Raw genomic sequence first — 54,620 nt, forward strand, 5'->3', positions numbered from 1 at the left:
AGCGTACCCTCCGCCCCCCCACCCACCACGTAATTAACGCCCGGGGGGCGGGGCCGTGTCAATCGACCCAGCGGCCCGCGGGTCGTACCCGAGTCAGAAGTCCAGGCTCCAGCGGTCGTGGTAGCCGGGGTCGGCGGAATAGATGCCGGGGGCGCTGTCGGCGGGGCCGTCGGAGGCGTCGACGCTGTACGTGGTGTGGATCCGGCCTTCGTGGTGTCCCAGTACCACGGCTTCACCGGGATCTCCGTGCCGTCCTCGGCGACCAGGGTGACCACCTGTCCGTCTCGACCCACGGATGGACGAGGTCGATGCTTCACCTTGAGGTCCTTGGGTGGGTGGCCCCTGCGGCCGGTCACGATCAGCGGCGACTCGTTCGTCTGCCAGTGGGGAATGTCGCAGCGGGCCGGTTTGACGAAGTGGCGTCCGCCGGAGGCGAGCACGGGTCGGTCGAAGCGCACGGTGTGCGTCGCGTGGTGCTGGGCGGTGTTCCTGCGGTGATGGCCGTCCTGAAGGTGCCGGCCTTCCTCGGCGTGCCGGTGACGACGCCGGTGCGGGTGTCGATGGCGTTGGTCAGGCCGATGCCGGCGACCAGCAGGCCGTCGTAGGTGGGGCTGTCGTAGGCGACGCCGTTGACGGTCTTCTTCCCGCTGCGCCTTCGGAAAGGAGGCCCTGGGTGCCGGTGACGTAGGACTGCCAGGCGAGGGTGGGGGCGTGGCGCCGTCCATGAAGACGGCGAGTTGGGGAGCCGTGGTCGTGGCCGGGGCCCTCGGTGCGTTCCTTCCTGGCCGTCGAGAGGGCGGACTCCTTCGCCCGCGCGGCACTGACCGCGGGCTCCGTGGTGGGTACGGTGACCCGCGCGGACGAGGCCTTGGTGACGGTACGTCCGCCGGCCCGCTCGTGGACCACCAGGTCCCCGCCGATGGCGGCAAGACCCGCGTCGGTGCGCTCGTAGTGTGTGTGGACGGTACCGTTTCGTGGTGCTCAGCGGGCCAACCCGTGGTCGGCCGCTGTCCGCCGACGGTCTGGACGAGATCCTCGACGGCTCCGGAAGCGGGCCGGACTGGCACGACTGACGTGCCATCAGCGACGGCATACCTGCCTGACCCGGATGCGGGAGGCGGGCATGGCCCCGCAGGCCGTGCAGGCCCATGCCGGCCACGCTCCGCCGAGGTCCTCCTCATGGAGTTGGCCGAGGCTTCCGCGACAGCTGCAATCCCATGTCTGACCAGCGGAATCCGCACACAAGATTCGGAAAGAGAACGACCTCTTAGGACGCTTGTGGGCCAGCGCGCGCCCAGTGCTATCCGGGGATGGTGCCGAGGTCGACGCCGGTCAGGTCACGGCTGGTGTCCCACAGCCGCGCCGCTACGGAGGTATCGGTGAGGTGGTTCCACACCGGTTCACGCCGGGGCTTGCCGCGCAGGCTGAAGACGCGCGGTCCCCACAGTTGCCCTCCGCGCACGGCCGGGTCGAGCACCGCTCGGACCGCGGGCCATGCGCCGGCGTGCTTGCCCTGGACGAGGAGAGCGGCTGGTGCCCCGCAGAGCCGCGCACCAGCGGTCCGTACATGGACTGGCGGCCGTGACGGGGTCAGGGAGTCCAGCGCGCCGCCGGGATGGACCACTACGCTGGCGACCGTGCTGTCGACGGCGCGCAGGCGGCGGTCGAGTTCGAGGCCGAAGTACATCTGCGCCAGCTTGGAGCGTCCGTAGGTGCGCTTGGGCTGGTAGTCCTTGCGGGACTGCAGGTCGTCGAGGTCGAGCCGCTCGGACTTCGCCGCGAAGCTGCCCATGGTCACGATGCGGGCCGCCGGTGCGGCCGACAGCAGGGGCATCAGCCAGTGGGTCAGCGCGAAGTGTCCGAGGTGGTTCGTGCCGAACATGACCTCGTGACCGTCTCCGGTCTCCTGGCGCGGTGGGTCGTCGAGCGCGATGCCGGCGTTGTGGACCACGGCGTCGAGGTGGTCCACATCCAGTGATTGCACCGCTGTTTTGAGCGACGAGAGGTCGGCGAGGTCCAGTCGTACGGTCCGCACCCGAGCGCCAGGGACACGCGAGCGGATCGAGGCCGTGGCGACTTCGGCCTTGGCGGGATTCCGGCTGCCCAGTACGACAGTGGCTCCGGTTGCGGACAACTGCTCCGCGATGAAGTACCCGATGCCGGCGTTGCCACCGGTGACCAGGAAGACGCTGGCATCGGCACGCGGCAGCCGTTGGACATCCCAGGGCGGGGTGGAGGACGTGGGTGACATGGCAGTGGGCTCCCTTGCTGTTGAACACGGCTGCGGCTGGCCCTGCAGGGCAGCTCAACGCCCACGGTTTCAGCGGCCCCCGACAGATCGCCTACGGATCACCGACAGCCCCGTCGGGCGGCCGACATCCTGCCGACAGGGTGCTGGCCCGTCGCGGCACACCGTTGCCACGGAGCGTCACGCTGGCCAACCGGAGCAGCGATTGGCCACTGCGGGGGTATGACCGCGCGTCCGTCACGACTACGCCCAGGTCAGGAGCCGCGCACCGAGCATCTGCATGACCTGCGGTCCCTCTCTCCGGCCGCCCTCTTCCCAGCCATCCGCCAGTCCGACAAGGTGAGCGCGCTGGAGACGCAGGTATAGAGGAGACGCAGATATTCTGCTCGTCATCGAGACGAGGACGGGTCGCGTCGGTGGGGGCTGTCAACTCTTGTTCAGTGACCGAGTCACACCCGCGACGACTGCCGTCGTCAGCAGCCAACCCGCCGCGATCAGAGCGTAGGACAGCCATTGCGCGATGCTTCCTTCCGTCCAGTACCAGGCGGTGCGCTGGCCGAGGCCGCCGATGGGGATCAGCAGGTCGAGGGTATAGACGAGGGCGTTGAACGGCGGGCCTTGGCCGGGCTGGGTCTGTTGCGGCGACTGGCTACCGAAGACAACTGTGCCGAGGACGGTCAGAGCCATGATCCACACTCCGGCCAGCCAGGGGCGGTAACCGTAGCCGACCAGGGCATCGAGTATGTGCCCCCACACCTGCCCGGCCGGATGCAGGGTTCCGCGGCGGTGGCGCTGCTTGGCCAGAAGCACCTTGCGAGCGTCGTCCTCGTGGCCGACCTGCCGGTACCAGCTCGCCAACTGTTCGTAGGGCTGTGGGGCGTAGCCGGGCTCGCGTCGGATCCACTCGATGCGGCGTGTTACGTCGTAGCCTCGTAGACCGTCCTTGGACTGGATGGAGGCGTAGCTGAACCCTTGGAGATGCACGACGTCCGGCCAGATGCCCTCGCCGTCGTGAAGGACTGAAACGTGTGCTCCTCGGAGGTCCACCGCGCCGGAAGGTCGTGCGGCGGGCGTGAAGTGCACTTCGCCGGCTTGCATCCGCGAGCAGTCCATGGCCATGTCCTCACCGTTCAGGATGGCGCCATCAAAGGTGAGCTGATCCGATATCTGGGCCCCGCGCAGACATACGGCCCCCTGTGCGGTGAACCCTTCGGAGAAGACAAGAGTCTGGGCCACGGCGTTGTCCGCGACGAGCGCCGGGCCATCGGAGTTGCTCAGTCGGGCTCCTTCCATGAACAGGCCGCCGGGCAGGTGGGCTCCCACCAGTCGTATCCCGCCGTGCGCGGTGAATCCTCTGCGGCAGAAGACCCCGCCTTCCATGACCAGGCCGCCGGCGAACAAGGCCCACCGTCCGAGGCCGTTCAACATCGCCTCGTTCAGTTGCAGCTCGCCTGCGATCCGGGCTTTCAGGAGCGAAAGGCTGCCGTTGAGAACCGATCGTTGCAGATCGAGGGTGCCCCCTATCTGGGCCAGCGTGGCGTCTATGCCGGGCGCCCGACTGCCGATGATGCCAATCGTCCGGGTAGTGGCTCCGTAGAAGCTCGGCGCCTCCTCGAACCAGCAGCCTTCAAACCGCAGCATGTGCCCGATCTCTGCTCCAGCGAGATCGAGACGACCTGTGATCCGCGCACCAGCCACCCGCAAAGCGGTGACCGCCCCCGGCGGTGCTGCGTTTGCTCCCCGCGCCAAAGCTGTCACGACGGCTGCCCGAAGCGTGCGCTCGGGCCCCCAGTCCGCCCCTCTGGCCGGATTGTCTTCGTCCGGCGTACCCACGCGCAGCTCCACCTGGCGACCTTCGGGGAAGGAGTCCCACAACTCCCGCTCGGGCAAGGTCATTTCTTCGTACGGCAGCATCAATACAGGGTAGGGAACGCCGAGCCACCGAGGTGGTCAAGCGGCTGGTGCCCGGTTTCCTCGCCGAAGCGAGATGAGCGACTACGACGAAGGAGGAGGTGACCGATGCTGGTCGTGACGGCTTGGTAGAGCTGCCGGGGACGATGAGCGCCCGGAATCCGGAGCCGACCTGGGAACTGCCGGCGGGGCGGCTGGGGGAGTACGGGATCACCCGGGTCGCCGAGTCGACCGGCCTCGATGTGATCGGGTTGCCGGTGTGGACGGCGATCCGGCCCGCCTCCCGCGCCCTGAGTACGTCCCAGGGCAAGAGCGCCACCGACCTGCTCGCGAAGATCTCGGCGGTGATGGAGGCAATCGAACTGTGGCAGGCGGAACAGCCGCTGCCCGTCGCCGCGCACGGCCCCGCCCGGGACGTCCGCCCGCACTGCCCAAGAGGCAGTCCATCGCTGCGCAGAGAGCCCGCCTGCGTCAGCCGGCACGGACGCGTACGCGGACGCCGTGGAGAAGGAGGAGCGTGCGCTGCGCACTTGGCAGGAGATCGATGCCCGGCCAGCGTCTCGCCTACCTCAAGTACTCCGGCGCAGGCAGCCATCGCAACACGCGGCTCGCCAGGCACAACGTGCTGCTCGAACGCAAGCTTTCAGAAGCCTAGGGCGAACAGATCTGGCACGAATTGGCCTGGGCGGCCCGACCGACGTTCACGCCCTTCAGGAACGGACCGCGCTGCTGGAGCAGGAGATCGTTGACCTGCAACGGAAGCTCGTGGACCAGGACGAAGACCTCGACGCCGCGCGAGCAGCGAACCGAGAACTGTTGGCCGAGCTGAACAAGACCGCACGCCGGTGCTGACGCCCAGGGCATCGTGAGAGCGCCGATCGTCCCTTGCAGAAGATCGCCGTCCGGATGCCCGCGATCTCACCTGGGGCTTCCCGGATTCCTCGGGAGCGCCTACGACGGTTCTCACCGTCTTCAACACTCACGAGGCATCCAACGGTCAGCGGTGGAGCGTCCACTGCTGGGAATTGCCGCCGGTGCACTTGACGAGCGTGACGTGACGGACGGCTCCCGACCCCTCGCCAAGGCAGGTCTTGGTCACGTTGTTGATCAGCTCGAAGCCCGCGGTGGTGAAGTACGCATCCCACAGTGCTGCCGGGTCGCTGGACGAACACGGCTTCATCGTCGCCTGACCGTTGCGGGCGACCAAGCACAGCCTCTCGCCCACGTTTTGCCGCATTTCGGAGAGCCGGCCGATGGTGTCGTTCATCAGCCAGGTCTGGTACAGGCCTCCGTTGCACCCTGTCGCGTAGGGCCCGTAGTCGGCCCGGAAGTCCAGGCAATCGTCCGTGGCCACGTTCTGTACGTGGTAGTAGACCGGCGCCGCGTTCGCCGGCGCGGTACCCACTGCCCAACCCAGCGCAACGGCCGCACCCACGGCGGCAATCTTCTTCATCAACGCGGTCCCCCTCGGCTTGTTCTGGCATGGCAAAGCGCCACCGAGCAGGTAAACAGGGGATACCAGCCGGAAGGAGCGCCAACGGTCGGTATGTTCACACACACCACACTCACCGGCAGCCTCAACGAGGTCCTCGGCCCCTGACAGCTCCGCCACTGCGTGCGGCGGCGGTCCGGCGTGCCATGTCACACCACGGTCAGAGAACCCCCAGAGAACGTATCGCGGCCATGGCCAGGTCCATCCAGAACGCGGTGACGTCGCGGCCGGTTCTCGACTGCAGCCGGACACCGTCCTCGGTCCGCCACAGCACGGTTCGGTGACCATCGTTCTCCAGACTTTGACGTGTCACATGAGTAGCCGTTGTCTTTCCGGACTTGATCGGTGGGTTTCCGCTGGTCAGGCGTGAACTCCGTGGCATCGAGGAAGAGTCGGGCCGTCACGTCTGTCGGTCATGACACGGAGGTTGTCGATGGCTTCGGTCATGGGCTTGTTGGAAGCGCGCGAGACGGCCGCGCAAGTTCGGGTCGAAGAGCTCCGCGAGGAGGCGGAGCGGGTGCTGGCCGAGCTGGCGAAGGCGGAGGCGGTGCTGGAGCGGCGGGCCATCGCCCGCTTGGAGCTGGCCGAGGCCCTGTCCGGGTCGGAGCGGGAAGCCGACCACCCGCCGGAGTCGGTGCCGGCGAAGGTCGAGGGGGTGCGGTCGAAGGTGAAGGGGCTGGTGGAGCGGGGCTGGCTGGCCGAGGAGCGTCCCGGGGTGTTCACGCCGAGGCGGGCTGCCGGGTGACGTTTCGGCTCCGGTGGCGGGCGAGGTGGCGTCCCATGAGCATGGTCATCGACGTCAGGACGGCGGCTTCGCTGCTTTCGGGCCGGGTCTCGTAGTCCCGGGCAAGGCGCCGCGAGCGCATCAGCCAGCTGAGCGTCCTCTCCACCACCCACCTGCGTGGAAGCACCACGAACCCGCTCATGTCATCGGTGCGTTTGACGATCTGAAGGGTGAGCCGCCCTGGACGTCCCCCTGACCCACACTTCCTTTCGTACGACCGTCTCCAATGGTGCAACGCGAGGGGAGAAGGCCGGATTCCGGGGTCAGGTGGACGTCGGGGTCCGTCAGGCGAGGTGGATCGTGAAGCGCCTCACGACCTTGGGGTCCGTGGCGATCGTGTCGGAGTGGACCGAGCCGCGAGCCTTGTCGTACTCCCCGGTGCCGCCGGTGATCGCGTTGTCGAAGGGGCCCTGGTCGACGTAGTTGAAGTACATCCCCTGCACGGTGAGCTGGCCGCCCGGGAGGGTGTAGGTCACGACGCACTGCTCCGCTTCATCGGCGCCGCCCCGGGTGGTGGTGCAGGTGCCGTGGGTCTCGCCGACCTTGTTGTGCGCCTCGTCGAAGAGGTCCGAGCGGACGACGACTTGATCGCCCTGCGAGACGCTGCCGGGGGTGACGGGGAAGCGGGTCAGCTGCTGCACCTCGGCCAGGACTGTGATGATCCGGGCTTTACCCCTGGCCTGGGCGGAACCGGTGTCCGTCGCGGCGGCCGCGACGGGGGTGCAGGCGAGGAGGGTGACCAGCGTGGCCGTGCCGAGGCAGGCCGCTCTGATGGGGCGCATCATGCGACTCCTGAGGTTGATGTTCGGGAATGGCCGGATGGCGAACTTCCATCCGATTCCGTTCGATTCCCTTCATAACCTCGACTCCGCCGCCGCACGGAGCACCCGGGCACGAACCACCGGTACATCCAGCCGGTCGGACCAAAGTCAGGCGGCGGAGCTCGGCACGAAGCCGAACGGCAGCTCCAGGCGATGCCGGGCCATGAGCTCCTCGTCGGCGACGATCTCGCCCGTCGGCCCGCCGGCGGCGATGACGCCCTCGCTGAGGATGACCGAGCGCGGGCAGAGCTCCAGGGCGTACGGCTGGTCGTGGGTGACCATCAGGACGGTGACGTCCAGGGAGCGCAGGATGTCGACGAGCTCGCGGCGCGAGGCCGGGTCCAGGTTGGAGGACGGCTGGTCGAGGACGAGGATCTCCGGCTCCATGGCGAGGACCGTGGCGACGGCGACCCGGCGGCGCTGCCCGAAGGAGAGGTGGTGCGCGGGTCGGTCGGCGAAGTCCGCCATCCTGACCTTCTCCAGAGCGCGCAGGACCACTGCCTCCATCTCGGCGCCCCGGACGCCCGCCGCGGCCGGGCCGAAGGCCACGTCCTCGCGGACGGTCGGCATGAACAGCTGGTCGTCGGGGTCCTGGAAGACGATGCCGACCTTCCGCCGGATCTCGGCCATGTGCTTCTTGCCGACGGGCAGCCCGGAGCTCCGCGAGGAGGCGGAGCGGGTGCTGGCCGAGCTGGCGAAGGCGGAGGCGGTGCTGGAGCGGCGGGCCATCGCCCGCTTGGAGCTGGCCGAGGCCCTGTCCGGGTCGGAGCGGGAAGCCGACCACCCGCCGGAGTCGGTGCCGGCGAAGGTCGAGGGGGTGCGGTCGAAGGTGAAGGGGCTGGTGGAGCGGGGCTGGCTGGCCGAGGAGCGTCCCGGGGTGTTCACGCCGAGGCGGGCTGCCGGGTGACGTTTCGGCTCCGGTGGCGGGCGAGGTGGCGTCCCATGAGCATGGTCATCGACGTCAGGACGGCGGCTTCGCTGCTTTCGGGCCGGGTATCGTAGTCCCGGGCAAGGCGCCGCGAGCGCATCAGCCAGCTGAGCGTCGTCTCCACCACCCACCTGCGTGGAAGCACCACGAACCCGCTCATGTCATCGGTGCGTTTGACGATCTGAAGGGTGAGCCGGAGTGTCTCCTTCGCCCAGTCGACCAGGCGGCCGGTGTAGCCGCCGTCGGCCCACACCAGGCGGATCTTCCGGTAGCGGACGCGGAGCCGTTCCAGCATGCCGCAGGCGGCATCCCGGTCGGTCACGTCGGCTGCCGTAACCAGCACCATCAGCAGCAGGCCTAGACAGTCCACGATGACGTGCCGCTTGCGCCCGTTGATCTTCTTACCACCGTCGAAGCCGCGTGAGGCGACCGGCACCGACGCGGCTGCTTTCACCGACTGCGAGTCGATGACCGCGGCGGTCGGCTCCGGGGTCCGAGGAAGCGGTTGGTTCCCGGGATGTTCGAGTGCCGGACCGTGACACCTCGTGGCTGCCGGGCGGGCAACGCCTCGCTTTGGACAGCGTGCACGGTCCTGGTGCTCATGGTGGTGGCGGTCACGTGGCCGCCGTACGGATGCCCCAAGAGGCCCTGGCGTGTGATGCCTCAAGGCAGAGCGGCGACATGCGGTGCAGCGTGGCCGCCACCCCTGTCGACGGCTGTTGGTGCTCGTCGGCACTGGACGGACACCTGTGCAGGTCTGGGCCTTGATGCCTCCAGCCAGAGCGGCGCCGTCCAGAGTCGTCGAGCGTCAACACCGGCCACTTGATGACTCGTTGGTGTTGGTGGTGCGAGCCCGCCGCACGGTGACCTCTTGATACGCCCGAGCCGTCCGAGCTCCCGCGCAGACCGAGGCCCGTGGGGCGCGCTGGTGCCACGAACGGCTAGTGAGGTGGAGGCACATCCGCAAGACGGTTGATGCCTGGGATTAGGTCGCTCGCGTGGCCCGCATGCGCTCGTGACCAGCGCAAACACCTGAACATCAGGGAGGGACAACCTTGATCTACTGCGGAATCGACTGGGCGGAACGAACCCACGACGTCGCCCTGGTGAACGATGCCGGGGCGCTGGTGGCCAAGCGGCACATCACCGACGACGCGGCCGGCTACAAACTGCTGCTGGAACTGCTCGCCGAGCACGGCGACACCGAGGAGAACCCGATCCCCGTGGCGATCGAGACCTCCCGCGGCCTGCTGGTTGCCGTGCTACGAACCGGCAAACGCAAGGTGTTCGCGATCAACCCGCTGGCCGCCGCCCGCTACCGCGACCGGCACTCCGTCTCCCGCAAGAAGTCCAAGACCGGCGACGCACTCGTGCTCGCGAACATCCTGCGCACCGACATGCACGCCCACCGGCCGCTGCCGGGCGACTCCGACCTCGGCCGCGCCATCGCCGTTCTAGCCCGCGCCCAGCAGGACGCGCTGTGGAACCGGCAACAGATCGCCAACCAGCTCCGCTCCCTGCTGCGCGAGTACTACCCCGCCGCCCTGGAAGCCTTCGCCACCTGGACCAACGGCCTGTGCCGCCCCGAAGCCCGCGAACTCCTCAAGGCCGCACCGACCCCCTCCCGGGCCGCGCGGCTGACCCGCACCCAGCTCCAGGCCGCCCTTAAACGAGCCGACCGCAAGCGCGGCATCGAGGCGGAGGCCGACCGCGTCCGTGACGTCTTCCGCGCCGAGTGGGCCCACCAGCCGCCGCTGGTCGAGAACGCGCTCGGCAAGCAGATGCTCGCCCTCCTTATCCAGCTGGAAGCCGCCTGCACCGCCGCCGACCAGCTCGCCGAGGCGGTGGAAGAGGCATTCCCTCAGCACCCGGACGCTGAGATCCTGCTGAGCTTCCCCGGCCTCGGCATCCAGCTCGCCGCCCGGATCCTGGCTGAGATCGGGGACGACCACAGCCGCTTCGCCGACGCCCGCGGCCTGAAGGCATACGCCGGCTCCTCACCCATCACCAGGGCCTCCGGCAAGAAGTCGTCCATCACACGGCGGTGGGTGAAGAACGACCGGCTCAATCACGCCGGCTACCTCTGGGCCTTCGCCTCACTCCGGGCATCCGCCGGAGCCAACGCCCACTACCGGCGACGACGCGAGCACGGCGACTGGCACGCCGCCGCCCAACGCAACCTCTTCAACCGCATGATCGGCCAGCTCTACCACTGCCTACAACACCGCGAACTCTTCGACGAGCACTCTGCGTTCCCAGCACCGTCGCAGGCAGAGGCGGCGGCAGCCTGAACAGCGAAGACACCTTGCTCACGCTGGCGATGGAAGCTGATCATTCACCTATGAGAACCGAAGTACAGGCGTTCGTCGCCGACGGCCCGCTCCCCGACTGGGACGCGAGCGAAGAGGAGATCGACAGGCGCGTCGAGCAACTCGAAGCGATTCCGAAGCCGGTCACGGGCGAGGAAGCCCGAGCGCTGGTCTCCTGCTTCGGCCCGGACGACTGCTACGGCGTCGCCGGGACCCTGCTGCACCTTATCGAGACCGGCCCAAACCCCGTCCTGACCACCGACCCCGGACCCCACGCCAACGAGTGACACCGGCGGCTCTACGACCGCGCCGTGAACGGAGGGCTCATCCCGAGAACTTGACGGCATAGCAACGTGAGGTGTCTGCCTTCATGCCCGTGCCACCGGAAGACCACCCGACCGGGAACCCTCGTTCGACCACCAAGCGAACCTCTCGGTACGACAACGGCTACTGAGACATCAGCTCGTGTCTGGGCCCCAGAGTGGATCAAGCACCGGAGACGCGACTCATGCGAGGATGCTGGGCATGTCTGGTCGCGCGCTGAGTTTCGGAGTGGTGGCGGAAGCATACGAACGGTTCCGGCCGGGGTATCCCGTGGAGCTGTTCGACATGGTGATGGCATACGCGGGCCATCCGGTTCGGACCGCCCTCGAGATCGGCGCTGGGACAGGCAAGGCAACCCGCCTGTTCGCCCAGCCGGGGGTCATGGTGACCGCTACCGATCCTGACGGGTCCATGCTCGCCGAGCTGCGCAAGCACGTGCCGACGAACGTCAGGACGGTGCAAGCTGCGTTCGAGGAGTTGCGACCAGGCGAACGGTACGGGCTGGTCTATGCGGCAGCAGCGCTGCATTGGACGAACCCGGAGGGTCGGTGGTCGCGCATGGCCGCGCTGCTGGAACCGGGTGGCGTATTCGCCTCATGCGGCGGGCCAATTCGACTGGCTGACCCGGCTGTAGAGGAAGCTGTCCGCGCGGCGCGAGCACCATTCTTGGAGAGTGACGAGATTCCGTCGCCTGACGGGACGCCTCCGGGTCATGAGATGCAGTGGCCAGGTACGGAGTTGCAACGGTCCGAGTGGTTCACCGGCGTTCAGCAGTCCGTGCTCGAACGCCGCGTGACGATGAGCGCTCACGACTACGTTGGTCATCTCTCCACCATCTCGGCTTATCTCGTCTTGCCGACCGCGGAGCGGGAGCAGGTATTCAGCCGGATCATGCCGGTACTGCCGGACAGAGTCGAGATGGCCGCCGACATCACCGTCCATCTGGCGCGTCGGCGCTACGAGGATTGATCACGGCAACTCGCCATGTCAGCCCGCCGGCCCCAGGCTGGTTCCGAGCCACCTTCACTCGCGTATGGCGTGTGCTCGGTCGAGCGGGAGGACGGCGGCTGAGCGCTGGGTGATCTGCTCGCGGAGGGCCGTGTTCTCCGCGAGCAGGGCCCCGATCACCGTGGCGGCGGCGTCGACTTCGTCCTGGAGTCGTTGTAGTTCGTGTCGGTTGTCTCGCAACTGGCGGCGGAGACGGGCGATCTTCGCGGCCTGGGCCTGCTCGGGTTTGCTTGCCGAGCTCTGGCTGACGTGGTTATCCCAATCGACGGGCACTGCGGTGGCCCGGTTCATCGTGGCCCGGCTGACGCCCGCCTCCCGCCAGAGATTCTGCTCGGTGAGCTTGCCGTCGGTGCGGATCGGCCGACCAGTGAAGAGCCCGAGTTGTGGGTCGCCAGCGGCTCACCATGATTCGCGCTCCAGGTGCACGAGACCTTGGATGGTGCCCAGGCGGGTGTGCAGGGTGGGCTCTGGGGTCGGGGTGTGGGTGAGCAAGAAGACCCGGACCGCCCGGTGTTCTGGGGTGTAGAGGTCGTCCTGGCCGTCATCGCCGGGAATGGCGTTCGGCTGGATCTCGAGGCGTCCGTAAGTGCCCTGGGCTAGGTGGTAGACGCCGCGGTAGTCACTTTCGCGCTCGGTGAAGACCACATCGAGGTGGCCGGTGACGAGGCGGACCAGTTCACTCGTGGTGTGTGTGCTGGTGCCGTAGGTGTCGTAGTCGGTCATGGTGGTCTGACCTTATGCCGCGAGGGTCTCAGGGCGTCCGAGGAGCTCGCCGCGTTCGAAGTGGGATCCGGCGCTCACCAGGGAGACGAGGTGGGGTGCGTTGACGGCCCGCCGTCGGGCCTGGGCGGACTCGACGAGCTTGAACACCATGGCCAGGCCTGCTGCGCGGGAGCCGGCACCCTTGGTGACCTTCGTTCGTAGGCGCACGGTCGCGAAGGTCGACTCGATCGGGTTCGTGGTCCGCAGATGGATCCAGTGCTCGGCGGGGAGGTCGTAGAAGGCCAGCAACTCGGCCTCATCATCCGTGATCCTCCTGACGGCCTTGGGGAACTTCGCCTTGTACTGCTTCTCGAACGCCTTGACCGCCCTGGCCGCGTGCTCCTTGTCCTCGGCGTTGTAGATGTCCTGGATGGCCTTCTTCGCTACGAGCTGGGCCGACTTGGGGCAGGCTGTCGAGGACGTTGGCCGATTTGTGAACCCAACACCTTTGGTGACGGGTTTCGGGGAAGACCTCGTGAAGCGCATTCCAGAAGCCGAGGGCGCCGTCGCCGACGGCGAGGACGGGAGCGCGCATGTCCCGCCGGGCGGCATCCCGCAGCAGGCTCGCCCAGGACTCCGCGGATTCCCGGTAGCCGTCGGCACCTCATCCTCGCCCACCAGTCCATGCAGCTGGAAGGCACGCCCGGTCACCGCGTGCTCATGTTCTTCGCCGAACCGGGCACGCCCGACCACGACGCGATCGTCCTCCTCGACCTGCTCGGGCAGGAGCGCGCCTCGAAAGGTGCGGCGCCGGGCGCCGGGCCGTCGGCACCCTTCCTCGACGGGGCTGGGCCACCCCGCCTCTGATCTGCGCCGTAGACGCATGAGGTGCCCTGTCACACCACGGTTCGGCACTCCACGCCACCGTAGGGCCTGCCACTTGGAGACCGGCGGGACGAGGATGGAGCCCCTCGACCCGCAGGCCGCGCCACGCGCGACCGAGAAGACCCGGTACGGGTGGGACCTGAACATGGAACGAGTGACTTTCCAGAGCAAGGGCAACACGGTGGTCGGCAACCTGTTCAAGCCGGAAGGCTTCGAGCAGGGCACGAAATACCCCGCGATCGTGGTCACCCATCCCTTCGGCGCCGTCAAGGAGCAGGTCCCCACCACCTACGCCAAGCTGCTCGCCGTCCAGGGCTTCATCACCCTCGTCTTCGACGCCTCCTACCAGGGCGAGAGCGGCGGCGAGCCGCGCTTCTCGGACTTTCCCTCCGCGCGTACCGAGGACGTCCGCTGCGCGGTGGACTTCCCGAGCATCCACCCCGACGTGGACGCAGAGCGCATCGGCGCCCTCGGCATCTGCGCGGGCGGCGGCTACACCGTCAACGTGTCCCAGACCGAGCTGCGGTTCAAGGCCGTCGCGGGCGTGAGCACCTTCGACGTCGGCGCCGCGCGTCGCGATGGCGTCGGTCCCTTGGGGCGCAGTCGGCGGAGTACCGCGACGGCCTGCTCACGCGGTCGGGCGAGGCCCGTACGCGCGAGGCGGCCGGCGGTGAGGTCGAGATGTTCTCCCTGATCAACGACGACCCGAAGTTCGACATGAACGACCTGTCGACCATCCCCGCGATGTACCTGGAGGGCTACAAGTGCTACACCGAGATCGACCCCAACCCCCGGTTCATGGGGACGTTCGCCCTCTCCAGCCTCAGCCAGCAGATGGCGTTCTTCCCGTTCGACGGGATCGAGCTGATCTCCCTGCGCCCGCTGCTGCTGATCGCCGGCTCCGAGGCCGACACGCTCTACATGAGTCAGGACGCCATCGAGCAGGCGAAGGAGCCCAAGGAGCTCCACGTCATCGACGGTGCCTCGCACGTCGACCTGTACTGGAAGCCGGAGTACGTCCCGAAGGCCGCCGAGAAGCTCACCGAGTTCTTCACCAAGAACGTCTGACCGGCTAATGCTCTGACCGGGAAGGCTCGCCGGGGCGGTGGGTTCGCCTCGATAGTCTGCACGGCGTGATCAACTCATACGCGAGTTCCGACGATGCTGCAGTCGCGATAGCCGGAGCGCGGGCTGGCGCGGATGTGGTCCGCAATATGTACGGCCAGCGGCTCAACCGCATCGACAAGGGGGCCGGGGATTTTGCCACCGCCGCCGATGTGGAGGCCGAGAAGACGATCCTCGGCGTTATCCGTGCCGCACGGCCCGATGACGCGGTGCTCGGCGAGGAAGGCGGCCAGCAGGGCCCCGTCGACGCTGTGCGCCAGTGGTTGGTGGATCCCCTGTGCGGCACGCTGAACTACGCCGTGGGCAACATGCTGGTGGCCGTCAATGTGGCGCTGCACGATGGTGCGGCGGCGGTGGCCGACCCGTTCAGCGGCGAGGTTTTCTTCACCGATGGGGAGAGCGCCTGGGTGCGGCATGCCGGGGCCGACGACGCACTACTGACGCCCTCGCCTGCTACCCGGTTGGTGGACGTCAACCTGGATCCGCCGTTCCCGAGTGCGCCCGGATTCCGGGCCGTGGATCTGCTGGCCCACCCTGAATTCGTCGAACGTTTCCGGCTTCGTGTCGTGTCTACGACGCTGGCGTTGGCCTGGGTCGCCGCCGGCAAGCGCGCCGCGTACGTCACCGATGGCGGCGACCTGTCCAGGAGCGTGCACTTCGCGGCCGGCATCGCTTTGTGCCGGGCTGCTGGCTGTGTTGTCACCGGGATCGACGGTGCCCCGATTGGTGAGGCCGGTCGTGGGCTCGTGGTCGCCGCCGACGACGAGACCCACAGGCTGCTGATGTCGATGACGCGCAGCCGAAGCTAGTGCTGCGACGCATGGGTTTCGCCGGGGTGGGTCAGGCTGCGACTCGGAAGGGCCTGCCGCCCCAGCGGATGCCCTTCTCGCTGCGGATCCGGGCACGTTCACGGCGTTGAGCTGCGAGGACGTGTGGGTGGCGGGCGTTGGCGCCAGGGCTGAGCAGGCAGGGACGGCCTCCCGCCCACTGAGGGCCGAGACAGGCCAGGTCGATCTCGTTGAACCGATGGATCACATCCCGGACGGTGTCCTCATCGGCCTGTACCAACTGCGCGATCACACCCGGTTGCCTCCGGCCGAAGCCAGCAGCATCATCGCGTGCCGGTAACGCACCGAACTCGTGCTGCCCTGGCGCACGATCTGCTGCAGCTTCTGCCCCTCCTGGTCGGTCAACCTGCGCACACGGACCAGCTCAGCCACCACAACCCCCACCAGCCGGAGCGAACGTCACTGTGCGTCCAACCGCCCGGACGACCGCCCCGGCGAACCTTCCCGGTCAGAGCACTGCGCCGTCGAGGTGATCGTGCCGCCGGCGTCGACCACCACCACGTCGGGCAGCTTCGGGTTCCGGGCGGCCAGCGGTACCGGCTTGGCCGTGACATTCGGTATGCCCGCCGAGGTGGGGACGGCGGTGCGGGCGGACTGCGATGCTGTGGCGTCGGCGTTCGACGCCGTGAGCACGGCCAGGGCGACGCCGGGGGCCGTGACCGCGGCGAGGGAGTCACGCGACGCTTCGTGAGACCAGGACGCATCTCGCTCCTTGTGCAAAGGGAGTTACATGGCGTCGCAGAGTGAAGCAATGCGGATAAGTCACCCGGAAACCCGCAACTCACCGAACTGATCGGGGAGTTGTCCCTGCACAGCGAGATCTTCCGCCGACTGTGGGCCGACCATCACGTCCAGGCCCACACCACCGGCATCAAACGCCTCCACCATCCGGTCGTCGGCGACCTCACGCTCGACTTCGTGGTCCTGGCCGTCGAAGGAGACCCTGATCCTCTACACCCCCGAGCCGAACTCCCCATCCGCCGAAGCCCTCGACATCTCGCGGTGAACTTGCTGGTCATGGGGCTGGCGTAAGGCATTGGCCGTGTGCTCGTGCTGGTCGCGGGCGGTTGTCGGAGTTCAAGATCGTCTGCCTCGTCGTTGATCGTGAATCCATGCATTCCACTGGTAGGAGATCCCCTACGTTTGACGCGTAGGAGATCTCCTACCTATTGTGGGCGGCATGAACATCACCCACGCCTCCTTCGTCACCGTCCCCGTCTCCAACCAGGACGAGGCCCTCCGCTTCTACACGGACGTACTCGGCTTCGAGGTCACCGCGGACCTTCAGATGCCCCCCGGCCGCTGGCTCCAGGTCGCCCCGAAGGGCGCCCAGACCGTGCTCACCCTCTCGGGCCCCGGCATGGGCGACTTCACGCCCGGAACCGCGCGGGGGATCATGTTCGTTACGACAGACGTGGACACGGACTGCGTCAGGCTCACCGAAGCCGGAGTCACCGTGGACGGCCCGACCGACCTCCCCTGGGGACGTATGGCCGGCTTCCGGGACCCCGACGGCAACGGCCTGATGCTGCTCACGGAGAAGGAAGGCTTCTGACCGAGTGGTCACCCAGAGCGCCCAGGATCAGGGCGAAGTCCAGGACCAGCTCTTCGCCGCCCTCGCGAACGCGACGCGGCGCGAGGTGCTGCGCTTGCTGCGCGACCAGGGCCCCCAGCCGGTCCAGGCGCTCGCGGACCACTTCGCCATGCGCCGCCCCAGCCTCTCGGAGCATCTGAAGGTGCTCCGAGAGGCCGGCCTCGTCTCCGAGGAACGCCAGGGCAGACAGCGCATCTACCGCTTGGAGGCCGCCCCGCTCGTCGAGGTACAGGACTGGCTCGATCCGTACGAGCGGTTCTGGCGCGAGAAGCTGAAGGGCCTCGGCGATCTACTCGACCGAATGCCGGACGATGAGGCATGACGATGTCCCAGGCGCCCGACGGACCGGATGAGGGCGACCTCACCACGATCAGGGTCGATCACTTCCTGGCCCACCCGCCCGCGAAGGTCTGGCGGGCCCTGACCGAGCCCGAGCTGATCGCCCAGTGGATGATGCCCGGCGATTTCCGCCTGGAGGTCGGCCACCGCTACACGATGACCGCCGTGCCCCGCCCCAACACCAACTTCTCCGGCACCATCCAGGCCGAGGTCCTCGCCTACGACAACGAGCGGATGCTGAGTGTCCGCTGGCAGGACGCCGTCGAGAGTCAGGGGAACGCCGCCGACTGGACCATCACCTGGACCCTGGAGCCAGAAGGCCACGGCACACGTCTCTTCCTTGTGCACACAGGGTTCGACCCGGACGACCCAGCCCAGCGGATGGCGCACCGGATCATGGGCGGAGGCTGGCGTTCCTACGTCATCAGCGCACTGGAGAACGTATTGGAAACGTCCTGACGGAGGCACCCAAGCCGTACGCGGAGCCGTAGGCCAAGATCGCCTGTCTGCGCGAGACTTCGGGTTCGTCAGGACGAGCAGGGCCCGCAGGTGCCTGGTTGCGTGACGTACGTCCATGCGGAGCCTGGTGAGGATGCGCCAGTTCTTGAGGTGGGCGAAGGCGTGCTCGCAGACCGCGCGGACGGACGCAATCAACTGGTTGACCTGCTTCTTCGCCGAGGTGAGGGGCTTGGTGCGGGTGGCCTTGTAGCCGGTGATGACCACGGGGTCGTCCGCATCGTCGTCCAGGCCGACAAAGCCGAGGTCACCGATCGCGTCCAGCTCAAGGTTCCGCAGCTGCTCGACGAGCTTGTTGGGGCGGCCGGTGGTGATCTCCGAGGAGTGTCCTGGGCGGGCCGCGGACAGCCACAGCAATCGGTCCCTGTGGTCGGCGAGCGCGAGGAAGAGCAGGCCGTGCAACGGCCTGGCGCTATGTGGACGAGACGGTCGACGTCCTCGCCGCCTGGGCGCCCGGCCTGTGCGAGGCCCTGACCGGCCGCGGCGAGGACGACTTCGTGATCCTGGACGGCACTCTGATCCCCACCGACCGGGTCGCAGCGGACGAGCCGTACCACTCCCAGAAACACAAGAACCACGGCATGAACGTGCAGGTCGTCGCCACACTCGACGGGGGGGGGGAGACGCGGATGGCGACCCGTACGAAGTCGGTGTCGGCGCCGAGCCCCCGGCACTGGTCGCCGGGATCGGGCACGCCGCTGAACGCGAGCGCGGCCCGGGCTGCGGCGACAAGACTGCCGCACATGCCCGGCAGGCAGGTCCAGATCCAAAGCGCACTGTGGTCGCGGGCGAGCCAATGCCGGGCCCTGCCCGTGGCCCCTTTCCACGCCGGCCCGGGAGAGGCCGGACGGGATGCCCAAGATCGCCGTTACGTCCTTGTCGAAGTTGGCGTAGAACAGACGCGTCAGCTCAAGCTGCGGCTCGTAGCCGACGTGGGCACGCATGGTGGAATACCAATGCGTGCCCGCGTGGTGCTTCTATCCGTGCCGCCAACGGAGAGTACGCCGCGGCATCGAGAATGTCGGCACCCGTAGACCATTTCAGACCCTCTTCGATCTTCCTTGCCGTACGACGGAGACTCACCAAGACTTCGCCAATCACGCGCGACATTGTCCCCCCCCGACCAGCGAGGGCGGGAGCAGAGCTCCCAGTCTCGACCAGTTGCGACGTCCCCACGATCAAGCTGGAGAAGACCGTTGTATAGATCGAGACTGGAAACAGCACTACGACGAGTGAACGATCAGAAAGGAGTACGTCTCACCGCGCTGTCCTTTGGGCCAGACAAAGGCCACCGTAGATGAGAAAACCACACGCGATATGCGAGCCTACAGGTGGTGTAGGTTCCCGTTTCCGATGACTCCTGAAGCAGCAGTGACCAGCTTCGATGCTGGACGTGTCAACGCAGTGCCCTGGTGAGTTCGTCTCATCGCCGTGTCCTTGCTCATGGTGTTCGGCGGCAGTTGTGATGAATGGGAGTGACGGACCGGTCGAGACTAATTGGGTGACGATGGTCGCGATGTCGGCCGGGCGGCGTCAGGCGTGCATCGCACGTCGGATTCGGATCGGAATTCGAACAGGTACAGCCTTGTGTTTGTGAGGATGTTGTGGGTGACAGGAAATAGGGCTTCCGGCTCCCGGAGCCCCTCCCTACCCTCCGGTGCCCATGACAACAGAACACGCGCAGCAGTCTCAGGGGCACAACGGACACAGTCGCAGACGCTTCCTGACGGTGACCGGGGGAGCGGTTGCCGGAGTCGTCGGCGGGGGAGCTGTCGGCGCCTTAGGGGCTGCCGGCAGCGCGGCCGCGGCCTCCTCCGGCAAGCGGGTCGCCGTCCTCGGCGGCGGAGTCTCCGGCCTCAGCGCCGCTCACGAACTCGCAGAACGCGGCTACGAGGTGACGGTCTACGAGTACTACGACGCCCTCGGTGGCAAGGCCCGCTCGATGGACGTCCCCGGGACCGGAACAGGCGGCCGCGAGCCGCTTCCCGGCGAGCACGGCTTCCGCTTCTTCCCCGGCTTCTACCGGAATCTGCCGGACACCATGCGCCGCATCCCCTTCCCCGGCAACGCGAACGGCGTTCACGGCAACCTCCGCAGTGGCACAGAGGAGTTGTTCGCGCGCGGACCGGGCCGCCCGGACCTGCACTTCCCACTCCGCCGGGTCACCACCCCGCCCGCCCCCGGCGACCTCACCCCGTCCTGGATCCGCGACCAGATCCTGTCGGTGCTGGACCTCGGCACTCACCTGCCCGCCAACGAGGCCGCCTACTTCGCCGACCGCCTCCTGGTTCACCTCACCAGTTGCGACGCCCGCCGCGAGGACCAGTGGGAGAAGGTCGCATGGTGGGACTTCATCCGTGCCGGCGAGATGAGCCGCGAGTACCAGGTGCTCCTCGGCATCGGCCAGACCCGCAACCTCGTCGCCACTCGCGCCGAGATCGCCTCCACCCGCACCGTCGGCCGCGTCATCATCGAGGCCCTCATCCTGTGGGGCCTGCTCGGTCGCGGCATGGACGGCGACGCGGACGTCGACCGGGTGCTGAACGCCCCGACCAGCGAGGCGTGGATCGACCCCTGGGAGACGCAGCTGCGCTCCCTGGGCGTCGAATTCGTGGTCGGCACCGAGGTACGGGAGGTGGTGTACGGCGGCGGCCGGGTGACCGGCGTACGGGTGGCGGCGCGCGACGGCAGCCGGCAGCGCACCATCACCGCCGACCACTACGTCTCCGCCCTCCCGGTCGAGCACGCGCGCGTGACCTGGGGCCCGGCCCTGCGCGCCGCCGACCCTCAGCTCGGGCGGTGCGACGCGCTGAAGACGGACTGGATGACCGGCGTGATGTTCTACCTGCGCAACCCCACCCCCGTCGTGCACGGCCACATCAACTGCCTCGACTCGCCGTGGGCGGTCACCGGAATCGGCCAGACGCAGTTCTGGGACGGACGGGACTTTTCGCGCGACTACGGAGACGGGCAGGCCCACGAGTGCCTGTCCACGATCATCTCCGAGTGGGACAAGCCCGGCATCCTCTACGGCAAGACGGCCCGTGAGTGCACCAAGGACGAGATCGTCGCCGAACTGTGGGCTCAGCTGAAGGACGGGCTGAACGACTCAGGCAAGACGACACTCAGGGACGAGGACCGGCTCGGCTGGTTCATGGACCCGGCGGTGACGGGCCTCGGCGGCCCCGAACCGCAGAACCGCGAACAGCTCCTCATCCACCCCACCGGCACCCTCTACCACCGCCCGTCGGCGAGGACAGCGGTGCCGAACTTCTTCCTCGCGGGCGACTACGTCCGTACGGACGTGGACCTGGCGACCATGGAGGGCGCCAATGAATCCGCGCGACGCGCCGTCAACGCACTCTTGGACGCGGACAATTCGGACGCCGAACGGTGTCACATCTGGGAGTTGTTCCGGCCGCCGGAGATGGAGCCCCTGAAGCGGGTCGACGAGGTGCGCTATCGGCTGGGGCTGCCCAACACCTTCGACCTGGGCTAAAGGGTGTTGCACAACCCTCTGAGCTGAACATCTTCCTTGTATGGGTGGGGTGTTGAGGGCTGAGCGGTTGTGGGTGGAGACGTTCACGGGGCTGCGGGTGACGCAGTTCTCGGGTCTGTTGATGGTGGTGCGGGAGCGGGGTGGTAACGGCACGTTGCGGGGCCGGCCGTGGTCGCTGCCGCTGGCCGAGAGGGTGCTTCTGGTCGCGGTGTACTACCGCACGAACCTGACCATGCGGCAGCTCGGCCCGCTGTTCGGTGACTCCTCCTCCACGGTGTGCCGGGTTGTCCAGCGGCTAGGCCCTTTGCTCACCATCGAGCCAGTCAGCCGTCCGACGGATGCCGCAGACCGGTTGTGGATCGTGGTCGGCACGCTGATTCCGCTGCGGGACCGGAGGGTGGCGGCCTCCAGTCGCAACTACCGGTTCTCGGCGAACGTGCAGGTCAGCCCTCACCCAGCCTTGTTCAACACCCTTGGGGCCCGGCCGAGGCAAAGGAACTCGACGTGAGCGACAAGGCGTATGCGTGCACCAAGGACAACAAGGCGGAGATCCATCTGCCCGCCGGTTTGGCAGTCCAGGTCAAGGTGAGGACCAACGCGAGGACCACGCGGGCGCCTTCGACGGATATCTGGACCTGAACCAGGAGCCGTGGACGGATCTCAGAAGGGATGGTCTGCTCATCTGGGCGGGCACTGAGCACGAGGACCTGTACTGCTGGAGGGCCGACGGCGACGAGCCCGACCGTTGGCCCGTCGTGGTCCGGTCCTTTGACAGCAAGGACGCCTCCTTTGACTGTCAGGCCGCGGAGTTCGTCTGCCGCATCCTCATCGAACCGCACCACCCATTCACGATGGCCCGCTATTTCGACACTCACTGGTTCATGAACTACCGGGAAACCGGCTGACCGAACCCCCGCTGCCCACGGCCCCGGCTCTCCTCGGAGCCTACGAGGCACTCCAGACCCAGGCGTGGACGTCGGGTGACGCTTCCAACGCCGGACCGCCCAGGTGCCGGAGACCGACGCGCCCGTCATTCTGCAGTCCCGGCCTCGGCTCAGCCACGCCGACGGCAGGCACTCCAACGGCTGCCAGGCGGGGTCCGCCCGTGGCGCGAGGACGCCGCCGGCTCCGTCACGGCCCATCAGCTCGGCCCGGATCGGCGACGCCCGCGCCACCAGCGCGCTCACCGACGATCATGAGCTGCGCGGCACAGCGGAATGTTCGTCACCGACGGCCCCGCTGTCCCCACCTCCCACGCCGTCAGCCCCTCACTGACCTTCGCTGCCCTCGCCGAACGCACCGTCGTCGCGATCGGTACCCGTCCGCCGAGGCCGGAGTCGAGCTCCGCCGCCACGTTCCCCTGCCAGCCGCTGACGGACACGCCTTTGGAACGAGGCGGAACGGAATGGAACGCCGCAAGAGGAGACGGGGGTTGGACCTTTCCTGGGAGACATGGCGTGGGTATCTCGCGAAGAACGCTACTGACGACGACCGGAGTGGGCGTGGTGGCGGCAGCTATCGACGCGGGTGGTTTCCGCGCTGCGGCCGAAGCCGCGACCTCGGTCGCAACCGGCAAGGCGGCGGCCGCCTCCGCACCGGACGTGCAGGTGGTCACCACGTGGGACCGGACGGTGCAGCGGGCGAGCTACGCCCAGGGCGCGGGGTACCAGCGGCTCGTCGCAGGGCCGGGGGAGCCGCACACCATCCGCACCGACCTCTGGTCCCGCTTCGGCCCTCCGACGACGGTGCTGGCGACGTTCGCGCAGATGACCGACCTGCACATCGTGGACGACCAGTCGCCGGCCCGCCTCGAGTTCATGGACCGCTACGCGGACGCCGGCGCTCCGCACTACGGTTCGTACCCCACCGATTCGGCCTATCGGGGTCACGAGTTCCTCTCGACCCAGGTCGTCGACGCGATGTGCCAGGCCATCGCCGGGATCGGCAAGGGCCCGCGGAGCAAGAAGCCGCTGCAGTTCACCATCGTCACCGGCGACGCGATCGACAACTGCCAGCACAACGAGAACCGCTGGTACATCGACCTGCTCGACGGCGGCCAGACCATCGTCCCGGACTCCGGCCAGATCGGCCTGGACCAGGGCTTCTCCAGCGGTGCCCTGACCAGCGGCGGCACCGGAGACAACCACTACTACTACCCGTCGGTGCCCCCGCAACAGGTGCCGGGCAACCAGTACACCGGCACGTCAGGGCTCGGATTTCCCTATGTTCCGGGTCTGCTGGACGCGAGTGGAGTGGTGGGCGCGGCCCGCCGGCCGTTTGTCTCCCACGGCCTGGGCATGCCCTGGTACGCGGCGTACGGCAACCACGACGGACTGTGGCAGGGCAACGAGCCCATCGACAACAACCTCGTCGACGTGCAGGGCATGACGGTCGGCTCGTCCAAGACCACCGGCACCTCCGCCGATCTGCCCGACAACTACAGCGACCTCGGTACCTTCGGCAAGCTGATGGTCGCCTGGGACCTGGAGGGGACCCGGGTCGCCGCGGACCCCAACCGGCGGCTGCTCACCCGCAAGGCGTTCATCCAGGACCACTTCAACACCGCCGGCCTGCCGGTCGGGCACGGATTCCAGGGCGTCGGGATCGACAAGGCCTACTACGCGATCCCGTCCGGTTCCAGCGACCTGATCCGCTACATCACCCTGGACTCCACCAACACCAACACCGACGGCTTCGGCTCCGGTGCCGCGGGCGGGTCGATCGACACCGACCAGCTCAACTGGCTGGAACAGCAGCTCAGGGCCAACAGCTCGCGCTACATCGACACCAATAACCGCGTCGTTACGCAGAGCGGTGTGCAGGACAAGATGTACGTCCTTTTCTGCCACCACACGCTCAACACCATGGACAACCTCGACGACGGCATCTTCGGCGGCATCTTCGGGGACCGGCACACCGGCGACGAACTCAAGTCGCTGCTGCTGCGCTACCCGAACGTGATCGCCATGGTCAACGGGCATACCCACGCCAACAAGATCGTCCCGCATCCGACGCCGGCCTCCAGCCCGATCTCCGGCGGCTTCTGGGAGATCTCCACGGCCTCGCACATCGACTGGCCGATCCAGAGCCGCATCATCGAGATCATGGCGAGCCCCGACGCGCAGAACGCAGGCGAGTTCGGCTCCTCCGCCGGGCCCGCCACCATCTCGATCTTCACCACCATGGTCGACCCCGCCGCACCCCTCTCCTTCGGCGGTGACACCAGCTCCCCCGCGCAACTTGCCTCCCTGGCGCGGGAGCTGGCCACCAACGACCCGCAGGAGGTGAGCCACGGCATCACCAACCGCATGGGCGTCAACCAGGACCGCAACACACAGCTGCTGCTGCCGGCCCCCTTCCCGCTGCGCGCTCCGCACCCGCTCGGCTCCCCGGTCGCCGCGGCCCGGAACAAGGACGGCCGGCTGGAGCTGTTCGGCACGGACGCGCAGGGCAATCTGTGGAACACCAGCCAGCAGACCGCCGGCGGCAGTCTGCAGGCCTGGACGAAGCTCGCCAGTGGTCCTGGATGGCAGTCCGTCACCGCCAGTACCCACCAGGACGGCCGGATCGCGGTGTTCGCCATCGACCAGAACGGCTCCGTGACCCGTCGCACGCAGACCAGCGCGGGCAGCAGCACCTACACGGCGCCCCAGCAGTTCGACTCCGGCTTCACCTCGGCGACCGCGGTCCAGGACCAGTGGGGCGGCATGCAGGTCTACGCGACCCGCAGCGACAACACCATCCGCCACCGCTGGCAGGACTTCCTGAACGACGACACCGCCTCGAACGGCTGGTTCACTCCCTGGACCCAGCTCGGCGGCACCGCGATCCAGCTCGCCGTCGAGACCGGCGCCGACGGGCGCGCCGTGCTGGTCGCCATCAAGGAGGACGGCCTCCTCATCCAGCGCAGGATGAACGTCCCCAACGCGCAGACGGAGAGCGAGTGGGGTGGGGTGCTGCCCGTCGACGGCATCCTCGACTCCATCGACATGGCCCGGAACCTCGACGGACGCCTGGCGATCTTCGGCACCAATCCTGACGGGCAGCTCTTCCGCCGCTTCGAGACCGCCCCGGCAAGTGGTACGTGGCAGTCCTGGGCCCAGATGCCGACACAGTCCGGTACCACCACGCTGCGGATGCGCCACGTCGCAGCCGAGCGGAACGGGGCCGGGAGGATCGAACTGTTCGCCGTCGACGACACGGGCACGCTGTACCACTGCACGCAGACCGACCCCAGCAGCACCACCTGGTCGGCCTGGGAATCCTGCCAGCTCCAGCTGCGCGCCACTCACACCTTCGTCGGCCTGTGACGGGCCCGGCAACACCTGACCCGTCCCGTTCCTCCGCCTGAACACAGGTGCCGGGGGCCCCCCCCCCCCCGGGGGGGGGGGCCCCGGGCGCGGGGCCCCGCCCGCCCCCCCCCCCCCCCCCCCCCCCCCCCCCCCCGGGCCCCCCCCCCCCCGCCCCCCGCGCGCCCCCCCCCCCCCCTGCGCGGGTTTCCGCCCCCCCCGCAACCCTCCCGTCACGGACCCCTCGAGACTCCACCGCATTCGAAGGTGTGCGGGACGGGCGAACGACGACTTCGCAGCATGTCACGCCCCACACCGAAGGAATCGACATGACAATCTCCCGACGCAGGATCCTGACCGCTGCCGGAGTGGCTCTGGTGGCCGCGGCCATCGATGCCGGCGGTCTGCGCGCCGTCGCCAGTGCCGCATCGCCGCCTCTCGGCACCGGTGCCGCATTCGGGCTCACCACCCTCGACCAGACCGTGCAGGTCGGTCCCGACCTGGGCTTGGGATACCACGGCGTGGCCGCCGGGCCCGGCGAACCGCACATCATCCGCAACGACTTCACCCTCGCCACCTCGCCGCAGGTCACCCGGGCGCTGATCGCCTTCGCCCAGATGTCCGACCTGCACATCGTCGACGACCAGTCGCCGCTGCGGGTCGAGTGCCTGGACCGGCTCGCGGACTACGGACCTCCGCACTACAACTCGTACCCGACCGAATCGGCGTACCGCGCGCACGAATTCCTTTCGACACAGACGACCGACGCGATGTGCCGAGCCGTCCGGCAGGTCCTCCGCAGCCCGCGGACGAGCACACCGCTGGCCTTCACCGTTGTCACGGGCGACGCGGTCGACAACTGCCAGTACAACGAGTCGCGTTGGTACATCGACCTGCTCGACGGCAATACGGTGCGCCCCAACTCCGGTGACCTCACCAAGGACGAGAGCGTGGGCGGCGGCCAGTTCGGGACGGAGACCCACTACTGGCATCCGGAGGCACGGCAGACTCCGCCCGACAACAACGCCCAGCACGGCTTTCCCGTCGTGAGCGGCCTGCTGAACGCCGCCCGCAGATCGTTCACGGCGGCCGGGCTGGGCATGCCCTGGTACGCCGCCTACGGCAACCACGACGCGCTCGTCCAGGGCAACGTCCCGATCGACATTCTCCCCTTCGACCCGCTCAAGAGCATTGCCACCGGCTCCACCAAACTGACGGAGATCGAGGGGGTCCCGGACGTCTTCGACAACACTGCGACGTACTATCTGGACCTGCTGGAGGACGTACTGACGGGTGAGTTCACCCTCCAGACCGCCCACGTGACGGCAGACCCGTCCCGGCGGCTGCTCGCGCGGAGCGATTTCATCGCGGAGCACTTCAACACCACCGGTGTCCCCCGCGGTCACGGCTTCACCTCCGGCAGCGACAAGGGCTACTACGCGATTCCCTCGGGGCCCGGCGACGTGTTCCAGTTCATTGTGCTGGACACGACCAACACCAGCGGCGGTGCCAACGGCGCCATCGACACCGACCAGTGGAACTGGCTGAGCGCCCAGCTCAAGGCCAACAGCTCACGCTACGAACTCGACGACTCCGACGGCACCAGGGCCAGGACGGTTGTCACCCAGCCTGGCGTGACCGACAAACTCATCGTCATCTGCTGCCATCACACGCTCGACTCCATGGACAACACGGACAGCGGGTCTCCCTACGGCGGCACGGAACTCCGCGACCTGCTGCTCCGCTTCCCGAACGTGATCCTCATGGTCGACGGCCACACCCACACCAACAACATCTCGGCCCACAAGACTTCCTGGCCGTCCGTCATCGGCAACGGCTTCTGGGAGGTGAACACGGCGTCGCACATCGACTGGCCCATCCAGAGCCGGATCTTCGAGATCGCCGAAGGCGGCGGCATCCTGTCGATCTTCACGACCATGGTCGACTCCGACGCACCGCTGTCGTGCAACGGGGACACCAGTACCCCCGCCGCGCTGGCCTCGCTGGGACGCGAGCTGGCGGCCAACGACCTCCAGGCGGTGGCGGCCGGCATCGGCAAGCGCCGCGGAACGGCCGATGCCCGCAACACCCAGCTGCTCCTTCCCGCTCCCTTCTCCCTGCCCGCCGGCCGCGGTACGCCGCTTCCGAGCGCCGGCTGGCCGGTGGTTCAGCAGGGGGCGAGCGGTGAGCGGGTCAGGACCGCGCAGTACCTGCTCAACGCCAGGGGAGCCACGCTGAGCGTGGACGGCGCCTTCGGCCCGTCCACCGGCAGCGCGGTGCAGTCCTTCCAGTCCAGCCGCGGTCTGTCCGCCGACGGGATCGTCGGACCCGCGACCTGGCGGGCCCTCGCCGTTGCCGTGCAGCAGGGCAGCAGCGGGCCCGCGGTGACGGCGTTGCAGCGCCAGCTCAACGCACACGGGGCCGCGCTGAGCGTGGACGGCGCCTTCGGCTCGTCCACCGGCAGCGCGGTGCAATCCTTCCAGACCGCCCACAGCCTTCCGGCGGACGGGGTCGTCGCGTCCACGACCTGGCAGACGCTGACCGCGCTGTGACGCGGACCGTCCACGGGACTGCCGGGCGGCCGACGCCGACCCGCTGGTGCCGCGGCGTGCGAAGGCGGGACTGAGCGGGCGATTGACCGGGTACGGTGCGCCACCGCCGGCGGCCCAACGGGTTCTTCACCCGGGACAGGGCCGGCCGGCGGCCCGCACGACCGTGCCCGAGCAGGCTCGTCCGCGTGCGTACGGGAAAGTTCCGGACGTACGTCACGTGGGCCAGTAGGAACACCGTTGTCCGGTGTGCACGGTGCGGCGCAGGTGTTCGCCGATCAACGGGTCGGCATCCGTGATCCGTTGCAGCGCGCGGCGGATCGCCTTGCCCACGGCGATCCGCGCGCGTTCGTCGCCCTCGGCGAAGCGGCGGAGGCGCCCACCCAGTCCCGCGGCACCGGTCAGCTGGGTCGCCAGCCAGTGGTGTTCGCGGCGGGAGCCGGCAGCGTCCTCGTGCTCGTCCCGCGACTCCAGGTCGGCTGTCTCGGAACGCAGCCCTGTCAGGCGGCGCCGGTACTCGTCTACCGCCAACCGGTCCAGCGTCGGCTGCTCCGACAGGGCACTTCTCCCGACGGCACCGCCGAGCGCGGTCAGCCCCGCCACCAGGTCGACGGCCCGGATCTCCTGACGCGGGTTGGCGATGAGCACCGCGAGATGGAACATCCCGATGCTGTGCTCGACGAGCATGCTCCGCCGGCCCAGACCGATCCGCCACTTCCGGCCCTGGCGGGCACATGTCGCCTCCGCCTCCGGCGGCTCTTCCTCCGGATCGCGGGGCCGCCCGGCGTCCTGTAGTGCCGCGGCCTCCTCCGCGGCGGCGGCCAGCTCTCGCCGGGCGGAGGCGTCGTCGTCCGGCCGGCCCCGGCGAGCGAAGGCCTGCGCGAGCATCTGCCGGGAGGCCATGACCGCGGGCCAGTGCGCCAGCGCGAGGTTGTGCTGCACTGCCGCGTGGAAGTGCTCCACGGCCCTGTCCAGATCTCCCGTGGTCAACGACGCGACCCCGAGAGCGTGCTGCACCGAGCCGAAACAGGCGACGGCGAGGCTGCCCATCATCGGCAGGTGGCCGAACGGGCTCAGCAGGTCGTACGCCCGTGCCGACGTCTCGACGTCGTCAAGCAGGTATGCGGCCTGCACGATGCCGTTCATCGTCACCAGCCAACTGCTCGAACGCGGCAGGTCGGCAAGGTCGCGGCGCACCAGATCCCCGAGCAGTGGCAGCAGTTCTTCGACGCGCCCCTGGTACCACCGGATCGTGAGCAGTTGCCCTTCCAGCCAGACCGTGGCGTCGACGTCACCGGCGGCCGCCCCGCGCTCGGCACAGGCACGTGCCAGTGTCTCGGCCTGGTCGAGGCGGCCCGCCCGGATGGCGAGCATCACCTCTATCGCACTCACCACGAAGCCGACCGCGAGGTGATCCCGCTCGGCCAGCAGGTCCCGCAGCTCGGCCAGGCGGCGCTCGGCATGCGGATCGCCGTCGAGGAACAGGTCGACTGTCTGCCAGAGGAGGCCCATCAACAGGTCGCTGTGCCGTGCGGTGCGGAAGCTCGCGGCGACGAGATCGACCGACAGTTTTCGGCGTAAGGCGCCATGGTCCGGGCCGAGCACGCAGTGGTGGGCGAGGCTGAGCGCCTCCGCCCGCGCCACCGGGTCGGCTGTCAGCCTGACCTCGTCGAGCAGGGCGAGTATCGCGGCATGTTCACCGGCCCGGTAGTCGGTCTCGCTGGCAAGCCTGACCCGCAGCCGCAGAGCGAGCGGGGAGTCCGGGGCGAGGAGCGACAACGCGTGACGCAGCCGTGACCGCAGCAGCGCGGAACCCGCGACAGTGCGGTGTTCGTGGACCCAGAGACCGCCGAAGCCGAGCGCCGCGACGGCCATCGCCTGTGCGTCACCCGTCGACTCGGCGATCCGGTAGGCCGCGTCGAACCGCCGCCGGCCGGTCTGCAGGTCACCCTCGACGACGAGCGCCCGGGTGGCTGCCGCGAGCAGCGTCTCCGGGTCGCTCGCCGGCTCGGCGCCGAGTCCCGTCGGGCCTGGATCGTCCTTGGCCGGTGCGTCCATCCCCGTCATGGCTCCACTTCGCTCCCCGACCGGCCGCCTTCTCGGCCGGTCCTCTCCGCTGACTTCCGGCATCGACCAATACGACGACGCAGCCGCAGCCGGGACTCCGCCTCCCGTGCGGCGAGGGCATGTCCCAGGGCCTCAGCACGAAAGAACGGCGCTGATCAGCCGACAAATGCCTGGCCGCGCCAGATTCTGCCTCATCAGCCACCGCACGCTCCAGGCCGGGAGGGTGAGACGTCGGGACAAGGCGGTGCCCCCTCGGGACAGGGGAGGACGACCGGCCGGACCTGGAGGGAATGGCCGGCCGGGCCCGGGGCGTAAGGTTCGGCCGCACCGGGGCTGCACAGCCGCTCCGAGCCCCGCCAGTCCGAGTCCCGGCCGGAGATGCTTTCGATGCGCGGCAGGTCGAGCCGGCCTAGTCGTTGTCGCAGATGGCCGGCGAGCGGTCGAGGCGGGCGGCGTTCAATGACAGACATGGCTGTGCGACGACATCCGGGTCCGCTACGAGTTCGAGCGCGGGGTCGAAGCCGAAGGGCAGGACGGTGCTGGGAAGGGCGTGGGCCGGCCGCTCGGCCGTGGCGGCGTCACAGAATCCGGCGTAGGGGGCCGCGTGCAGGGTGCGGGTCGCGTTGAGATCCACCCGCCGGTCGCCCGGGAGCAAGGCGGTGAACCCTTCGGTCCGGCCGGGACCACGGGCCGGGCACGCGTCATGCAAGCGTCATGCGGGCCAGTACGAGCACCGCACCCCGGTGTGCACCGCGTGCCGCAGGTGTTCACCGACCACCGGATCCGCTGCCGCGATCCGGTCCAGCGCCCGGCGGATGGCCTTGCTCACCGCGACCCGGGAGCGCTCCTCGCTCTCGGGGAAGCGGCGGGCGCGTCCGCCCAGGCCCGTGGCACCAGCCAGCTGGCTCATCAGCCAGTCGTGTTCGACCTGGGCCGCGGCGGCGCGCTCGTGGTCGTCGGCGGCTTTGAGCTCGTCCAGTTCGGTGCGCAGCCGGGCCAGACGGTTGCGGTACTCCTGCGTCGCCACCCGGTCCAGTACCGGCTGCCCGGACAGGGCCGTATGCTCGGCGGCCCCGTTGAGCGCGGTCAGCCCTGCCACGAGGTCGACGGCCCGGATCTCCTGGCGCGGGTTGGCGATCAGCACCACCAGGTGGAGCATCCCCACGCTCTGCTCCACCAGGACGCTGCGCCCGCCGAAGTCGATCCGCCATTTGCGGCCCAACCGGGTACAGAACGCCGTGGGCTGCCCCTGCCGGTCCGCGCCCTGCGGACCCGCGCTGCCATGCCTGTCGATCCCCGGTGGCGTCGGCGCTGCCGCCTCGGCAGCCATCGCGAACTCCTCACGGACGGCGTCGGCCTCGGCCTGCCGGCCGGCCCGTACGAGCGTCTCCGCGAGCCGGTCCCGGGAGGCCGTGACCGCGGGCCAGTGCGGGAGGGCGAGGTTCTGCCGTACCGCGTACCGCAGATGGGTCACGGCCCGGTCGACGTCTCCCACGGTCAACGCGGCGACCCCCAGGGCGTGGTGGGCTGAGCCGAAGCAGGCGACGGCGAGGCTGCCCACCATCGGCAGGTGACCGTAGGGACTCAGCAACTCGTAGACCCGCGCCGCCGTGGCGGTGTCGTCGAGGAGATAGGCGGCCTCCGCGACACCATGCATCGTCACCATCCAACTGCTCGACATCGGCAGGTCGCCGAGGTCGCGGCCGCACAGCGTGGCCAGCGCACTGACCGCCTTCCGCCGGTCCCCGGCCGTCGCCGCGGCCACCGCCAGCGCGGCCTGGGCGTGATCGTCCACGGCGCTCAGCGTGGGGGAGTTGACCACTTCACTGAGCAGCGGCACGAGTTCGACCACCCGGCCCTGGTACCAGCGGATGGTCACCAGCTGCGCGGCATGCCACACCGTGGCGTTGACATCACCGGCGGCAGCCCCGCGCTCGGCACACGTCCTGGCCAGGGCCTCGGCCTCGTCGAGGCGGCCCGCGCGGACGGCGAGCATGACCTCCATCGCGCTCACGACGAAGCCCACCGCGAGATGGTCCTGCTCGGCCAGCAGGCCGCGCAGCTCCGCCAGGCAGCGTTCCGCGTGCGGGTCACCGTCCAGGAACATGTCGACCGTCTGCCACAGCAGACCCATCAGCAGATCGCTGCGGCGGGAGGTACGGAAGCTCTCCGCGACCAGCTCGGCGGCCAGTTCCCGGCGAAGTGTGCCGTGCTCCGGCCCGATCAGGCAGTGATGGGCCAGGCTCAGAGCCTCCGCACGCGCCATCGGATTCTGCTGCGACCTCGCCTGCTCGAGCAGCGCCAGTACCGCCGTGTTGTCGCTGCTGCGGTAGTCGCCCTCCCCGGCCAGCCTGATCCGCAGCCGCAGTGCCAGGGAGGACTGCGGGTCCAGCAATTCCAGCGCCCGGCGTATCTGCGATTCCAGGAGTACCGAGCCGGCGACCGTGCGGTGCTCGTGCACCCACAGGCCGCCGAAGCCGAGGGCGGCCACCGCCATCGCCCGTTCATCGCCCATCGACTCGGCGATCCGGTAGGCGCGTTCGAAGCGGTCTCGGCCGGTGCGCAGATCACCGTCGTCGACCACGGCGAGGGTGCCCTCGGCGAGCAGGGTCCGAAGTTCACCGGGCCTCGGGACGTCCGGCCCGGCCGGACCGCGCGCGTCCCGCACGGGCGCATCGACATGGTTCACGGCTGTGCTTCCCTCCTGGGTGCACTCGACAACGCCAGAGGGAAGCCGGCCGGACCGCCGTGTCGGTCGTGATCGGTGGCCTTGCCACAGGCGGGGGACGACGGCCAGAGAGCCTAGCGCAGAGGCCGTGGCGGGGGAACAGCCACAAGTTGTACGGGATGTGGACTTCGTGTGAGGCGCGACTGCCGGTGCCACGCCGGGCGGCCGGGGGAACGCGATGGCACGGGGCGGCACGGATTGGAACGCTTACCTGGCGGCGACACCGGCGGCGACACATCCAAACGACCACTCCGTCCAAGGGGACTCAGCTGTGGGCTTTTTCGGCCATCGGTGTTCGACCCTGGGCGGCGCCGTGGCGTTCGCCTTCGGGCTTCTGCTCAGTGGAGGTCCGACGGCGTCCGCCGCCCCCGCCGCGGCGCCGACCTTTGACTGGGACCCGATGCGACGCCTTGCCGAGAGGCTCGTGAACCTGGCAGAGCCTGTCCCTCGCCCGCTCGCCCGCGTGGTCAGACACCGATGCCATCCCGGACGACGTCGACCGCCTCTGGCAGGCATATCTCCGGCGCTTCGACATCGAGCACACCTTCCGCCTGTTCAAACAGACCCTAGACCTCCCCAAAGCTCCGCACTCCCGAGGCAGCCGACCGATGGACCTGGCTGATCCTCGCCGCCTGCCCCCAACTGCGGCTCGCCCGCACACTCGCAGCCGACCGACGTCGTCCCTGGGAGGAACCCAGCCCGCCGGACAGACTCACCCCCGCCCGAGTCCCCCGCGACTTCCGGCACATCCGCCCACAATTGGCCTGTCCAGCCCAAGCACCGAAACCTTAGCGACCTGGCCCCGGACGGCCGCCGGGACAAAAGAACACCCGGCCCACCCCCCGCCACGACATGCATACACCCCGCAGAACATCGGCGGCGAAAAAGAGAACGACGAAGTCAACCACCCAACGACCACGCCGCACAGGTTAAAGACCAAGCTAGGGAGTTCGCGCGCGTGGGCCATCTCGCGTACCCGGATGTGCGCAACCAGCTGCCACTTGACGCTCACGAGCAGGCCGCCGAAGCGCAGGACCGCGGGACCCGCAGAGTGCTGCGCACCCGGTCCTCGGCGGCCTGATCAGCGAATACGAATATGCGGCGTGGCGTGGAGCGGCGACTCTTCGAGTGGCGCAGGTTGGAATCAGTTTCTACAGGCGGACCATCTCCGTCGCCCCTGCGTGAGATCGGCTTCGAGGGCGCCATGCCGCCCCGGCCCTGACACTGTGTCCGCTCGTGACGGGGCCGCAGGGCCGGGGCTCGACCGGTGGAGGCGGTCAAACCCCGGCCCTGCCACTCGGAAGCGAGCTGCGGGCAGGATCGCTCAGTAGCGGTCGAGGATCAGCTGGGTCTTGAGGATGTCGCCGTGGTACAGCCAGCCGTGCCCGTCGGCGACCGCGATGGCGTCGGCGTGGAGCTGCGCGGCGTCGGCGTAGTTGTCGGTCTTGAACGACAACTCGACGACGTACTCGGTGCCGGTCCCGCCGGAGTCCTTCACCGGCAGCACCTCAATGCTGGCGTCGTCGGACGACTCCCACGCACCTGACCATACCTGCGAGGTCACCGGGCCGTGGGCGCGGGAGACCTTCAGGGTGTCCGAACCCCAGTTGTTGTAGAGCCAGTCGTCGAGCTTGCCGGGGATCTCGTTGACCAGCCAGGTACGGCCTGTGCCGCTGGACGGCATCGTGGTGCCGGAGTAGCCGCTGGCGCTGTGGCTCTTTTCATTGCTGAAGCTGAGGGTCTGCTTGGCGTAGCCCCAGTCCACCTGGGCGTCGTAGTTGGTGTCGCTGCTGTCGAAACCCTCCGCGTTCGCCTCGTCGAGGGCGGCATTGATGTCGCCGTTGACCACCGGGAAGCGCTTCTTGTAGGTCTCCTCGAAGTCCGAGCCCGACTTGTGACGGAGCCGGACGTCCCAGCCCTGGGCGTTGAGGTCCAGGGCGTCGGTGTCGTAGTACTCGTAGGAGCGTGCCTTGGCGGAGCTCGTGATCCCGAAGGCGGCTTTCACAGCCGAGGTCGGGGTGTGCGAAGCGTCGAGCGCTGCGGTCGTGAGATCGATCTTCACCTCGTACGTCGGCACGGCGTTGGCGTCGGCGAACGCCGGCGTCGCGGGGGCGAGGACGGCGAGGGAGACGGTGAGCGACGCGGCGAGGCCGACCGCGGATGCGGTGAGCGAGCGACGAGCCGGAGAAGTAATGGCCATGGCAGGAAAGTCCCGCTGACCGGTGATCAGCACGTGCTCGCTGGGCGTGGTTCGCATGAAGCTGAGACGTCGGGCAGGCCACAGCCCCCAGGTCCGGGTGAGCGCAGGTCAGGCACTTTGCACGCGCACCATGGTCGTGATCATCTCGTTGGGGGCGGCGCCCGGCAGCGCCGACTTGGCGCGGGAGTCCGTGGTGGAGCTTGCCGAGCAGTCGGGCGTCCCGGTCGACCACGGCAACGTCGTGGTGATCCTCAGCCCAGTCGATTCCACAGGTCACGTGCAACGCGCGCTCCTTTCGGGCCTTGCCTGTCCGTCCGTGTCGAGCCGTGGCAGGACCACCCGGCGACCCAATAGAAGCGCTCACGGGGGCACCACCCCATCAGCCGTCCGTGGCCCCTGCAGTGTCCAGGGTCCTCGCTCTCGTGAAGAGCTCCACGGCTCCGGCTGATCGGGAGGTGTTCCTGGGAACGGCGAGAACCACGGCACCGTATGGCTACCGAGCTTGAATCGGCAGAGGCCGTGCACGCGTCCCTCTTGTCGAAGCACTCCCAGGCGCTGCATACAGTCCAGATGTCTCGCCCGGCCCCTGCCAGGACCGGCAACTGCCAATCCACAGTGCCTATTAGGCATACAGCTAACGCCGCAACTGCCGCTACCTGCGAAGACGCCAGATCAAGCACACCATCCCCGAACCGAAGGACCAGCGGGCCCACCGCACAAGACGCGGAAGCACGGGCGGCCGACCCGCCGGCTTCGACAGCGAGATCTACAAACGCCGCAACGAGGTCGAGCGGACCATCAACCGTCTCAAGAACGGCCGTCGCCATCCGCTACGACAAGAGGGCCTATATCTTCCACGGCACCGTCACCGTCGCCGCAATCCGGCTCTGGCTCCATCCGTGAGATGCGCCCTGTACCTGGTTACGCACAGAACTCCTCAGCCGTAGCAGCGTCGTCCCATACAGTGCCGAAGGTATGACGGCCCTTGCATCCTTCACCTTCGTGCGCCACATCGATGGGCTCCGCTACCACTTCGAACGCGACGGCGAGCACCACGGCCGCCCCGCGTACCGCCGAACGGACGGGAACGTGTGGTGTGTCTGGTCGCCGAGCGACGGCTGGCACTGCGAGATCGCTGACGGCCTCGTGACCGCGCATCCCCTCAACAGCCACGCTGACGAACCCGAACCCCCGGCCACCGTCTGGCGCAGCTTCAAAAACGACCGCTCCTACCTCTACGACCTCCGGCCCCTCGCCTCCGAAGCGTGATCCGCCGGACAGTGCCTAATACGCCACGTCGGACGCGCCTTAGCCGCTGGTCCTGGACGAGGCCGTGGTGCAGGCGGGTGCGGTCGGCGATGGCGGCCAGTCGTGTGTCGCGCCGCAGGGCCGCGGCCAGGTGGTCGCCGAACGGACCGTTGGCATCCACGATGACCAGTCCGCGCCCCCTCGGAGCCAGTTGTGCCGGTGAACGCCAGGGACGGGGGAGCGGGGCGGGGACGGGGATCGGCAACGGCGCGGTTGGTGTGAGCCATGCTCAGCCAGGTCTTGGCCCTTTCGCCGTGCTGGGGCCGTGCGTGGTGTACGGCGTTGACGGCGAGTTCGTGGGACACGTTCGTCAGGTCGTCGGCGTAGGCGCATTGCCCCCGCCGGCAAGAGTCTCGCGGGCGAAGCGGCGGATTCTCCGGACGCTTTCCGAAAAGTGATGCGAAATATGAATGATGAATGAGCTCCAAGTGGTAGAATTGGCGTTGTGGGTATGAGTCTTGAGGAGCGGGTGAGGTCGGCGGTGGCTGCGCTTCTGTTTGCGACGGGTGAGTCGCAGTCGGTGTTGGGTGCTGTGCTGGGGGTGAGTCAGGCTCAGGTGAGCCGTCGTCAGCGTGGCACTGCGGCGTGGACTCTGGCGGACTGCGAGGCGGTCGCCGCGCATTACGGTATCGACGTGCTGGATCTTATGGCGGGGCCTACCCGGGCGACCGAGGTGCTGTCCGGCCCGCGTCGTCGCCCTCCCGGCGGCCAGGCTGGTTCCCGGCGTTCTGCGGTTGCCGGGGGAGGGGTGTGATGGCGGAATTCGGTGCGATCGATGCACTCCTTGCCGGTGCCGGGAAGGAGGTTCCGCTGCCGTCGGCCGGGGAACGGCGTGTTCTGCGGGAGGAGTTGAACCTTTCGCGTGCTCAGCTTGCTCAGGTGCTGGGGGTGAGCCCTTCGACGGTGGGGGGTTGGGAGGCGGGGCGGGACCCGAGTGGTGAGACGAGGGTGAAGTACGCGTACTTCCTCGACGGAGCGAAGTCCAAGCTGGCCGCCGGGACAGCTGAGCAAGCCCCCGCTGACGGATTCGGGGACGAGGTGGTCGAGGATGGCGGCCCGGTGGCGGCCCTGGACGATGACATGGACGTGCTCGCGGTGCCGCAGCCGTGTGTGCTGTGCGGGCAGCCGGCCCGTCATCAGGTCGAGGGGTTCCCTCAGCACCTGGATCCGGCCGAGTGTGCCATCGTGCCCTCGCCCTCGCCCTCGCCCTCGCCCTCGCCCTCGCCCTCGCCCTCGCCCTCGCCCTCGCCCGTGCCCGCGGCCGTGCAGACGGCACCCGGCCCGGCGGCCGCTCCGGCTCCTGACGAGCACGCTGGGGGTCGGGCCGGCGGGGCACGTCAGGCTTTGCGCGCAGGGCGGGGGGTGAAGGTTGTGGCGGCTGGGCGCCGGGTGCGGCCTGCTGCTGCCCCGGACCCGCTCGCGGCACGGATTTCCTCGGCGGTCGCGGCGGCGCTCGCCGAGTATGGCGGGGACGTGGCGGCAGCTTCGGCGGCGTTGGCGAAGCGGGCGATCCCCGACGCGATGGCCCTGCTCGACCAGTCCCGCATGGGCGGCCGGTACGAGGTGGTTGCGCATCCGTGGCTGCCGGACGTGCTGCGCAAGCAGTCCGCGCGGGGCGCGGACCAGGTGTGGGAGGCCCGCCCGAAGTGGACGAGGCCTGAACTCCCGGCCGGCGCCCACGAGGTGACCGCGCTGGATGTCAACGGGGCCTACCTGTCCGCGCTCAAGACGCATCTGCCGCTCGGCCAGCTGGAACACTCCACCGGCAACCAGCACGACCCGCGCCGCGCCGGTGTCCATCTGATCACCCCGCCCGGCTGGGACCACGACCAGGTGCTCCCGAATCCGATCGGTGAGCGGGACGAGCCGGGCCCGTTGTGGGTGACCGAGCCGACCCTGCGTCTGCTGCTGCGGATCTCGGGCCCGAAGTACGGGCTGTGCGACCCTCCGGTGATCCACGAGTCGTGGACGTCCGGGGCCACAGAGGGCCTCCTGGAGAAGTTCCGCATCGCCCTGAAGGACGCTCGGGAGCGGGCGATCGCCGAGGATGACGAGGTGGCGCTGGAGTACATCAAGGCCATGTACTCCAAGTTCGTGTCCACCATGGGGGAGTCGAACTACAACCGCGAGCTGTACCGCACCGACTGGATGCACCTGATCCGCTCCCAGGCGTTCGCGAACCTGTGGTGGAAAGCCCACCGCGCCTACGACGAGGGCCTCCTGGTGGTGCGTGCCATGGGTACCGACGAACTCCACGTAGCTGGCGACTGGCGCGCCGTCTTTCCCGAAGGGCGCGGTGTGACCGAGGTGAAGGTCAAGGACGTCTACACCGTCGGCGACGCCGGCCCCATGACTGCGGAAGAGGCCTGACATGCCCGAGCGTAACCTCGACTTCGGCAAGTTCGGCGCCCGCGGCATCAAAGGCCACGAGGCCGTCGCCCGTCAGCTCGACGCCCTCGCCGGATACATCGCCACCCCCATCACCGCCCGCCGCGGCCTCCTCGCCCGCCTGCACTACCTCACCCGCACCCAGCACGCCCACGCCGCGGCCCGGGCCGCCGGCCTTACCGTCACCGACCGCACCATCCGGGCCTGGCTCGGCGGCACCCGCCAACCCTCCCGCCAGAACCTGGAGCGGATCGAGCGGGCCTACCGCACCGTGCGGCGGGCGAACGTCGCCCGCCACCTGCTCGCCCGCCTCAACCGCGACGGACGCGGCACCCGCGTGGAGTTCCACCCGCTCAATCAGTCCCAGGTCTCCGGGCCGCGCCAGCGGCCCGTGGAGTTCCGGACGCTGAACGTCCGGCGTTGGGACCGGATCGTCGCCGCGTGGGCCGACGCCGACGACCAGGGCTTGGACGACGCGTGGATCGACCAGGTCGCCGACCTCGGCTCTCAGTGGGGCCAGTACGAGTACGTCACCAACATCGGATTCGCCGCCTGACAGCACCCTGTTCATGGGCTTCTGACCAGCCCAAACGTCCGCTAATGCCTGTTCGGCGGAGCATGCCGCAGACGCGGGGCCGCGCGGGCCCTCCTGCGGCGTTGCCGGGCCGGGCGCGGCCCGGCCCGGTCAGTTGGGTTTCCGCGGCTGTGCTCAGCCGTCGATCTCGTACTGGCCGACCGTCCGGAAGTACCGGAGGGCCTCCGGGCTGCCGTCGTCCAGGACCGCCTGGATCGCGTCAACCATGGCGTCGCTGATGTTCGGGTCCGTGAGCATATGGACGATGTACACGGAGTCGTCCTCGGCCTGCGCGAGCCGGTATCCGGTCCACCGGAAGTAGCTCAGGGCTTCGGCAGTACCGGCATCGAGGGCGGCGTTGGCCTCCTTGATCACCCTCTTGTCACCGTTCTGCGTGGCCACGAAGAGGATGTGGACCACGGCCACGGAGTCGTCCTCGACCTGGGCCTGGGCGTACCCCGTCTCCAGGAAGGCACGCAGCGCTTCCGGGGTGTTGGCGTCGAGGGCGGCGTTGGCCTCCCTGATCACCCTCTTGTCACCGTTCTGCGTGGCCACGGCGAGGATCTGAGCGACCGCGACGGAGTCGTCCTCGGCCTGGGCGAGGCGGCATCCCGTCTCCAGGAAGGCACGCATGTCGTCCGCCGTACCGCTCAGCGCCTCGTTGGCCTCGCGCAGAACGCCCGTCCCGGCGTTGTCGTCCGTGAGGATGTCCTGGATCGCGGTCCTGACTTGGTCGTCCGTCAGCCCATCGACCGGGGTTCCGGTGTCGGACGAGATGTCCGGGCAGGCCGTGGCAGGCGTGGGTGTGACGGGCGTGGCCGACGTGGACGCGTCGGCGGCGAAGGCCGGCGCGGTGAAGAGGAGGGCGGGCGTCAGAACGGTTGCGGCGACCAGCATCGCGGCGCGGGTCGGTCTCATGGATGTGCCTCCGTACTCGGTGTGTCGGTCGGTGTGAAGCATCCACATGCCAGGTACATAGATCAACACGTTTCGCGGCAGCGGCGCCATTGAACCGATCCTCAACTGCCCATATGCGGTGATGAGTTCATACTTTGCCGACACCAACGTCCGTCCGAGGAGCCCGCCGCCGCGGTGCCGTCGGGTGCCGGGGCCGTGCTGGCCCGAGCGGGCTCGGGCCGGGCGTCGGCCGGGGTTGCCGACGGCGGTGCACAGCGGCACCTCCTTGACCAGCAGGATGGCGATCAGGGCGACCAGGACGATCGGGGCGGCGATCAGGAAGACGACGCCGGTGGCGTGGCCGTACGCGTCCTCCACGACCGCGGCGACCGGCGCGGGCAGGACGGAGACGCCGACGCCGAGGGTGCGGATGAACGCCACCACCGAGGAGGCTGCGCCCAGTTCGTGCAGCGGCACGGTGTTCTGCACCGCCAGGACCAGGTTCTGTCTTGTGCGGATCGATGCTCAGCTCATCCCGTTGCCTTCGAGTTGGAAGTGCCAGATGACTGCGATCGGGGAATCGTCCAGGGCTGCGGCGGATGCTTGCGGACACCAGTGCAGCAGGTCCCAGGACACGCAGGTCGGGAGTGGGTCCGGGGCCGTGTCGGGGTTCGCTAGGGCGGGCGTGTCCAGCAGGGCGCGGATCTCGATGATCCGGGCCTCGACGAACGCCCGGTCGACGCTTCCCTCCCGGAAGCCGCGCAGCAGAGCGGCGCCCTCGATGCCCAGCAGATATCCCAGGGGGACTCAGGTAGGTCACCCCAGGGACGGTACGGACACATGCTCCGACGACTCCAATGGATTTCCGGCGCTTCGGGCAGCCGTCGTCGGTGGACCAAATAACCTGCGACCACAGGCGAATCAGATCATCTGAGACAGGGACCAGATCGGTAGAGACGGAACGGTCACCGAGCGTGATTGTTGTCCTCGGGTGGGCGTCCCGTCTGAGTAGCTGTTGTCTTTCCGATCTTGAAAGATGCGCGTCGAACGGGAGTTCCGATTGGGTGATCGTGGGGCGCTTGGCGCATACGGACAGGGCCTCCTGAACAGCTCGTTGGTGTCGAATCACCGAGCAGCAGGAGGCCCTGATGCAGCAGTCTTCCGTGCCGACGGCCGGGCAGTCCAGCTCGGTCGCCTGGGAGTGTGACTGCCTGGCTCACCGGTTGGGAAACGCCGCCGACAACGGGTTGCGGCAGCCGCGCTACCCGACGGACATGACGGACGCGGAGTGGGCGGCCGTCCTGTCGTTGCTGCCGCTGCCGGGCTGGATGCGCGGTCGCGGCGGCCGGCCGGAGGCGTACTGCCACCGGGCTGTACTCGATGCGATCCGCTACCTCGTGGACAACGGCATCAAGTGGCGGGCGATGCCGGCCGACTTCCCGCCGTGGGACCGGGTATACGCGTTCTTCCGCCGCTGGCGCGACCATGGCCTGGTCACGGAGTTCCACGACCGGCTACGTGCGCATGCCCGCGAGAAGGCGGGCCGCGACGCGGAGCCGACGGCCGGGGTGATCGACTCGCAGTCGGTGAAGGCGGACGCTGTTGTCGGTGCGGACAGTCGCGGGTTCGACGGCGGCAAGCTGGTCAACGGGCGCAAGCGGCACGTCGTGGTCGACACTCTCGGCCTGCTGCTCGGGGTGATGGTCACCGCCGCGGATGTCGGCGACCGCGCCGCCGCCCGGGTGCTGCTTGGACGGGTGGCCGACGCGCATCACCGCCTCGCCCTGGTCTGGGCCGACGGCGGCTACACCGGCAGCCTCGTCGAGCACTGCCTGGCCGCGTTCGCGCTCGTCCTGGCCATCGTCAAACGCAGCGACGACATGCGCGGCTTCGTGGTGCTGCCCAAGCGGTGGATCGTCGAGCGCCTCTTCGCCCACCTGATGCGCACCCGCCGCCTGGCACGCGACTACGAACGCCGCACCACCAGCGCCGAGGCGATGATCTACTGGTCGATGACCCTGCTCATAACCCGCCGCCTTGCCCGCTCATGCCCGCAGCAGGCGTGAACCGGCCAGGCGCGGGCTCGGCCAGCCAGCCACGCGAGACCAGGCGTTTCGCCTTCGACCGCAATGCCTCCACCCGCGAGCCAGGCCAGCCCCTCATGCCAGCACCTGCGACTCCGGCTTCGCCGCATCCCGGGGAGCCGACTGGGTGTCCGCCTCCCGCGCACCCGGGGTGACCTCCATGCCGGCGGTGTTGCCCCTCAACCGAAGGCGGCCAGGGAGACCGGCTGCCACTGGCGCCAGGTGTGCAGACGCTCCTCGTAGAGACCGGCGACGTCGGTGAGGGACTTGCCGAGGAAGATCCGCAGCGGGGGCTGGTCCGCGTCGACGATCCGAAGGATCGCGTCGCGGGTGGCGCGCGGGTCGCCGACCTCGAAATCCTGTGCAGTGGCCGCGTGGACTTCGGTGTAGTCCGGATGCCGCTTACTGTGCCGTGCCCCGCGGGCCAGCCAGTCGGTCGCGTAGGGGCCGGGCTCGATGTTGGTGATGTGGATTCCGAAGGCTGCCACTTCTTGCGCCAGGGACTCCGACAACCCCTCGAGAGCCCATTTGGAGGCGTGGTACGCACCGATGCCGGGGAAGGCACGTACGCCGCCCTCGCTGGTCACCTGCAGGATCCTTCCCGACCGTTGGGCCCGCATGAGGGGCAGGACGGCCTGCGTGACCCATACCGCGCCGAAGAAGTTGGTCTCCATCTGAGCCCGGAGTTCGTCCTCGTCAATCTCCTCGACCATGCCGAAATGCCCGTAGCCGGCATTGTTGACTGCGATGTCCAGCGAACCGAAATGCGAGTGGGCACACTGCACGGCCGCATGCACCGCGGCACGGTCGGTGACGTCGAGCCGGACCGGCAGTACCGCATCCCCGTACCGCTCGACCAAAGGGGTTAGCTGGCCGACGTCCCGAGCCGTCGCCACGACGTGATCGCCGCGTTCGAGCGCGGCGTCCGCCCACTCGCGGCCGAACCCCCTCGAACTGCCCGTGATGAACCACGTCTTCGCCATGATTGGTACTCCCTATGGGTGGATCGCTTGCTGTTGCTACTCCATCGTGTTACTGACCGAGACATTCCACCAGCGAGGGTCTTGCATAGGAGACATGCGGCCCCGGAATGTGTCAGGATGACGGCATGGCCGACTTCACCCTCACCGGCCTGCGCGTCATTCAGGCCGTAGTCGACACCGGATCGTTTACCGCCGCGGCCGACGCGCTCGGATACACGCAGTCAGCGGTGTCCCGTCAGGTGGCGGCGATGGAAGCCGCCGCGGGCGCACCGCTGTTCGTCCGGGGCGCCCGCGGGGTTGCTCCCTCCCCCGCGGGCACAATGCTCGCCCGCCGAGCTGCGACAGCCCTCAACGAGATCGATGCCGTCAGCACAGACCTCGCCGGGCTGCAGGACCACCTCACCGGACGAGTCGTCATTGCCGCGTTCCCCTCGGCCGCCGCTGTGCTCGTCCCCAGAGCATTGGCCCGCCTCCGAAACGACCACCCGGGTCTGATCGTCGAGTTCGGCGAGGCATCCTCGCCCACGCAGCTTCGCCAACTCCGCGCTCACCGCATCGACGTCGCAGTGATCGGTGTGGGGCCGGACCTGCCCGCCTACGATTTCGAGGGACTGCCCCGCGACCTGCTTCTGGACGGCAGTCTCCTCCTCGCCGTGCCCGCGAACCACCGGTTCGCCGGCCGCGGAACCATCCCGGTGACCGAGCTGAGGGACGAAGCCTGGATCGTTGGCAAGGGCCTCCGCGACGACCCCCAGTTCGGCGCCTGGCCAACCCTCGACCACCCGCAGATCGCCTACGCCGCCCGCGAATGGCCCACTCGCCTGGGTTTTGTCGCCGCCGGTCTCGGCATTGCCGTACTGCCCGAACTGGCCGCCGCGGCGGTCCCCACCGGCGTCCGCACCGTCCACGTCGACGACCCCGCCTGGCTCGGCCGAGCCACTGTCGCCGTCACGGTCCGCAACCGCTCTCCCGAGGTGACGGCCACCGTGAAGGCGCTCCGCCACGAGGCCGCACAGCTTCGTGCGGTGCTATAACGCCGCACCCGGCAAGGAAATCCAAGCTGCGACATGACCGCACCGTCAACTATCACGCTCGACGTATTGCCCAGCGGCCAGCAGAATCATGGCCTCGATCACTGTGCTGGCCGGCGCGCCGCAGGGCCGGCTGTGCCGCGTTGAGAACGGGCGCCAGCCGGACTGGGCACCGTACCCAGCCGCGCACACCTGCGGTTCGCCGTGACCGCAGGGCGCAGGAGTCGGCTCAGGCACGCCGCCTGGCACGCGACTATGAGCGGCGCACCACCGGTCTGCTGGTCGATGGCGCTGTTCATGACGCGCCGCCTGGCCCGGCCACACCCTGCGCGAGCGTGAACCGGCCCTGCGCGGGCTCGGCCAGCCAGCCACGCGAGACCAGGCGTTTCGCCTTCGACCGCAGTGCCTCCACCCGCGCCGGCACCACATCCATGCCGAATCCTGCGGCCATCTCCTGGCAGGTCAGCGGCCCTTGATGGAGCCGGAGGCGGTCCGCGAGGGTCTGCAGGATGCGTTGGTAGTACCGACAGCACCGACCAGTCCTGCCCCTCACGCCACACCGGCACCTGCGACTTCGGCTTCACCGCACTCCGAGGCGCCGACGGCGCGTCCGGGTCCTGCGGATCCCCGGTGACCTCCGTGTCGGCGGTGCTGCCGCCGTCCGGAGCCAGCACCGTATCGACCCGCCTGCGGGCGATCACCCACTCCTGCCATTCCAGCTCGGCCACGGCCAGCTCGGCCTGGATGCGGTCGGCCGCGAGCACCCAGCTCACGCTGTTCCAACATCCCAACCACCGACGGCATCCGCGACCTCCCGGGGAACGACAACCCGAACAGACCACCACTCCCACCGAATCACCGAACCCACGCGCTACCAGTAGAAACGCAGCGATCACGTCCGGAAAGACAACAGCTTCTGACCGAGCCTTGGTCGATCTCACTGAAGTTTGATCGGCCCGCTGCAGGTCAGCGCTCCGCTGCCCCCTCGGGCGGTCAATGCTCGTTGAGACACCGGTCAGAGTTCAGTGAGACGCAACATCTCCTCGGGCCAGTGGGCCTCTGCCAGCACCCGAAGCCGTCGGAACGTTAGACGCGTCTAACGTCCTGGCGTCAGCTGCCCCTGCCCGGCCACACAGTCAGCTGCTCACCGAGCACCAGTAGGTACGCGGGGCACCGCACCGACGATATCGGCCCGGTGCCGGCTCGTCCTCCTGCTAGCGTCCTGCGGTGATCTCTCTGGGGGAACCCGCGTTCTTCACCCGCCTGCGCGACGCGCGACGGGTGCTCATCGCCGGTGCGGGCGGCGGCTTCGACGTGTACGCCGGGCTGCCGCTCGCACTCGCGCTGCGGTCGGCGGGCAAGGAGGTGCACCTCGCCAACCTGTCCTTCGCCGACCTGTACGGCCTGGACCTCGATGTGTGGGTGGACCAGGACGTCGCGGCCGTCGGGCCCGACACCCCCCTGCGCGGCGACTACTTCCCCGAACGGACGCTCGCCCAGTGGCTCGCGACGCAGGATCTGCCGTCGACCGTGTACGCGTTCCCGAGCATCGGTGTCGGTCCGCTGCGGGCGGCCTATCGGACGCTGATCACGCATCTCGGCGGTGTCGACGCGGTCGTGCTGGTGGACGGCGGGACCGACATCCTGATGCGCGGCGACGAGCACGGTCTCGGCACCCCGGAGGAGGACATGGCGAGCCTGGCCGCCGTGAGCAGGCTCGACGAGGTCCCGCACCGGCTGGTGGCCTGCCTCGGCTTCGGGGTGGACGCGTATCACGGTGTGAACCACTCGCTCGTGCTGGAGAACCTGGCCGCCCTGGACCGGGGCGGTGCCTATCTCGGGGCGTTCTCGCTGCTCGGGGCGGGGTGGGAGGGCGCGCTATATCTCGACGCGGTGGCGCACGCCCAGCGCAACACCGCGAGCCACCCGAGCATCGTCAACGGATCCGTCGCCGCCGCCGTGCGCGGTGAATTCGGCGACGTCCGGTTCACGGAAAGGACAAAGGACGGCGAGTTGTTCGTCAACCCGCTGATGGCACTGTACTTCTGTGTGGACCTGCCTGGACTGGCCCGCCGCAATCTCTACCTCGGTCTGCTGGAACGGACTTCGCTGATGCGGCAGGTGAGTTCCGTGATCGAGGAGTTCCGTACCACGCTGCCCCGTCAGCGTCCGCCGCGGGCATTCCCGCACTGAGCCTTCCTCCGGTACGGGCGAACGGGATCCGCCCCCATGCGGACGGCTGCCAGCACCCGTAGTCGCTCGAATCTTAAACGCGTTGAGGGCTCCCACAAGACAGGTACCGCGTTCACCAAACCCGTCGATCCACTCCTGGGCCAGGCCATCGAAGCACGGCAGGCCGTCAGACCCGCTCAGCCGCCGAAGCTCGACCGTAAGACAAACGAGTACGCCGACTTCCTGCTCGCCGACCGCGCCCGCCGGGTCGCAAAGCGCTACATCAACACGGCGATCATCCCGATGCTCTGTCGCAAGGCCGGCGTCCCCAACGCCGATGTCCGCGGCAACATCACCAGCCACCGGGCCCGGTCCACCATGCGAGCCAGCTCTACAACGCCGAGGACCCTATGACCCTCTTTGAGCTGCAGGAGTGGCTGGGCCACCGGACTCCCGAGGCGACCGCGCACTACGCGAAGCTCACTCCGGACACCCTTGCCAGGGCTTACAACGACGCCGGCTACTTCGCCAGAAACGTACGCACCATCGAAGTCCTCGTCGACCGCGACGCGGTCGCCTCCGGCGCCGCCGCCAGCGGCGAACCCTGGCAGTACTACGACCTCGGCTACGGCTGGTGCACCTACACCTTCTTCGAGCAGTGCCCCCGCCGCACGGCCTGCGCACGCTGCGACTTCTACGCCCCGAAGTAATCCGGCAAGGGCCAGCTGCTGGAGGCGAAAGACAACCTGCAGAAGGTGCTGGCCAATATCCCGCTCACCGACGATGAACGCGCCGCCGTCGACGACGGGCAGACCGCCCTCGACAAGCTCCTCGAGCGACTCGCGACGTTCCCAGACCCGCAGGGCCGACACCGAGCCAGATGAATGCCCCCCGCGACTGCGACTCTGCTGCCGGTCATCGACCTGACCACCTGCACGCGACCGTGCCGACCCGGTGAGCCGTGCTGAGGATCCCTCGAACGTTATCCAGGTGTGCGTCGGCACGAGAAGATGCCAGAGTCACCGTCGTGACCTTGATGAACGTGCTCGTCGACTTCGCCCGGTCCGGCCGTATCGGCCCGCTTCACAGCGGCATGTCCCTGACCCAGGCCGAGGATCTCCTGGGCCCAGGACGCCCACACCCCGCCATCCGGATGAGACCGGACATCGACGGCTACCCCCACGCCTGGGACGGCCTGGAGCTGTCCATCACCCAACGCCTGGTCAGCGGAATCTCGATCAGCCTCCGGCCGGGCTCGACAACCAAGTTGCCGCCCCTGGTCCTGCCCGACTCGGAGTCCTACCCGTCCACAGTGCTCCGAGAAGACCTGATCGCCGGCCTTGACGCAGTCGACTGCCGCCACGACATCAACGACCGCCTCACGTTCGGGAAGCAATCCAGCATCCTTACCCAACCCGCCAACGTCTGCGCGGTGTTCTTCACGCCTGGCCGTGACGACCACGTGCCCCATCGTGAACGCCTCTACCTCGGCGTGATCCACAAGCGCACGGCTTGACATCTTTGATTCCACAGAACGCCATGGGAAACGGTCTACGGCTAGTTCGCCGCCTGGCCAGAAGGAAGGCGTCTTCGACCAGCTCAATGGCCTACTGCGCCGTCTGGTATGAGAGGCCGATGGCCGCGACAGCGAGCCGAGCGCCTGCGTGCTGGATGCGCAGCGCGTGAAGGCCTCCGCGAACGTGCCCGCGGTCGGCCAAGACATCGATGCCGGCTAGAAATCGCAGGAGTTCAGCTACCCGGTTCCCGGAAGGGTTCCCGGTTCGGGGGGGGGCGCTGGCGGCCGGTCAGCCGGAAATCGGTCCTGGGATTCGGCCACTTGACCGCACCGCTCGGGACTGAGCATTCCGATCCTGCGCATGGCGTGCTTGGGCCGGTGAATTCGACGGGCAGGGTCCCCACGGCACTTGGCCTGCGGAGAATCGGGTCGTCGAGGTCGTTGGCGTTGGCCTCGCGTTCCTTGGGTGTCCAGGTGGAGGCGCCGGAGTCCCAGGCCTCAGCGAGCGGGACCAGGTGGTCGACGTCGAGCTTGCTCGCGCTGTCGAGGTAGCTGTCGTCGTGCGGGCTGTACCAGCTGCCCCCGCTCAGAGCGCACTTCGCGCCGACCTTGGGGGAGGCGACGACCTCCTCGAGGAGGACTTCGGCGCGGGTGTTGCAGCCGTTCTTGTCCGCGTCGGTGAAGTGCTTGAACCTGTCGCGGGGGTAGCCGGCGCTGCTTTCGTCCGCGACGGTCAGCGCGGCCAGGGAGTCGCGGACCGGCAGGGTGATCGAAGGTTTTTTGACGGCTCTCGCGCGCCGGGCGGCAGAGTCTGGCAGTCCGCGCGAAATCCCCTTGCGCAATGGTCAAGAATCGTTGACCATTGCTCGCATGCCTGCCGATGATCTTCCCGAGACGTTTCACGTCACCACCGACGAGCAGTTGCGCGCCGTTTCCAATCTCACGCGTCACCGGATCATGGCCGTGCTCCGCTTCGAACCGGCGACGATTACGCAGATCGCCGAGCGGGTGGGCCTTGCGAAGGGGAGTTCCAGCTATCACGTCCGGCTGCTGGAGCGCGCCGGCCTGGTGAAGGTGGTGCGGACGCGGAAGGTGCGGGGGGTCACCGAGCGGTATTACGCGATGGCCGCAGGGGCGATCGTGCTGCCGGATCCGGGCGAGGGAGGGCCGGATGTGCTGATGCGGCATGCGGTGGCGGACCTCGAGGCGGCGCCGGCGGATGGCGCACGGCACGTGCGGATGGCGCATCTGCGGCTCACCGAGGAGCAGTTCGCAGAGCTGGGGGCGCGGCTGCAGGCGCTGGCGGACGAGTACCGGGAGCTGTCCGATCCGTCGCTGCCGGACGCGTCACTCGTCTTCGCACTGTTCCACCCGGCACCGCGCGAGCAGGCTGAGGGGGGCGCCAAGTGACCTCAGACATCCGGAAGTTGCCGACCGGGTTCGGACGGCTGTGGACTGCGCAGACGGTGTCCTCGCTCGGTGACGGGGTGACGCAGGCCGCGCTGCCGCTGCTGGCGTTGGCGTTGACGCGGGATCCGATGGCGCTCGCCGTCGTCACGGCCGCGGGGACGCTGCCGTGGCTGCTCTTCGGGGTACTCGGCGGTGCGCTGGTGGACCGCTGGGACCGCCGGCGCACGATGTGGGTCGCGGACACGGCGCGTGCGGTGCTGCTCGCGATACCCGCGGCGGCGGCCGTGCTCGGCGTGCTGACCATTCCGCTGCTCGCGGCCGTCGCCTTCCTGCTCGGCCTCGGCGGACTCTTCTTCGATACGGCCGCCACGGCCTATCTGCCGGATCTGCTCCGCCGCGACCCCGCACTCCTGGAGCGCGCCAACTCCCGCTTGCGCGGAGCCCAGACCGCCGCGTCCGGCTTCGCGGGGCCGCCTGCGGGCAGTGCGCTGCTCGCGTTCGGGCGGGCGGTTCCGCTGCTCGCCGACGCGGTGTCGTTCATGCTCTCCGCACTGCTCGTACGTACGCTGCCCGGCATGCCCCGGCCCGTGCCGGAGGTCCGCGAGTCGCTGCTTCGGCAGGCGCGGGCCGGGGCCTCGTACGTCTTTCGGGACCGGGTGCTGCTCGGCCTCGCGCTCCGCCCGGCGGTCGGGAACATCGCCTTCCTCGCCGTGGAGACCGTCCTCGCCCTCTTCGCGCACGACCGCCTCGGCATCGACACCTACGGCTTCGGCCTGCTCCTCACGGCGGAGGCCACCGGCGGCCTGCTCGGCGCAGGGATCGCCTCCTACCTTGGCCGACGACTCGGCACCGGCACCGCACTGACCTGCACAGCCGCCGTCGAAGGGCTTGCCATCCTGGGCCTGGCCGCTGCCCCGAACCCGTACGTGGCCGGGCTGGCGCTCGCCGTCTGCGGGGCCGGCATGGGCGCCACGATGGTGCTCGGGCCCTCCCTCCGGCAGGCGATCGTCCCCGCCCACCTCATGGGCCGGGTCGCCTCCACCTCCCGCATGCTGGCCATGTGCGCCGCCCCCATCGGGGCCTTCCTCGGCGGCTGGCTGGCTGCCACCTACGACATCCGCACCCCGCTCTACGCCGCCGCCGTCCTCCTCCTGGCGATGACGGCCGTCACGGCATCCATGACCAGCAACCGCCGGGTCGAAGCGGCGCTGCGTGCCGCCGCCCCGGCCGGCGGTCCAGATCACCCGGCATCCAAGGATCCCGCCCAGGAGAGTGCACCCGACTTGTTGTGACGCCTGCCGCGAAGGCGTCACAAGAAGTCGGGTGCCAGGCCCCTGCGGGGCACAACGAGGGAAGCCGGCCGCCGCCCTCCGGTCCGGGTCGGCGTGCCAGGCCTCCTGCACGTACAGGTCCCGGTCGATCAGGGCGTGGCCCCGCTCGGTCGCGTACGTCGTGTACACCGCGACGATCACGTTCTCGACCCGGCCCATCGTGCCGGAATACTGCCGGCCTGCGGCCGCCGTCATTGTGCCCTTCTTCGCCTGCCCGGTCTCGTCGAAGATCAGGACCCCACCGTCGGCGCCGAGGTGCCGGGCCAGGAAGAAGCGCACCGCGTTCCTAGCCGCATCCTCGTCCCACACCGCGCGCTCCGACAGGTGGTGCAGGCGGTAGGGCCGAGCCAGCCCCACTGCCTCCGCGATCGACCAGCAGTTGCCTTCAACCTGCGGCATCAGCAGCCCACGCAGGTACAGCAGTGCGTTCTGCCGCAGATCACGGCGGTGGAAGACCGGCGCCGCCAGGCTTGCGGCGAGTTCAGCGAATACCGTTTCCATCAGCCTGGGATCGACACTTGCGGCCCAGGCCGCCCGATCTTCGTGTTGCGTCACAACATCATGATTATCGGGTAGCCTGCGTCCGCCAACTCAGTGTTCATCGGCACCTGGAGCCTGGCGCATCGCCGATACCGCCGTCACCAAGGAGGCCGTGCCATGGAACCTGTCACGTTGATCACCGGCGGTTCGAGCGGGATCGGTGCGGCCACTGCCCGTGCCCTGCTCAAGCAAGGCCACCGCGTGGCGATCACCGGCCGCGATGCCGGTCGCCTGGCCGAGTTCGCCACCTCCACCGGAGCGGGCGAGCGGCTGCTGACCATCACCGGTGACGCCAGCGACGAGAGCCATGTCGCCGCTGCCGTGCGTCAAGTCGTGGGCCTGTGGGGCCGATTGGGCACGGTGATCGCGAACGCCGGGTTCTCCCTGCCCGGCACGCTGGAGGACCACGACCCTGCGGCCATGCGTGCCATGGTTCTCACCAACATCCTCGGCCCGGCTCTGCTGGTACGCGAGGCGCTGCCACACCTGAGGAAGTCCAAGGGCCGGATCGTGATCGTCGGTTCGGTCGCGGGCACCAGGAACACGCCCGGCAACCTGTACTCCGTCACCAAGTGGGCCGCGCACGCCCTGGCCGAGAACGTCCGACTCCTGGTGGCCAAGGACCGTGTCGGCGTCACTCTTGTCGCCCCAGGGTTGTGGACACCCCATTCTGGGACGAGCGCGGTGGATCACCCGCAGCGGCGCCGACATTGACCGCCGAGCAGGTCGCCGAGGCGATCCTGTTCGCCGTCAATCAACCCGAAGGCGTGGACATCAACCACCTCGTTACGCGGCCCGTCGGCCAGGTCAACTGATCTCGATCGCGCTGCGGGCGACGGGGCGCACGAGCAGCATCAGGCCACGGTCTACGACTGGAGTACTAGGCCGGCCCCTCCACCTGCCGCACCGGGCCTCGCCCACCGCCTGGGAATCCGTTGCGCCCTCCGCCAGTGCTGCACACCGCCCACATCACCGCCTGCGTCGAGAGTTTCGCCTCGGTACGGCGGCCGCGGTCGTGTCCTGGCGCCAGACCTGCCCGCAGCCCGATCAGCGGTAGCGGCGGATGCGGACGTGCAGGATCGTTGCCCGCCGGCCGAACGGGACGTGCGCCGGTCGGCGCAGCACGCTGTCGCGCAGCACCCCAGGCAGCCGCAGGCATGGCGCCAGTCATCAGGGTCGACCACTCGGCAGAGCAACACCGCGTCGCCGGGATGCAGCTGTTGGCCGACCGCCTCCAAGCCGAGGTCATCCAGCCGGCAGAACGTCGTCAGATCAGCAGGGCAGAAGGTCGCGTCACGCACGACCCCAGGGCGCGACCGCGGTCTTGGGGGATCGGTGATCGTCCGGTGGTGTTGGGCCGATCAGGCGCGGTCGTGGAGAGTGACCTGGTAGCCGTCGGGGTCGGCGAAGGTGAATGTCCGACCGAAGGGGCCGTCGATCGGTGCGGAGACGATGGTGTGACCGTCGGCGACGAGAGCATCGTGAATGGCCTGGACGTCGGTGGCGTGGAGCCAGATCGCGGCACCGATGCCGGGCTGAGCAACGGATGCGAGATCGGTGCCGGGAACGATGTCGCGGAGCGCGAACGCGATCGGCTTCGTCTCGAAGACGACGGCGTGCGGAGGTCCGGCCTGCGAGCGGACGAGGCCTAGGTACTGCTCGTAGAACGCCTGCGAAGCGTCGAGGTCGCGCGCCTGGAGCGAGATGAAGTCGGGGCCGGTGGCGGGCATGATGATGCTCCTTCTTTTCGTGTCAGTTTTCTGACACAGGTCAATCTATGTCAGAATCCTGACATGAATCAAGATGGTGTCGACCTTGAGACGTCTCTGGGCTACCTGCTGAAAGAGGCGTCGAGCGTCCTGCGCGCAGCCATGGAGGAGGTGCTGCGGCCGCTCGGGATGAGCGTGACGCACTACTCCTGCCTCGAGCTGCTGGCTCAACGACCGGGCTTGTCGAACTCCGAGCTCGCGCGGGGCGCGTTCGTGACACGGCAGACCATGAACGTGCTGCTCCAGGCCCTGGAACGAGAGGGCTACGTGACCAGACCCGCGGAGGCACCCGTCGGGAAGGTTCTTCCCACGCGGCTCACGCCTCGCGGCCGACGGAGCCTCGAGAAGGCGACCGTAGCGGTCCGGTCCGTCGAGGTCAGAATGCTGGCCGGCCTGACCGAGACCGAGCGGTCAGGCGCGTTCCGGATCCTGCAGAGCATGATCCATTCCCTGCGCGACGGCAACGACGGTGCATAGCTCGATCCCCGGCGCACGTCTCGTCGCGCCCGGACAGGAGTGCAGCCGAGCGTGAAAATCCGTGCCGGCGACCTCGAAAACCGACAGACCCCGACTACACGCTCTTCCGCGATGAGCCGGTTTACCGGGACTCTTGCAGAAAGCCCCGGCATTCACGCCGGGGATGAATGCATCTCAAGGCTGCTCTGACGCGCACTTTAGAGCGGACGTTTTTGCTGCTCGATGTACTGGCGGACGATGGCCAGTGGTGCTCCGCCGCACGATGCGGAGAAATACGAGGGCGACCACAGGTGCCCGTGCATGATGGCGCGGTTGATCCGGCCGTTGAACTCCTGCGGTATCCGGCGAGCGGAGACGCCCTTGAGGCTGTTGACCAGCTTCGAGACGGCGACCTTGGTTGACCTTGCGCATGATCCCTTCGCAGCGCGTCAGCATCTCGTCGTTGAACACCCCGCGCCGGTACTTCGTCACGAAGACCAAGTGCACATGCATCGCCGAAATGACGTGTCTGCCACGCCTAGCTCCGCTACAACTACCGGGCCTACCCGGACTCCTCCCAGCGCCGTGCGCTGGCGAGCGCGTTCGGGTGCGCCCGCGTGGTGTGGAACGACTGCCTGCGCGACCGCAAGGAAGCGCACGCGGCAGGATTGCCGTATGTGACGTCGGCCGACCTGTCCCGGCTTCGCATCACCCAGGCCAAGCGCACCGAGGAACGCGCATGGCTCGCCGACGTGTCCGCGGTCGTCCTGCAACAGTCCCTGCGGGACCTGGATGCCGCCTACAAGAACTTCTTCGACTCGGTCAAAGGCAAGCGGCAGGGCCGCAAGGTCGGGCCGCCCCTCTACAAGTCGAAGAAGGACACCCGGCAGTCGATCCGCCTCAACACCAACGCCTCCTCCCTCCAGGCCGATGGCACGGTGTACGTGGCCAAGGTCGGCAACCTCAAGGCCAAGTGGCCCCGCCGGCTTCCCGCG

At 68.6% G+C, this 54,620-nt stretch carries 55 protein-coding genes and 14 pseudogenes (1 of these 69 running past the window's edge); 42 read left to right on the forward strand and 27 right to left on the reverse strand.

What is annotated here, in order from left to right:
- Positions 1 to 93: 93 nt before the first annotated feature.
- Positions 94 to 228 carry a hypothetical protein gene (locus tag ACWGJB_RS39510; protein ID WP_453384866.1) on the reverse strand — a complete coding sequence of 45 codons (135 nt, stop codon included), beginning with the start codon at positions 226 to 228 and terminating at the stop codon, positions 94 to 96.
- A gap of 188 nt (positions 229 to 416) precedes the next feature.
- On the opposite strand from ACWGJB_RS39510, the gene ACWGJB_RS39515 reads away from it, so the two are divergent.
- A complete protein-coding gene (locus tag ACWGJB_RS39515) occupies positions 417 to 605 on the forward strand; it encodes a hypothetical protein (protein WP_453384867.1) in 189 nt (62 codons plus the stop codon).
- 464 nt (positions 606 to 1,069) lie between these two features.
- On the forward strand, positions 1,070 to 1,225 hold the full coding sequence (locus ACWGJB_RS39520) for a hypothetical protein (protein WP_453384991.1): 156 nt from the start codon (positions 1,070 to 1,072) through the stop codon (positions 1,223 to 1,225).
- 75 nt (positions 1,226 to 1,300) lie between these two features.
- On the opposite strand, the gene ACWGJB_RS39525 is transcribed toward ACWGJB_RS39520, so the two are convergent.
- Together ACWGJB_RS39525 and ACWGJB_RS39530 are read right to left on the reverse strand one after the other, a co-directional pair.
- Positions 1,301 to 2,251, reverse strand: a complete 951-nt coding sequence (locus tag ACWGJB_RS39525) for an SDR family NAD(P)-dependent oxidoreductase (RefSeq protein WP_453384868.1) — start codon at positions 2,249 to 2,251, stop codon at positions 1,301 to 1,303.
- Positions 2,252 to 2,674: 423 nt separating this feature from the next.
- On the reverse strand, positions 2,675 to 4,162 hold the full coding sequence (locus ACWGJB_RS39530; RefSeq protein WP_453384869.1) for an oxidoreductase: 1,488 nt from the start codon (positions 4,160 to 4,162) through the stop codon (positions 2,675 to 2,677).
- A gap of 498 nt (positions 4,163 to 4,660) precedes the next feature.
- Here ACWGJB_RS39530 and ACWGJB_RS39535 point away from each other — a divergent pair, with 498 nt between their 5' ends.
- Entirely contained in the window at positions 4,661 to 5,011 is a 351-nt protein-coding gene (locus ACWGJB_RS39535) for a hypothetical protein (RefSeq protein ID WP_453384870.1), read from the forward strand.
- Positions 5,012 to 5,156: 145 nt separating this feature from the next.
- On the opposite strand, the gene ACWGJB_RS39540 is transcribed toward ACWGJB_RS39535, so the two are convergent.
- Positions 5,157 to 5,612 carry an RICIN domain-containing protein gene (locus ACWGJB_RS39540; RefSeq protein WP_453384871.1) on the reverse strand — a complete coding sequence of 152 codons (456 nt, stop codon included), beginning with the start codon at positions 5,610 to 5,612 and terminating at the stop codon, positions 5,157 to 5,159.
- Between the two features lie 199 nt (positions 5,613 to 5,811).
- Positions 5,812 to 5,964: a hypothetical protein gene (locus tag ACWGJB_RS39545; protein ID WP_453384872.1), complete on the reverse strand. Its 153-nt coding sequence runs from the start codon at positions 5,962 to 5,964 to the stop codon at positions 5,812 to 5,814.
- A gap of 120 nt (positions 5,965 to 6,084) precedes the next feature.
- On the opposite strand from ACWGJB_RS39545, the gene ACWGJB_RS39550 reads away from it, so the two are divergent.
- Positions 6,085 to 6,396: a hypothetical protein gene (locus ACWGJB_RS39550; protein WP_453384873.1), complete on the forward strand. Its 312-nt coding sequence runs from the start codon at positions 6,085 to 6,087 to the stop codon at positions 6,394 to 6,396.
- On the opposite strand, the gene ACWGJB_RS39555 is transcribed toward ACWGJB_RS39550, so the two are convergent.
- From ACWGJB_RS39555 to ACWGJB_RS39565, 3 genes and pseudogenes are all read right to left on the reverse strand, one after another.
- Positions 6,371 to 6,577 (reverse strand): hypothetical protein, encoded by a 207-nt coding sequence (locus ACWGJB_RS39555; RefSeq protein WP_453384874.1) that lies wholly within the window; start codon positions 6,575 to 6,577, stop codon positions 6,371 to 6,373. The genes ACWGJB_RS39550 and ACWGJB_RS39555 overlap by 26 nt on opposite strands.
- A gap of 142 nt (positions 6,578 to 6,719) precedes the next feature.
- Positions 6,720 to 7,220: an allene oxide cyclase barrel-like domain-containing protein gene (locus tag ACWGJB_RS39560; RefSeq protein ID WP_453384875.1), complete on the reverse strand. Its 501-nt coding sequence runs from the start codon at positions 7,218 to 7,220 to the stop codon at positions 6,720 to 6,722.
- A 144-nt stretch (positions 7,221 to 7,364) separates the two neighbouring features.
- A pseudogene (locus ACWGJB_RS39565) lies at positions 7,365 to 7,913 on the reverse strand (energy-coupling factor ABC transporter ATP-binding protein); the annotation flags it as partial.
- On the opposite strand from ACWGJB_RS39565, the gene ACWGJB_RS39570 reads away from it, so the two are divergent.
- Positions 7,894 to 8,163 (forward strand): hypothetical protein, encoded by a 270-nt coding sequence (locus ACWGJB_RS39570; RefSeq protein WP_453384999.1) that lies wholly within the window; start codon positions 7,894 to 7,896, stop codon positions 8,161 to 8,163. The pseudogene ACWGJB_RS39565 and the gene ACWGJB_RS39570 overlap by 20 nt on opposite strands.
- On the opposite strand, the gene ACWGJB_RS39575 is transcribed toward ACWGJB_RS39570, so the two are convergent.
- A complete protein-coding gene (locus ACWGJB_RS39575; protein ID WP_453384876.1) occupies positions 8,138 to 8,638 on the reverse strand; it encodes a transposase in 501 nt (166 codons plus the stop codon). The two genes, ACWGJB_RS39570 and ACWGJB_RS39575, sit on opposite strands and share 26 nt — an antisense overlap.
- Positions 8,639 to 9,239: 601 nt before the next feature.
- On the opposite strand from ACWGJB_RS39575, the gene ACWGJB_RS39580 reads away from it, so the two are divergent.
- The 3 genes from ACWGJB_RS39580 to ACWGJB_RS39590 all read left to right on the forward strand — a co-directional run bounded on the left by ACWGJB_RS39580 (position 9,240) and on the right by ACWGJB_RS39590 (position 11,786).
- Positions 9,240 to 10,475 (forward strand): IS110 family transposase, encoded by a 1,236-nt coding sequence (locus ACWGJB_RS39580; RefSeq protein ID WP_453384877.1) that lies wholly within the window; start codon positions 9,240 to 9,242, stop codon positions 10,473 to 10,475.
- Positions 10,476 to 10,525: 50 nt separating this feature from the next.
- Positions 10,526 to 10,780: a hypothetical protein gene (locus ACWGJB_RS39585; RefSeq protein WP_453384878.1), complete on the forward strand. Its 255-nt coding sequence runs from the start codon at positions 10,526 to 10,528 to the stop codon at positions 10,778 to 10,780.
- Between the two features lie 238 nt (positions 10,781 to 11,018).
- On the forward strand, positions 11,019 to 11,786 hold the full coding sequence (locus ACWGJB_RS39590) for a class I SAM-dependent methyltransferase (RefSeq protein ID WP_453384879.1): 768 nt from the start codon (positions 11,019 to 11,021) through the stop codon (positions 11,784 to 11,786).
- 54 nt (positions 11,787 to 11,840) lie between these two features.
- On the opposite strand, the gene ACWGJB_RS39595 is transcribed toward ACWGJB_RS39590, so the two are convergent.
- The 3 genes and pseudogenes from ACWGJB_RS39595 to ACWGJB_RS39605 form a co-directional block, all read right to left on the reverse strand.
- Entirely contained in the window at positions 11,841 to 12,116 is a 276-nt protein-coding gene (locus ACWGJB_RS39595; protein ID WP_453384880.1) for a hypothetical protein, read from the reverse strand.
- A 108-nt stretch (positions 12,117 to 12,224) separates the two neighbouring features.
- Positions 12,225 to 12,548, reverse strand: a complete 324-nt coding sequence (locus ACWGJB_RS39600) for a hypothetical protein (protein ID WP_453384881.1) — start codon at positions 12,546 to 12,548, stop codon at positions 12,225 to 12,227.
- Positions 12,549 to 12,560: 12 nt separating this feature from the next.
- A pseudogene (locus tag ACWGJB_RS39605) lies at positions 12,561 to 13,188 on the reverse strand (IS256 family transposase); the annotation flags it as partial.
- Positions 13,189 to 13,211: 23 nt separating this feature from the next.
- On the opposite strand from ACWGJB_RS39605, the gene ACWGJB_RS39610 reads away from it, so the two are divergent.
- From ACWGJB_RS39610 to ACWGJB_RS39625, 4 genes are all read left to right on the forward strand, one after another.
- Positions 13,212 to 13,394 (forward strand): hypothetical protein, encoded by a 183-nt coding sequence (locus ACWGJB_RS39610; RefSeq protein WP_453384882.1) that lies wholly within the window; start codon positions 13,212 to 13,214, stop codon positions 13,392 to 13,394.
- A 163-nt stretch (positions 13,395 to 13,557) separates the two neighbouring features.
- Positions 13,558 to 14,106, forward strand: coding sequence for an alpha/beta hydrolase (locus ACWGJB_RS39615; protein ID WP_453384883.1), 549 nt, complete (start codon positions 13,558 to 13,560; stop codon positions 14,104 to 14,106).
- Positions 14,094 to 14,480: an alpha/beta hydrolase gene (locus tag ACWGJB_RS39620; protein ID WP_453384884.1), complete on the forward strand. Its 387-nt coding sequence runs from the start codon at positions 14,094 to 14,096 to the stop codon at positions 14,478 to 14,480. The genes ACWGJB_RS39615 and ACWGJB_RS39620 overlap by 13 nt, the downstream gene beginning before the upstream one ends.
- 65 nt (positions 14,481 to 14,545) lie before the next feature.
- Positions 14,546 to 15,346, forward strand: coding sequence for an inositol monophosphatase family protein (locus tag ACWGJB_RS39625; protein ID WP_453384885.1), 801 nt, complete (start codon positions 14,546 to 14,548; stop codon positions 15,344 to 15,346).
- A gap of 145 nt (positions 15,347 to 15,491) precedes the next feature.
- Here the strand turns inward: ACWGJB_RS39625 and ACWGJB_RS39630 are convergent.
- Both ACWGJB_RS39630 and ACWGJB_RS39635 read right to left on the reverse strand, forming a co-directional pair.
- Positions 15,492 to 15,757 (reverse strand): annotated as a pseudogene (locus ACWGJB_RS39630) (helix-turn-helix domain-containing protein); the annotation flags it as partial.
- 27 nt (positions 15,758 to 15,784) lie between these two features.
- A complete protein-coding gene (locus ACWGJB_RS39635) occupies positions 15,785 to 16,105 on the reverse strand; it encodes a hypothetical protein (protein WP_453384886.1) in 321 nt (106 codons plus the stop codon).
- Between the two features lie 81 nt (positions 16,106 to 16,186).
- On the opposite strand from ACWGJB_RS39635, the gene ACWGJB_RS39640 reads away from it, so the two are divergent.
- The 4 genes from ACWGJB_RS39640 to ACWGJB_RS39655 all read left to right on the forward strand — a co-directional run bounded on the left by ACWGJB_RS39640 (position 16,187) and on the right by ACWGJB_RS39655 (position 17,777).
- The gene (locus ACWGJB_RS39640) at positions 16,187 to 16,417 is read left to right on the forward strand and encodes an MmyB family transcriptional regulator (protein ID WP_453384887.1); all 231 of its coding nucleotides are present in this window, start codon (positions 16,187 to 16,189) and stop codon (positions 16,415 to 16,417) included.
- Positions 16,418 to 16,565: 148 nt separating this feature from the next.
- On the forward strand, positions 16,566 to 16,940 hold the full coding sequence (locus ACWGJB_RS39645) for a VOC family protein (protein WP_453384888.1): 375 nt from the start codon (positions 16,566 to 16,568) through the stop codon (positions 16,938 to 16,940).
- Between the two features lie 4 nt (positions 16,941 to 16,944).
- Positions 16,945 to 17,301, forward strand: a complete 357-nt coding sequence (locus tag ACWGJB_RS39650; RefSeq protein ID WP_453384889.1) for an ArsR/SmtB family transcription factor — start codon at positions 16,945 to 16,947, stop codon at positions 17,299 to 17,301.
- A gap of 2 nt (positions 17,302 to 17,303) precedes the next feature.
- Positions 17,304 to 17,777: an SRPBCC family protein gene (locus ACWGJB_RS39655; protein ID WP_453384992.1), complete on the forward strand. Its 474-nt coding sequence runs from the start codon at positions 17,304 to 17,306 to the stop codon at positions 17,775 to 17,777.
- 123 nt (positions 17,778 to 17,900) lie between these two features.
- Here ACWGJB_RS39655 and ACWGJB_RS39660 read toward each other — a convergent pair.
- Positions 17,901 to 18,236 (reverse strand): annotated as a pseudogene (locus ACWGJB_RS39660) (transposase family protein); the annotation flags it as partial.
- Here ACWGJB_RS39660 and ACWGJB_RS39665 point away from each other — a divergent pair.
- From ACWGJB_RS39665 to ACWGJB_RS39690, 6 genes and pseudogenes are all read left to right on the forward strand, one after another.
- A pseudogene (locus tag ACWGJB_RS39665) lies at positions 18,230 to 18,448 on the forward strand (IS5/IS1182 family transposase); the annotation flags it as partial. The pseudogenes ACWGJB_RS39660 and ACWGJB_RS39665 sit on opposite strands and share 7 nt — an antisense overlap.
- A gap of 1,049 nt (positions 18,449 to 19,497) precedes the next feature.
- Positions 19,498 to 21,333 (forward strand): hydroxysqualene dehydroxylase, encoded by a 1,836-nt coding sequence (locus tag ACWGJB_RS39670; RefSeq protein WP_453384890.1) that lies wholly within the window; start codon positions 19,498 to 19,500, stop codon positions 21,331 to 21,333.
- Positions 21,334 to 21,373: 40 nt separating this feature from the next.
- Positions 21,374 to 21,778: pseudogene (locus ACWGJB_RS39675) on the forward strand (helix-turn-helix domain-containing protein); the annotation flags it as partial.
- Between the two features lie 79 nt (positions 21,779 to 21,857).
- Positions 21,858 to 22,238: a hypothetical protein gene (locus tag ACWGJB_RS39680; RefSeq protein ID WP_453384891.1), complete on the forward strand. Its 381-nt coding sequence runs from the start codon at positions 21,858 to 21,860 to the stop codon at positions 22,236 to 22,238.
- A 597-nt stretch (positions 22,239 to 22,835) separates the two neighbouring features.
- Positions 22,836 to 25,643, forward strand: a complete 2,808-nt coding sequence (locus ACWGJB_RS39685) for a TIGR03767 family metallophosphoesterase (RefSeq protein ID WP_453384892.1) — start codon at positions 22,836 to 22,838, stop codon at positions 25,641 to 25,643.
- A 308-nt stretch (positions 25,644 to 25,951) separates the two neighbouring features.
- Positions 25,952 to 28,174 (forward strand): TIGR03767 family metallophosphoesterase, encoded by a 2,223-nt coding sequence (locus tag ACWGJB_RS39690; protein ID WP_453384893.1) that lies wholly within the window; start codon positions 25,952 to 25,954, stop codon positions 28,172 to 28,174.
- Between the two features lie 213 nt (positions 28,175 to 28,387).
- On the opposite strand, the gene ACWGJB_RS39695 is transcribed toward ACWGJB_RS39690, so the two are convergent.
- The 3 genes from ACWGJB_RS39695 to ACWGJB_RS39705 form a co-directional block, all read right to left on the reverse strand.
- Positions 28,388 to 30,238, reverse strand: coding sequence for a hypothetical protein (locus ACWGJB_RS39695; RefSeq protein ID WP_453384894.1), 1,851 nt, complete (start codon positions 30,236 to 30,238; stop codon positions 28,388 to 28,390).
- A 409-nt stretch (positions 30,239 to 30,647) separates the two neighbouring features.
- Positions 30,648 to 30,893 carry a hypothetical protein gene (locus tag ACWGJB_RS39700; RefSeq protein ID WP_453384895.1) on the reverse strand — a complete coding sequence of 82 codons (246 nt, stop codon included), beginning with the start codon at positions 30,891 to 30,893 and terminating at the stop codon, positions 30,648 to 30,650.
- A gap of 57 nt (positions 30,894 to 30,950) precedes the next feature.
- A complete protein-coding gene (locus ACWGJB_RS39705; RefSeq protein WP_453384896.1) occupies positions 30,951 to 32,927 on the reverse strand; it encodes a hypothetical protein in 1,977 nt (658 codons plus the stop codon).
- 503 nt (positions 32,928 to 33,430) lie between these two features.
- Between ACWGJB_RS39705 and ACWGJB_RS39710 the strand changes: the two are divergent.
- Both ACWGJB_RS39710 and ACWGJB_RS39715 read left to right on the forward strand, forming a co-directional pair.
- Positions 33,431 to 33,899, forward strand: a pseudogene (locus tag ACWGJB_RS39710) (NF041680 family putative transposase); the annotation flags it as partial.
- Between the two features lie 25 nt (positions 33,900 to 33,924).
- A complete protein-coding gene (locus ACWGJB_RS39715) occupies positions 33,925 to 34,047 on the forward strand; it encodes a hypothetical protein (protein ID WP_453384897.1) in 123 nt (40 codons plus the stop codon).
- Between the two features lie 243 nt (positions 34,048 to 34,290).
- Here ACWGJB_RS39715 and ACWGJB_RS39720 read toward each other — a convergent pair whose 3' ends face one another.
- Positions 34,291 to 35,223 carry a hypothetical protein gene (locus ACWGJB_RS39720; protein ID WP_453384898.1) on the reverse strand — a complete coding sequence of 311 codons (933 nt, stop codon included), beginning with the start codon at positions 35,221 to 35,223 and terminating at the stop codon, positions 34,291 to 34,293.
- 581 nt (positions 35,224 to 35,804) lie between these two features.
- Between ACWGJB_RS39720 and ACWGJB_RS39725 the strand changes: the two are divergent.
- The 5 genes and pseudogenes from ACWGJB_RS39725 to ACWGJB_RS39745 form a co-directional block, all read left to right on the forward strand.
- Positions 35,805 to 36,069, forward strand: a pseudogene (locus ACWGJB_RS39725) (IS5/IS1182 family transposase); the annotation flags it as partial.
- Between the two features lie 72 nt (positions 36,070 to 36,141).
- Positions 36,142 to 36,435 carry a hypothetical protein gene (locus tag ACWGJB_RS39730; protein ID WP_453384899.1) on the forward strand — a complete coding sequence of 98 codons (294 nt, stop codon included), beginning with the start codon at positions 36,142 to 36,144 and terminating at the stop codon, positions 36,433 to 36,435.
- 484 nt (positions 36,436 to 36,919) lie between these two features.
- Positions 36,920 to 37,228, forward strand: coding sequence for a helix-turn-helix domain-containing protein (locus ACWGJB_RS39735; RefSeq protein ID WP_453384900.1), 309 nt, complete (start codon positions 36,920 to 36,922; stop codon positions 37,226 to 37,228).
- Complete coding sequence (locus tag ACWGJB_RS39740; RefSeq protein WP_453384901.1) at positions 37,228 to 38,844, forward strand: helix-turn-helix transcriptional regulator; 1,617 nt, start codon at positions 37,228 to 37,230, stop codon at positions 38,842 to 38,844. The genes ACWGJB_RS39735 and ACWGJB_RS39740 overlap by 1 nt, the downstream gene beginning before the upstream one ends.
- A gap of 1 nt (position 38,845) precedes the next feature.
- Positions 38,846 to 39,418 carry a transcriptional regulator gene (locus tag ACWGJB_RS39745; protein WP_453384902.1) on the forward strand — a complete coding sequence of 191 codons (573 nt, stop codon included), beginning with the start codon at positions 38,846 to 38,848 and terminating at the stop codon, positions 39,416 to 39,418.
- A 153-nt stretch (positions 39,419 to 39,571) separates the two neighbouring features.
- On the opposite strand, the gene ACWGJB_RS39750 is transcribed toward ACWGJB_RS39745, so the two are convergent.
- Positions 39,572 to 40,822 carry a hypothetical protein gene (locus ACWGJB_RS39750; RefSeq protein WP_453384903.1) on the reverse strand — a complete coding sequence of 417 codons (1,251 nt, stop codon included), beginning with the start codon at positions 40,820 to 40,822 and terminating at the stop codon, positions 39,572 to 39,574.
- Between the two features lie 659 nt (positions 40,823 to 41,481).
- Between ACWGJB_RS39750 and ACWGJB_RS39755 the strand changes: the two genes are divergently transcribed.
- A complete protein-coding gene (locus tag ACWGJB_RS39755; RefSeq protein ID WP_453384904.1) occupies positions 41,482 to 42,399 on the forward strand; it encodes an IS5 family transposase in 918 nt (305 codons plus the stop codon).
- 197 nt (positions 42,400 to 42,596) lie between these two features.
- Here the strand turns inward: ACWGJB_RS39755 and ACWGJB_RS39760 are convergent, their stop codons facing one another.
- On the reverse strand, positions 42,597 to 43,400 hold the full coding sequence (locus ACWGJB_RS39760; protein ID WP_453384905.1) for an SDR family NAD(P)-dependent oxidoreductase: 804 nt from the start codon (positions 43,398 to 43,400) through the stop codon (positions 42,597 to 42,599).
- Between the two features lie 125 nt (positions 43,401 to 43,525).
- On the opposite strand from ACWGJB_RS39760, the gene ACWGJB_RS39765 reads away from it, so the two are divergent.
- Entirely contained in the window at positions 43,526 to 44,434 is a 909-nt protein-coding gene (locus ACWGJB_RS39765; protein WP_453384906.1) for a LysR family transcriptional regulator, read from the forward strand.
- A 292-nt stretch (positions 44,435 to 44,726) separates the two neighbouring features.
- Here ACWGJB_RS39765 and ACWGJB_RS39770 read toward each other — a convergent pair.
- Positions 44,727 to 45,235: pseudogene (locus ACWGJB_RS39770) on the reverse strand (hypothetical protein).
- A gap of 423 nt (positions 45,236 to 45,658) precedes the next feature.
- Here ACWGJB_RS39770 and ACWGJB_RS39775 point away from each other — a divergent pair.
- The 6 genes and pseudogenes from ACWGJB_RS39775 to ACWGJB_RS39800 all read left to right on the forward strand — a co-directional run.
- Entirely contained in the window at positions 45,659 to 46,624 is a 966-nt protein-coding gene (locus tag ACWGJB_RS39775; protein ID WP_453384907.1) for a DUF1152 domain-containing protein, read from the forward strand.
- A gap of 36 nt (positions 46,625 to 46,660) precedes the next feature.
- Positions 46,661 to 47,017, forward strand: coding sequence for a hypothetical protein (locus ACWGJB_RS39780; RefSeq protein WP_453384908.1), 357 nt, complete (start codon positions 46,661 to 46,663; stop codon positions 47,015 to 47,017).
- Entirely contained in the window at positions 47,014 to 47,313 is a 300-nt protein-coding gene (locus ACWGJB_RS39785) for a hypothetical protein (RefSeq protein ID WP_453384909.1), read from the forward strand. The genes ACWGJB_RS39780 and ACWGJB_RS39785 overlap by 4 nt, the downstream gene beginning before the upstream one ends.
- 45 nt (positions 47,314 to 47,358) lie before the next feature.
- The gene (locus ACWGJB_RS39790; RefSeq protein ID WP_453384910.1) at positions 47,359 to 47,487 is read left to right on the forward strand and encodes a hypothetical protein; all 129 of its coding nucleotides are present in this window, start codon (positions 47,359 to 47,361) and stop codon (positions 47,485 to 47,487) included.
- A 152-nt stretch (positions 47,488 to 47,639) separates the two neighbouring features.
- Complete coding sequence (locus ACWGJB_RS39795) at positions 47,640 to 48,119, forward strand: hypothetical protein (protein ID WP_453384993.1); 480 nt, start codon at positions 47,640 to 47,642, stop codon at positions 48,117 to 48,119.
- Positions 48,120 to 48,140: 21 nt separating this feature from the next.
- A pseudogene (locus ACWGJB_RS39800) lies at positions 48,141 to 48,336 on the forward strand (IS5 family transposase); the annotation flags it as partial.
- A 16-nt stretch (positions 48,337 to 48,352) separates the two neighbouring features.
- Here ACWGJB_RS39800 and ACWGJB_RS39805 read toward each other — a convergent pair.
- Positions 48,353 to 48,961 (reverse strand): HNH endonuclease, encoded by a 609-nt coding sequence (locus ACWGJB_RS39805; protein WP_453384911.1) that lies wholly within the window; start codon positions 48,959 to 48,961, stop codon positions 48,353 to 48,355.
- A 28-nt stretch (positions 48,962 to 48,989) separates the two neighbouring features.
- Here ACWGJB_RS39805 and ACWGJB_RS39810 point away from each other — a divergent pair, with 28 nt between their 5' ends.
- A complete protein-coding gene (locus ACWGJB_RS39810) occupies positions 48,990 to 49,529 on the forward strand; it encodes an ArsR/SmtB family transcription factor (RefSeq protein WP_453384912.1) in 540 nt (179 codons plus the stop codon).
- Complete coding sequence (locus tag ACWGJB_RS39815) at positions 49,526 to 50,821, forward strand: MFS transporter (RefSeq protein WP_453384913.1); 1,296 nt, start codon at positions 49,526 to 49,528, stop codon at positions 50,819 to 50,821. The genes ACWGJB_RS39810 and ACWGJB_RS39815 overlap by 4 nt, the downstream gene beginning before the upstream one ends.
- A 57-nt stretch (positions 50,822 to 50,878) precedes the next feature.
- On the opposite strand, the pseudogene ACWGJB_RS39820 reads toward ACWGJB_RS39815, so the two are convergent.
- Positions 50,879 to 51,361: pseudogene (locus tag ACWGJB_RS39820) on the reverse strand (IS701 family transposase); the annotation flags it as partial.
- Between the two features lie 156 nt (positions 51,362 to 51,517).
- On the opposite strand from ACWGJB_RS39820, the pseudogene ACWGJB_RS39825 reads away from it, so the two are divergent.
- A pseudogene (locus ACWGJB_RS39825) lies at positions 51,518 to 52,215 on the forward strand (SDR family oxidoreductase).
- 143 nt (positions 52,216 to 52,358) lie between these two features.
- Here the strand turns inward: ACWGJB_RS39825 and ACWGJB_RS39830 are convergent.
- Positions 52,359 to 52,701 (reverse strand): annotated as a pseudogene (locus ACWGJB_RS39830) (ISL3 family transposase); the annotation flags it as partial.
- A gap of 60 nt (positions 52,702 to 52,761) precedes the next feature.
- Entirely contained in the window at positions 52,762 to 53,130 is a 369-nt protein-coding gene (locus ACWGJB_RS39835; protein ID WP_227996749.1) for a VOC family protein, read from the reverse strand.
- A 63-nt stretch (positions 53,131 to 53,193) separates the two neighbouring features.
- On the opposite strand from ACWGJB_RS39835, the gene ACWGJB_RS39840 reads away from it, so the two are divergent.
- Positions 53,194 to 53,646, forward strand: coding sequence for a MarR family winged helix-turn-helix transcriptional regulator (locus tag ACWGJB_RS39840; RefSeq protein WP_453384914.1), 453 nt, complete (start codon positions 53,194 to 53,196; stop codon positions 53,644 to 53,646).
- Between the two features lie 197 nt (positions 53,647 to 53,843).
- Here the strand turns inward: ACWGJB_RS39840 and ACWGJB_RS39845 are convergent.
- A pseudogene (locus tag ACWGJB_RS39845) lies at positions 53,844 to 54,138 on the reverse strand (IS200/IS605 family transposase).
- Positions 54,139 to 54,215: 77 nt separating this feature from the next.
- Here ACWGJB_RS39845 and ACWGJB_RS39850 point away from each other — a divergent pair.
- Positions 54,216 to 54,620, forward strand: the start of a protein-coding gene (locus ACWGJB_RS39850; RefSeq protein WP_453384994.1) for an RNA-guided endonuclease InsQ/TnpB family protein. Its footprint extends 786 nt past the window's final position; only the first 405 of its 1,191 coding nucleotides appear in the window; its start codon is at positions 54,216 to 54,218; the stop codon falls past the right edge of the window.

The organism is Streptomyces sp. NPDC054813 (assembly GCF_053611365.1).

Bases quoted from the DNA above. Each gene is read 5' to 3' on its own strand.
- ACWGJB_RS39525 (WP_453384868.1), bottom strand. From the start codon at position 2,251: ATGTCACCCACGTCCTCCACCCCGCCCTGGGATGTCCAACGGCTGCCG.
- ACWGJB_RS39530 (WP_453384869.1), bottom strand. From the start codon at position 4,162: ATGCTGCCGTACGAAGAAATGACCTTGCCCGAGCGGGAGTTGTGGGAC.
- ACWGJB_RS39540 (WP_453384871.1), bottom strand. From the start codon at position 5,612: ATGAAGAAGATTGCCGCCGTGGGTGCGGCCGTTGCGCTGGGTTGGGCA.
- ACWGJB_RS39550 (WP_453384873.1), top strand. From the start codon at position 6,085: ATGGCTTCGGTCATGGGCTTGTTGGAAGCGCGCGAGACGGCCGCGCAA.
- ACWGJB_RS39555 (WP_453384874.1), bottom strand. From the start codon at position 6,577: ATGAGCGGGTTCGTGGTGCTTCCACGCAGGTGGGTGGTGGAGAGGACG.
- ACWGJB_RS39560 (WP_453384875.1), bottom strand. From the start codon at position 7,220: ATGATGCGCCCCATCAGAGCGGCCTGCCTCGGCACGGCCACGCTGGTC.
- ACWGJB_RS39585 (WP_453384878.1), top strand. From the start codon at position 10,526: ATGAGAACCGAAGTACAGGCGTTCGTCGCCGACGGCCCGCTCCCCGAC.
- ACWGJB_RS39590 (WP_453384879.1), top strand. From the start codon at position 11,019: ATGTCTGGTCGCGCGCTGAGTTTCGGAGTGGTGGCGGAAGCATACGAA.
- ACWGJB_RS39595 (WP_453384880.1), bottom strand. From the start codon at position 12,116: ATGAACCGGGCCACCGCAGTGCCCGTCGATTGGGATAACCACGTCAGC.
- ACWGJB_RS39600 (WP_453384881.1), bottom strand. From the start codon at position 12,548: ATGACCGACTACGACACCTACGGCACCAGCACACACACCACGAGTGAA.
- ACWGJB_RS39610 (WP_453384882.1), top strand. From the start codon at position 13,212: ATGCAGCTGGAAGGCACGCCCGGTCACCGCGTGCTCATGTTCTTCGCC.
- ACWGJB_RS39615 (WP_453384883.1), top strand. From the start codon at position 13,558: ATGGAACGAGTGACTTTCCAGAGCAAGGGCAACACGGTGGTCGGCAAC.
- ACWGJB_RS39620 (WP_453384884.1), top strand. From the start codon at position 14,094: ATGTTCTCCCTGATCAACGACGACCCGAAGTTCGACATGAACGACCTG.
- ACWGJB_RS39645 (WP_453384888.1), top strand. From the start codon at position 16,566: ATGAACATCACCCACGCCTCCTTCGTCACCGTCCCCGTCTCCAACCAG.
- ACWGJB_RS39655 (WP_453384992.1), top strand. From the start codon at position 17,304: ATGTCCCAGGCGCCCGACGGACCGGATGAGGGCGACCTCACCACGATC.
- ACWGJB_RS39670 (WP_453384890.1), top strand. From the start codon at position 19,498: ATGACAACAGAACACGCGCAGCAGTCTCAGGGGCACAACGGACACAGT.
- ACWGJB_RS39690 (WP_453384893.1), top strand. From the start codon at position 25,952: ATGACAATCTCCCGACGCAGGATCCTGACCGCTGCCGGAGTGGCTCTG.
- ACWGJB_RS39695 (WP_453384894.1), bottom strand. From the start codon at position 30,238: ATGACGGGGATGGACGCACCGGCCAAGGACGATCCAGGCCCGACGGGA.
- ACWGJB_RS39720 (WP_453384898.1), bottom strand. From the start codon at position 35,223: ATGCGAACCACGCCCAGCGAGCACGTGCTGATCACCGGTCAGCGGGAC.
- ACWGJB_RS39730 (WP_453384899.1), top strand. From the start codon at position 36,142: ATGACGGCCCTTGCATCCTTCACCTTCGTGCGCCACATCGATGGGCTC.
- ACWGJB_RS39740 (WP_453384901.1), top strand. From the start codon at position 37,228: ATGGCGGAATTCGGTGCGATCGATGCACTCCTTGCCGGTGCCGGGAAG.
- ACWGJB_RS39745 (WP_453384902.1), top strand. From the start codon at position 38,846: ATGCCCGAGCGTAACCTCGACTTCGGCAAGTTCGGCGCCCGCGGCATC.
- ACWGJB_RS39755 (WP_453384904.1), top strand. From the start codon at position 41,482: ATGCAGCAGTCTTCCGTGCCGACGGCCGGGCAGTCCAGCTCGGTCGCC.
- ACWGJB_RS39760 (WP_453384905.1), bottom strand. From the start codon at position 43,400: ATGGCGAAGACGTGGTTCATCACGGGCAGTTCGAGGGGGTTCGGCCGC.
- ACWGJB_RS39765 (WP_453384906.1), top strand. From the start codon at position 43,526: ATGGCCGACTTCACCCTCACCGGCCTGCGCGTCATTCAGGCCGTAGTC.
- ACWGJB_RS39780 (WP_453384908.1), top strand. From the start codon at position 46,661: ATGCGGACGGCTGCCAGCACCCGTAGTCGCTCGAATCTTAAACGCGTT.
- ACWGJB_RS39785 (WP_453384909.1), top strand. From the start codon at position 47,014: ATGACCCTCTTTGAGCTGCAGGAGTGGCTGGGCCACCGGACTCCCGAG.
- ACWGJB_RS39795 (WP_453384993.1), top strand. From the start codon at position 47,640: ATGAACGTGCTCGTCGACTTCGCCCGGTCCGGCCGTATCGGCCCGCTT.
- ACWGJB_RS39810 (WP_453384912.1), top strand. From the start codon at position 48,990: ATGCCTGCCGATGATCTTCCCGAGACGTTTCACGTCACCACCGACGAG.
- ACWGJB_RS39835 (WP_227996749.1), bottom strand. From the start codon at position 53,130: ATGCCCGCCACCGGCCCCGACTTCATCTCGCTCCAGGCGCGCGACCTC.
- ACWGJB_RS39840 (WP_453384914.1), top strand. From the start codon at position 53,194: ATGAATCAAGATGGTGTCGACCTTGAGACGTCTCTGGGCTACCTGCTG.